Origin of the sequence: Salegentibacter sp. UBA1130, assembly GCF_002311535.1 — a bacterium.
Classification (GTDB): Bacteria; Bacteroidota; Bacteroidia; order Flavobacteriales; family Flavobacteriaceae; genus Salegentibacter; species Salegentibacter agarivorans.
In genome coordinates, this window is sequence record NZ_DCAP01000024.1 from 1 (window position 1) to 56157 (window position 56157).

The 56157-nt window shown below is 38.1% G+C and carries 42 protein-coding genes; 23 read left to right on the top strand and 19 right to left on the bottom strand.

Annotation, left to right across the window (positions count from 1 at the left end):
- The first annotated feature begins 182 nt into the window (after positions 1 to 182).
- Together B4F31_RS09485 and B4F31_RS09490 are read left to right on the top strand one after the other, a co-directional pair.
- Complete coding sequence (locus B4F31_RS09485; RefSeq protein WP_286761186.1) at positions 183 to 647, top strand: hemerythrin domain-containing protein; 465 nt, start codon at positions 183 to 185, stop codon at positions 645 to 647.
- A gap of 60 nt (positions 648 to 707) precedes the next feature.
- Positions 708 to 1169: a hemerythrin domain-containing protein gene (locus tag B4F31_RS09490; RefSeq protein WP_286761187.1), complete on the top strand. Its 462-nt coding sequence runs from the start codon at positions 708 to 710 to the stop codon at positions 1167 to 1169.
- Between the two features lie 71 nt (positions 1170 to 1240).
- Here the strand turns inward: B4F31_RS09490 and B4F31_RS09495 are convergent, their stop codons facing one another.
- Complete coding sequence (locus tag B4F31_RS09495) at positions 1241 to 2521, bottom strand: chloride channel protein (RefSeq protein WP_286761188.1); 1281 nt, start codon at positions 2519 to 2521, stop codon at positions 1241 to 1243.
- A 365-nt stretch (positions 2522 to 2886) separates the two neighbouring features.
- Here B4F31_RS09495 and B4F31_RS09500 point away from each other — a divergent pair, with 365 nt between their 5' ends.
- From B4F31_RS09500 to moaCB, 15 genes are all read left to right on the top strand, one after another.
- Complete coding sequence (locus B4F31_RS09500; protein ID WP_286761189.1) at positions 2887 to 4389, top strand: MFS transporter; 1503 nt, start codon at positions 2887 to 2889, stop codon at positions 4387 to 4389.
- A 12-nt stretch (positions 4390 to 4401) separates the two neighbouring features.
- Positions 4402 to 5997, top strand: coding sequence for an MFS transporter (locus B4F31_RS09505; RefSeq protein ID WP_286761190.1), 1596 nt, complete (start codon positions 4402 to 4404; stop codon positions 5995 to 5997).
- A gap of 367 nt (positions 5998 to 6364) precedes the next feature.
- Positions 6365 to 7420, top strand: coding sequence for an MFS transporter (locus tag B4F31_RS09510; protein ID WP_286761191.1), 1056 nt, complete (start codon positions 6365 to 6367; stop codon positions 7418 to 7420).
- A 21-nt stretch (positions 7421 to 7441) separates the two neighbouring features.
- Entirely contained in the window at positions 7442 to 9661 is a 2220-nt protein-coding gene (locus B4F31_RS09515; RefSeq protein ID WP_286761192.1) for a molybdopterin oxidoreductase family protein, read from the top strand.
- Positions 9662 to 9852: 191 nt separating this feature from the next.
- Positions 9853 to 10422 (top strand): 4Fe-4S dicluster domain-containing protein, encoded by a 570-nt coding sequence (locus tag B4F31_RS09520; RefSeq protein WP_286761193.1) that lies wholly within the window; start codon positions 9853 to 9855, stop codon positions 10420 to 10422.
- A gap of 11 nt (positions 10423 to 10433) precedes the next feature.
- Entirely contained in the window at positions 10434 to 10961 is a 528-nt protein-coding gene (locus B4F31_RS09525; protein ID WP_286761194.1) for a ubiquinol-cytochrome c reductase iron-sulfur subunit, read from the top strand.
- Entirely contained in the window at positions 10961 to 11245 is a 285-nt protein-coding gene (locus tag B4F31_RS09530) for a DUF6755 family protein (RefSeq protein ID WP_286761195.1), read from the top strand. Before B4F31_RS09525 ends, B4F31_RS09530 begins: the two co-directional genes overlap by 1 nt.
- On the top strand, positions 11226 to 12206 hold the full coding sequence (gene moaA / locus B4F31_RS09535; RefSeq protein ID WP_286761196.1) for a GTP 3',8-cyclase MoaA: 981 nt from the start codon (positions 11226 to 11228) through the stop codon (positions 12204 to 12206). Before B4F31_RS09530 ends, moaA begins: the two co-directional genes overlap by 20 nt.
- A complete protein-coding gene (gene glp, locus B4F31_RS09540) occupies positions 12203 to 13381 on the top strand; it encodes a gephyrin-like molybdotransferase Glp (RefSeq protein WP_286761197.1) in 1179 nt (392 codons plus the stop codon). Before moaA ends, glp begins: the two co-directional genes overlap by 4 nt.
- A 22-nt stretch (positions 13382 to 13403) precedes the next feature.
- Positions 13404 to 14141, top strand: a complete 738-nt coding sequence (locus tag B4F31_RS09545; protein ID WP_286761198.1) for a sulfite exporter TauE/SafE family protein — start codon at positions 13404 to 13406, stop codon at positions 14139 to 14141.
- 29 nt (positions 14142 to 14170) lie between these two features.
- A complete protein-coding gene (locus tag B4F31_RS09550; protein WP_286761220.1) occupies positions 14171 to 14722 on the top strand; it encodes a molybdenum cofactor guanylyltransferase in 552 nt (183 codons plus the stop codon).
- A complete protein-coding gene (locus B4F31_RS09555; protein ID WP_286761199.1) occupies positions 14710 to 14946 on the top strand; it encodes a MoaD/ThiS family protein in 237 nt (78 codons plus the stop codon). Before B4F31_RS09550 ends, B4F31_RS09555 begins: the two co-directional genes overlap by 13 nt.
- Positions 14943 to 16043 (top strand): HesA/MoeB/ThiF family protein, encoded by a 1101-nt coding sequence (locus tag B4F31_RS09560; RefSeq protein ID WP_286761200.1) that lies wholly within the window; start codon positions 14943 to 14945, stop codon positions 16041 to 16043. Before B4F31_RS09555 ends, B4F31_RS09560 begins: the two co-directional genes overlap by 4 nt.
- Complete coding sequence (locus B4F31_RS09565; protein WP_286761201.1) at positions 16033 to 16473, top strand: molybdenum cofactor biosynthesis protein MoaE; 441 nt, start codon at positions 16033 to 16035, stop codon at positions 16471 to 16473. The genes B4F31_RS09560 and B4F31_RS09565 overlap by 11 nt, the downstream gene beginning before the upstream one ends.
- A 17-nt stretch (positions 16474 to 16490) precedes the next feature.
- On the top strand, positions 16491 to 17405 hold the full coding sequence (gene moaCB / locus B4F31_RS09570) for a bifunctional molybdenum cofactor biosynthesis protein MoaC/MoaB (RefSeq protein WP_286761202.1): 915 nt from the start codon (positions 16491 to 16493) through the stop codon (positions 17403 to 17405).
- 27 nt (positions 17406 to 17432) lie between these two features.
- On the opposite strand, the gene B4F31_RS09575 is transcribed toward moaCB, so the two are convergent.
- Complete coding sequence (locus tag B4F31_RS09575; RefSeq protein ID WP_286761203.1) at positions 17433 to 18443, bottom strand: LLM class flavin-dependent oxidoreductase; 1011 nt, start codon at positions 18441 to 18443, stop codon at positions 17433 to 17435.
- 301 nt (positions 18444 to 18744) lie between these two features.
- Here B4F31_RS09575 and B4F31_RS09580 point away from each other — a divergent pair, with 301 nt between their 5' ends.
- Positions 18745 to 19110 carry a hypothetical protein gene (locus B4F31_RS09580; RefSeq protein WP_286761204.1) on the top strand — a complete coding sequence of 122 codons (366 nt, stop codon included), beginning with the start codon at positions 18745 to 18747 and terminating at the stop codon, positions 19108 to 19110.
- 65 nt (positions 19111 to 19175) lie between these two features.
- Positions 19176 to 19526 (top strand): DUF488 domain-containing protein, encoded by a 351-nt coding sequence (locus tag B4F31_RS09585; RefSeq protein WP_286761205.1) that lies wholly within the window; start codon positions 19176 to 19178, stop codon positions 19524 to 19526.
- On the opposite strand, the gene B4F31_RS09590 is transcribed toward B4F31_RS09585, so the two are convergent.
- The 11 genes from B4F31_RS09590 to B4F31_RS09640 form a co-directional block, all read right to left on the bottom strand.
- Positions 19523 to 20506: a YpdA family putative bacillithiol disulfide reductase gene (locus B4F31_RS09590; RefSeq protein WP_286761206.1), complete on the bottom strand. Its 984-nt coding sequence runs from the start codon at positions 20504 to 20506 to the stop codon at positions 19523 to 19525. The two genes, B4F31_RS09585 and B4F31_RS09590, sit on opposite strands and share 4 nt — an antisense overlap.
- Complete coding sequence (gene rpe / locus B4F31_RS09595; RefSeq protein ID WP_286761207.1) at positions 20493 to 21155, bottom strand: ribulose-phosphate 3-epimerase; 663 nt, start codon at positions 21153 to 21155, stop codon at positions 20493 to 20495. The genes B4F31_RS09590 and rpe overlap by 14 nt, the downstream gene beginning before the upstream one ends.
- 45 nt (positions 21156 to 21200) lie before the next feature.
- Positions 21201 to 21611, bottom strand: a complete 411-nt coding sequence (locus B4F31_RS09600; protein ID WP_286761208.1) for a BLUF domain-containing protein — start codon at positions 21609 to 21611, stop codon at positions 21201 to 21203.
- A gap of 129 nt (positions 21612 to 21740) precedes the next feature.
- The gene (locus B4F31_RS09605; protein WP_286761210.1) at positions 21741 to 23162 is read right to left on the bottom strand and encodes a phytoene desaturase family protein; all 1422 of its coding nucleotides are present in this window, start codon (positions 23160 to 23162) and stop codon (positions 21741 to 21743) included.
- Positions 23162 to 24040 (bottom strand): SDR family oxidoreductase, encoded by an 879-nt coding sequence (locus tag B4F31_RS09610; RefSeq protein WP_286761211.1) that lies wholly within the window; start codon positions 24038 to 24040, stop codon positions 23162 to 23164. Before B4F31_RS09610 ends, B4F31_RS09605 begins: the two co-directional genes overlap by 1 nt.
- Before the next feature lie 248 nt (positions 24041 to 24288).
- Positions 24289 to 25152: a sigma-70 family RNA polymerase sigma factor gene (locus B4F31_RS09615; RefSeq protein ID WP_011708302.1), complete on the bottom strand. Its 864-nt coding sequence runs from the start codon at positions 25150 to 25152 to the stop codon at positions 24289 to 24291.
- A gap of 425 nt (positions 25153 to 25577) precedes the next feature.
- Complete coding sequence (locus B4F31_RS09620; protein ID WP_075324679.1) at positions 25578 to 27827, bottom strand: polyribonucleotide nucleotidyltransferase; 2250 nt, start codon at positions 27825 to 27827, stop codon at positions 25578 to 25580.
- 270 nt (positions 27828 to 28097) lie between these two features.
- Positions 28098 to 28367, bottom strand: a complete 270-nt coding sequence (gene rpsO / locus B4F31_RS09625) for a 30S ribosomal protein S15 (protein ID WP_057480454.1) — start codon at positions 28365 to 28367, stop codon at positions 28098 to 28100.
- Positions 28368 to 28478: 111 nt separating this feature from the next.
- Complete coding sequence (gene accD, locus B4F31_RS09630) at positions 28479 to 29336, bottom strand: acetyl-CoA carboxylase, carboxyltransferase subunit beta (RefSeq protein WP_075324678.1); 858 nt, start codon at positions 29334 to 29336, stop codon at positions 28479 to 28481.
- 112 nt (positions 29337 to 29448) lie between these two features.
- Positions 29449 to 30516: a class II fructose-bisphosphate aldolase gene (gene fbaA / locus B4F31_RS09635; protein ID WP_286761212.1), complete on the bottom strand. Its 1068-nt coding sequence runs from the start codon at positions 30514 to 30516 to the stop codon at positions 29449 to 29451.
- Positions 30517 to 30561: 45 nt separating this feature from the next.
- Positions 30562 to 33135 carry a BamA/TamA family outer membrane protein gene (locus tag B4F31_RS09640; RefSeq protein ID WP_286761213.1) on the bottom strand — a complete coding sequence of 858 codons (2574 nt, stop codon included), beginning with the start codon at positions 33133 to 33135 and terminating at the stop codon, positions 30562 to 30564.
- Between the two features lie 37 nt (positions 33136 to 33172).
- On the opposite strand from B4F31_RS09640, the gene B4F31_RS09645 reads away from it, so the two are divergent.
- Positions 33173 to 33907, top strand: a complete 735-nt coding sequence (locus tag B4F31_RS09645; protein WP_286761214.1) for a TrmH family RNA methyltransferase — start codon at positions 33173 to 33175, stop codon at positions 33905 to 33907.
- Between the two features lie 10 nt (positions 33908 to 33917).
- Here B4F31_RS09645 and B4F31_RS09650 read toward each other — a convergent pair whose 3' ends face one another.
- The gene (locus tag B4F31_RS09650) at positions 33918 to 34580 is read right to left on the bottom strand and encodes a porin family protein (protein WP_075324674.1); all 663 of its coding nucleotides are present in this window, start codon (positions 34578 to 34580) and stop codon (positions 33918 to 33920) included.
- A gap of 4 nt (positions 34581 to 34584) precedes the next feature.
- Positions 34585 to 35313 carry a bifunctional demethylmenaquinone methyltransferase/2-methoxy-6-polyprenyl-1,4-benzoquinol methylase UbiE gene (gene ubiE, locus B4F31_RS09655; RefSeq protein ID WP_075324673.1) on the bottom strand — a complete coding sequence of 243 codons (729 nt, stop codon included), beginning with the start codon at positions 35311 to 35313 and terminating at the stop codon, positions 34585 to 34587.
- A 138-nt stretch (positions 35314 to 35451) separates the two neighbouring features.
- Here ubiE and trkA point away from each other — a divergent pair, with 138 nt between their 5' ends.
- Both trkA and B4F31_RS09665 read left to right on the top strand, forming a co-directional pair.
- Positions 35452 to 36801 (top strand): Trk system potassium transporter TrkA, encoded by a 1350-nt coding sequence (trkA, locus tag B4F31_RS09660; protein WP_075324672.1) that lies wholly within the window; start codon positions 35452 to 35454, stop codon positions 36799 to 36801.
- A complete protein-coding gene (locus B4F31_RS09665) occupies positions 36801 to 38297 on the top strand; it encodes a TrkH family potassium uptake protein (RefSeq protein WP_093304036.1) in 1497 nt (498 codons plus the stop codon). The genes trkA and B4F31_RS09665 overlap by 1 nt, the downstream gene beginning before the upstream one ends.
- Positions 38298 to 38379: 82 nt before the next feature.
- On the opposite strand, the gene B4F31_RS09670 is transcribed toward B4F31_RS09665, so the two are convergent.
- Positions 38380 to 39573, bottom strand: a complete 1194-nt coding sequence (locus B4F31_RS09670) for a pyridoxal phosphate-dependent aminotransferase (RefSeq protein WP_286761215.1) — start codon at positions 39571 to 39573, stop codon at positions 38380 to 38382.
- 113 nt (positions 39574 to 39686) lie between these two features.
- On the bottom strand, positions 39687 to 40790 hold the full coding sequence (locus B4F31_RS09675) for a fatty acid desaturase family protein (RefSeq protein WP_286761216.1): 1104 nt from the start codon (positions 40788 to 40790) through the stop codon (positions 39687 to 39689).
- Between the two features lie 120 nt (positions 40791 to 40910).
- Here B4F31_RS09675 and rsmG point away from each other — a divergent pair, with 120 nt between their 5' ends.
- Positions 40911 to 41540, top strand: a complete 630-nt coding sequence (gene rsmG, locus B4F31_RS09680; protein WP_286761217.1) for a 16S rRNA (guanine(527)-N(7))-methyltransferase RsmG — start codon at positions 40911 to 40913, stop codon at positions 41538 to 41540.
- Here the strand turns inward: rsmG and B4F31_RS09685 are convergent.
- Both B4F31_RS09685 and B4F31_RS09690 read right to left on the bottom strand, forming a co-directional pair.
- Positions 41537 to 47902, bottom strand: a complete 6366-nt coding sequence (locus B4F31_RS09685) for a LamG-like jellyroll fold domain-containing protein (RefSeq protein WP_286761218.1) — start codon at positions 47900 to 47902, stop codon at positions 41537 to 41539. The genes rsmG and B4F31_RS09685 overlap by 4 nt on opposite strands.
- A 406-nt stretch (positions 47903 to 48308) precedes the next feature.
- Positions 48309 to 56157 (bottom strand): PKD-like domain-containing protein (locus B4F31_RS09690; RefSeq protein WP_286761219.1); only part of this gene is annotated, 7849 nt, incomplete at its 5' end.

The following is a 56157-nucleotide window of genomic DNA, read 5'->3' on the forward strand; positions in this document are numbered from 1 at the left end:
GCTGCCTTTTCAGACAGCCTCTTTGTTTTTTAAGGTAAAAGGCAGGAAAGTCATTAAACATTATCTATCTTAAAAAACTATATGATTCGACTCATAAATTATGAGTAGATAATTGGGCAAATTTGAACTCTCATAAATTCAATATTTTCATTGGATTAATAGGAAATATAAAAATAGAAACTATGAAAAAACCAATTAAGCGACATGAAGCTCTTAAACCTCTTAGCAGGGAACATCATCACGGCTTATTGTTGTGCTGGAAAATAAGACAGGGCGTAAAAAAAGAGGTGGAGGTTGCACGAATAAAAGCTTATACCGAATGGTTTAAAATTCATTATCTCGATCCGCATTTTGAAGCTGAAGAGGAACATATATTTCCTGTTTTGGGCAATGAGCATGAACTTGTTAAACGAGCGCTTAAGGAACATCGCCGGTTAAAGCGATTGTTTTCCCAGGATACTGAAGTTGAGATCGCTTTAAATAATATTGAAGAAGAACTGGATAGCCATATAAGGTTCGAAGAACGTGTTCTTTTTAATGAAATCCAGGAAGTTGCTTCAGCTGAACAACTGGCAGATATTGAAAAGCATCATAATGGAATCCAATTCTCTGATGACGACTGGCAGGATCATTTTTGGGGAAATTAATTATAAACTTCAGATTACAACAAGAATCGATTTTCGCAGAAATGGGCATAAAAAAATATAATGAGTACACGGGTTAATTCTTCAGCAAAAAAATCTTCAAAATTAAATCTGGTATTAGAAGAACATCATCATGCACTGCAGGTATGTTCCAGAATTCGGGAAGGTTTGGAGAACGATGTTGAATTGGAACGAATAAGAGCGTATACTAACTGGTTTCAAACACATTACCTGGAGCCCCATTTTGAAATAGAAGAAAAATATATTTTCCCCAGGCTTGGTTATAACGTAAGAGTAAAAAGAGCTCTTGCCAATCACCGGCGCATTAGAAAGCTGTTAAGTTGTGGCTGTGCCGATGAAAAAGTCCTCAATTTACTGGAAGAGGAACTGGCTGCGCACATACGTTTTGAAGAACGCATTCTGTTCAAAGAGATTAGCGATAAAAAAGAGCTGGCAGAACTCGAAAAGCAGCATCAGAGCTTATCTTTTTCAGAAGAAAACTGGAAAGATCCGTTTTGGGTTTAAGAATTTCCTTGTAAATAACATATAGTCCGGGGAATTTAGGGGTACAATCCGATACATAAGCTTTATATTTTTTATTTAACCGCATTCTCTTTATCTCCCTGCGATGAGATAAAAGGAATTCTTGGCGCCAGAAAATATCCCGTTAAACTGGCAAAAAGAATGGGGATAAAATACCCGAAACCGGTTAAAGTTGCGAGTAAAATAGTGGTACTCATTGGGGTTCTGGTTACACAGGCATTTATAGCAGCCATACTGGTAACAACTGCTAAAGAAAGGTTAGTAGATGGGAAAAGCTGGTGAATAATCAAGCCCAGGCTTGCACCTACAAAGAATAGGGGAATAATAAATCCGCCTCGCCAACCCGAAGTAACAGTAATTGCAATGGCAAGGATCTTAACCAGGAGTATAGCCACAAGAAACTCTAAATCAAAGTCGGTTAGTAGAAGATCGTTGATTTCGTGATGCCCAAAATACCGGGTTATCGGAAAATAAAAAGCTATAATGCCGAGAATGATTCCGCCGATTAATGTCTTATAATATATTGGGAAATTCAGCTTATAAAAAATCGATTTTAGAAACTTTGTACAGAAAATAAAAACCCAACCAAAAAACGTTGCCACTACTGCAAAGAGTACCGCATAAGCAAAATCGAATTTATCTTCCATAATATATGAAGGAAGATCCCAAATTGGTCCTATTCCAAGATGGATAATTAGCGCAAAGATGATATAGCTAAAACAACTGGCCACAAAAGCGGGTATAATTGCTTTATAATATGCTGCTGCATGTTTGTGATGCAAAATTTCTAAAGAAAAAAGGCTGCCGCCCAGGGGAGCGCCAAAAAGCGCGGTAAAGCCAGAAGCCATTCCGGCAATACTTAGAGATCGTAATTCTTCGCCTTTTAATCTTAACATTTTACCCAGCCAGCTTCCGGTAGAACCGGTTACCTGTACCAGGGGTGCCTCAGGCCCTAAGCTTCCTCCGGCTCCCACACACAGCAAAGAAGACAGGACCATTGAAAGATTGTTTTTTGGATCCAGTTTTCCTTTATTAAACCTAATATTATTTACGATTAGCTGAATTTCTCCCGGGTCTCCAATAAGATGAATAATTAAACCTGCCAGCAAACCTGCCAAAGCCATAGTAGGTATCACCTGCCAGCCATCAAAAAAAGCCAGTCCGTGCATCACCATTTCCAAGGCAATCCAGTACACGCCGGAGATAATTCCACCTACGATTCCCAGAAGTGCCCATAAAATGAAATTCCGGCTAAATACAAATGGGTTAAACTTTAAGGGTTTGTCCAGCACATCCAGTGACCTGATTAATTTTCTTTTAGTCCTTATTTTCACTTTTTAATCCGGTTTAAATAGTTTGTTTATCTTTTAATAGGCCTTTTTCAGGATTTTCGGCTAAACTATAATAGTTTTATAACTATTCCTTTTATAAACACCGGTTTTTTATAAGCTATTTAAAATTTTTATCTTGGTAGGGAAGAAAGAATTTGGAAAACTTAATTCTCAGAATTTTTCACCTCTTAAAATGCTAAGATGCCTGGTGTTGATGATTTTATGTTTTGGAAAGTTTTCAAATTTAATGACTATGATCATTTTTTGCAGGATGCTAAATTTTGAAGTTTGCATTCGATAGATTAAGAACTAAAAAATAATTTCTTTTAGGATTATATAATTGGTAAATAATAAAAGCTCCATTAAATATGGGTAAACCTTCTTCTACTTCTCATAGAATGCTCTTTTTAAATACCCTGGCATTCACCATTTGTTTCGCAGTCTGGATGTTCAACGGGGTTACCGTAACCTTCCTGGTAGATAATGGCGCTTATGACTGGAGTTCGGTTCAAATTGGATGGCTTCTGGGGATACCGGTACTTACTGGTTCGCTCTTTAGATTGCCCTTAGGAATAATGACCGATAAATTTGGCGGGAAATGGGTTTTTGGTGGCTTATTACTGGTTAGTGCAATTCCTATGTTTTTACTACAATATGTAGATTCTTTCCTTGGATTTGCCTTGTGTAGTTTTGGTTATGGTCTTACAGGGGCTGGTTTTGCCGTTGGTATTGCATATACTTCAGTTTGGTACGAAAAAGACTGGCAGGGTAGGGCGCTTGGTATTTTTGGCGCCGGAAATGCTGGGGCAGCATTAACCACATTATTTGCACCTACAATTCTTCAAAATTTAACCAACAACGGGGCAGATATGGAGCAATGGAGAATTCTTCCCGTGATCTACGCTGCCATTCTGGTTGTTATGGCAATTATTTTTGTGGTATTTGCCAAAAATAAAAAACCGGAAACTCAGCGCACAATAAAAAAACTTATGCAGCCTCTTAAAAGTATTCGGGTTTGGCGTTTTGGCCTGTATTACTTTTTGGTTTTTGGGTGTTTTGTAGCATTTTCGCAGTGGCTGGTGCCTTATTATGTAAACGTCTATTATCTCCCTTTAGTAACAGCAGGGATACTGGCCGCAGCCTTTAGTTTCCCTTCAGGAATTATTAGAGCACTAGGCGGTTGGATGTCAGATAAATGGGGTGCCCGTAAGGTGATGTACTGGGTTTTAGGAACTTCTCTTGCAATTAGCTTTCTGCTGATTTTTCCCAAAATGGAAATATACTCCCCCGGAAACGGGATAATGGCCAAACAGGCCGGGGAGGTTACCGAAGTTTCAGAATCACAAATTACCGTTGCCGGAATTAAGTATGATGTAATTCCTAAAAATGAAACAGATTTTGAAGAAGCCGAAGGTGCTTTTGTATTTCCTAAAAAAGAGACCTGGCAGGAACCTGTAGTGCAGGAAGGGCAACAGGTAAAGAAAAAGGAATTACTGGCCAGCGGAGAAACCAAAATATTCTTTGAGGCTAATGTTTGGGTATTTACTTTCCTTGTTATCATTTTAGGAAGTATCTGGGGTGTAGGAAAGGCAGCAGTTTATAAACATATTCCTGAGTATTTTCCAGATGAAGTAGGGGTAGTAGGAGGAATGGTTGGAGTACTGGGAGGTTTAGGTGGATTTGTGTGCCCTATTATCTTCGGATATTTATTAGACGGCTCGGGACTATGGACCAGCGCCTGGATGTTTACCCTTGTACTCTCGGTAATTTGTCTTTGGTGGATGCATAGAACTATTCAAAAAATGATGCATAAAGAGCAACCAAAACTGATGCGCCAAATTGAAGCTAAAAATGATAAAAATATAGACTAAACCCTGAATACTATGAAGACTAACCTTGAAGAGTGGAATGTAGAAGATCCCGATTTTTGGGAGAAAAAAGGTAAAAAAGTAGCCTATAGAAACCTGTGGCTTTCTATTCCGGCATTACTACTCTCGTTCGCGGTGTGGATGATGTGGAGTATTATTACTACCAAAATGAAAGAATTTAATTTTCATTTTGGAATGATCACTCCAGATATGTCTGAAGCAATGGTCAAAGAACAACTGGCCGTAATCAATAATTTATATTACACCTTACCGGCAATTGCTGGTCTGGCCGGCGCAACCCTTAGAATTCCTAATTCTTTTCTTATTGCACTGGGAGGAGGTCGTAACGTGGTGTTTACTACAACTACACTTTTGTTGATACCTGCTTTTGGAGTGGGATATGCGCTTTCAGATCAAAGTACACCATACTTAACCTTTGCTATACTTGCCCTTTTATCTGGCTTTGGAGGAGGAAATTTTGCCTCTTCTATGAGTAATATTAGTTATTTCTTCCCGAAAAGAATTCAGGGAACTTCTCTTGGCCTAAATGCGGGCATTGGAAATCTCGGTGTTGGGATTATGCAAAAAATGATTCCCTTTGTTATAGGAATCTTTCTTTTTTCTGCAGTTGGAAGTGGAGGTGAAGTTGTAGAAGACCAACCTCTTGCCGGTCTCCAAAATGCCGGGTGGATATGGATTCCTATTGTGATTGCTGCTGTAGCCGCATACTTTGGAATGAACAATGTTATTACCGGTACTCCTAAACTTCCCACTACTTTTCAGGGAATAGCCAAAACCCTTTTTATGGTAGGTATTGGATTGGTGGCTGCCGCGGTAGGTTCTTATTTACTGGTAGGGCTTGAGATTAATATGTGGCTTGTGTTACCTGTGGTGGTAATACTTACACTACTGCTTATGAAATACCTGAGTCCTGGCGATATTAAGCAAAGCCTTAATAAACAGTTTTCTATTCTTAACGATAAGCATAACTGGATAATGACCATAATATACACGATGACCTTTGGTTCTTTTATAGGATTTTCAGCAGCGTTTCCTAAACTTTGTCAGGATATCTTTGTGTATACAGATCCTGCCAATCCGCAGTATGTAAATCCAAATGCGCCCGATTTCCTTACCTGGGTTTTTATAGGTCCTATGTTGGGAGCAATTGTAAGACCTGTTGGCGGTTGGTTGTCTGATAAAATTAATAGTGGTTCCAGGGTAACTACTTATAGTACTTTAGTAACCGTTATCGCCACTTTGGCTGTAGCATATTTTGTGATTCAGGCCAGGGACAGTGCCACTCCAGAAGCTTACTGGTGGCCTTTCTTTGCTTCTTTTATGGTATTATTTGTAACCACGGGAATTGGTAACGGCTCTACTTTTAGAAGTATACCTTACATTTTTAGTAAAGAAAAAGCAGGGCCGGTACTTGGTTGGACTTCAGCCATTGCGGCGTATGGTGCTTTTATAATTCCACAGGTATTTGGAGAACAAATTCAAATGGGAACACCAGAGTTTGCTCTTTACGGATTTGGCGTGTATTATGTTATTTGTCTGGTACTTAACTGGTGGTATTATGACAGGGCTGGATCTGGAATTGAATGCTAATCATTTCAAAATTTCCTTAAAATATAGAACCTCTTCGGCCCACAGGTCGGGGAGGTTTTTTTAAATCCTTCAGTTTCAATTATATCCTTATATGGGTTGACTCTAAATAAGAAGTTAAAATAAAAACCTGATATATATCATATTTTGCTCTCCCAGTATTCCTCAATTTCGTCTTCCGAAAATCAAATAATTTCTAAAAATTTCACACTTTTTTATTAATAACTGAAAATCAAAATTGTAGAACCTGTAGTAATTTAGACTGAGTTTAAATTATTTGGAATTAACGAAATATGCTTGAAGAAAGCTTCTCAAAATCTATATATTTATAACACCCTCAATTTTAAGAATTGTTAAAGCCTACATACCTATGTTCAGACTTTTTAAAACCTTAAACCGGCTGGCCTTAATAAAAGCAACTATCGCAGCGGTACTTACCATTGCTTTGGTGCTAATTGGTTCAAGAAATCTTCAAAACTTTGACCCTGCATTAATTGCATATTTAATAGGTACTGTGTTTGCAATTTTTGGAATTGCTTACAGGTATTCAGTCTGGATTCAGAGGCCACCTACAAAACTTTACTGGCGCAGAAGTATGCAATTTTTGTTCAGTAAATACTTCTTTCCATATTTATGGCGTTCAACAAAATTATTCTTTAGAAATATTCTTTTTCAACGATTCATCGCTTATAGAAGCCGAACCCGGTGGATTGGTCACTTTATGTTGGCAACGGGTTGTTTGCTGGCGTTTGCTATCACGGTTCCTTTAACTTTTGGTTGGATTCATTTTGTACTTAAACCCGGGGATGAAACTACATATTATGCCTTATTATTCGGGTTCGAAGCGGGTTCTTTTAGCCTGGGCTCTCCAATTGCTTTTATTGCTTTTCACGGCCTGGTTTGGTGTTCGGTTCTTGTGACCATTGGTGCCATTATGATGATGAAAAGAAGATTCACCGATGGTGGATTAATTGCTACCCAAAGTTTTGAAAACGACTGGCTACCACTAATTCTTTTAATTGCTATTTCAGTTACCGGTTTGGGTATTTCTTACGATTACACCTTCTTAGAAGGGAAAACCTATCAGTTTATGGCGGTAACCCACGCGATTACCGTGGTGCTGTTCCTGGTATGGTTGCCTTTCGGGAAATTCTTTCATATTTACCAGCGTTTGGCGCAATTGGGAGCAAATCTTTATAAAACCGAAGGTAAACGTAGAGGGATGGCAACCTGCCCGCACACCGGAAAGGAGTTTGCAACGCAGACGCATATAAACGATCTTAAAAAGGTTTCTAAAGAGCTTGGTTTTAATTATGACAAGGAAGGTGGAAGGAATCATATGGATTTAAGTCCGGAAGGTAAACGTTCCGCTTTAGCTACAGCGCATTTAAAAGCCAGAAAGGAAGGCGGAAAATTATTCGGTTAAAAAAGAAAAAAGAAAAAGAAAATGGCAAAACTTCCAGTTTCAGTAGATAAAATTATAGAAAAGCACGGGCCGCATAAGGCTTATGCTCCCCAGACGGGATTTCAGGGGAATAAAGAACCAGATAAGCTGGTAAAAACTCATTGCTGCTACTGCGGAATGCAATGCGGAATAAAATTAAAAGTAAAAGATAATAAAATCGCCGGTTTTGAACCCTGGGAAGAATTTCCTTTTAACGAGGGGCGCTTATGCCCAAAAGGGGTTATGCGGTATATGCAGAACAATCACCCGGACAGGCTAATGGATCCTGTAGAGAGAGTAGAAGGGAAAGGTTTTAAACCTGTAGACTGGGAGCATGCCATGGGCAGAACGGTAAACGAAATAAAAAGAATCCAGGAGAAGTACGGTAAAGATGCCTTTGCGATGCTCTCCGGGGTTTCACTTACCAACGAGAAAAGCTATATGATTGGCAAGTTTGCCAGGGTAGCTTTAAAAACAGCCAATCTTGATTATAATGGCCGACTGTGTATGGTAAGTGCCGGGGGTGGAAACAAGAAGGCCTTCGGACTCGACAGAACTTCCAATAGCTGGGCAGATCTCAAACATGCCGAAGTAATTCTTATTGCAGGGGCAAACGTTAGTGAAACTTTCCCAACCTTAACGCATTATATATGGCAGGCAAGAGATAATGGAGCTAAACTCATTGTGGTAGATCCCCGGATGATTCCCCTTGCGAGAACTGCAGACCTTCATTTACCGGTAAGGCCGGGAGGTGATTCGGCCCTTTTTGGAGCAATTTTAAAGATTATGGTAGATAATGACTGGTTAGACCATGACTTTATCGATAACCATACCACCGGTTTCCAGGATACCATTGATGCTGTAAAAGATTACGACCTGGACTGGGCTGAAGAGCATACTGGAATTTCAAAAGATTTAATTTACCAGGCAGCTGAAATGTGGGGGAAAGCCAATACAAGCTTCCTTTTACATGCCCGTGGAATTGAACACCATACCAAGGGAGTAGAAAATGTTTTAAGCTGTATCAATATAGTACTTGCTTCAGGAAGAATTGGAAGACCATATTGCGGTTATGGAACCATCACTGGCCAAGGAAACGGCCAGGGAGGTAGGGAACACGGTCATAAATGTGATCAATTACCCGGTAACCGGGATATTACAAACCCTGAACACCGTAAATATATTTCAGAGGTTTGGGGTATAGATGAAAAAGATATGCCGGGCAAAGGTTTATCTGCTTACGAACAAATTGAGGCAATTCATCGAGGAGAAATTAAAGGAATGATTTCTATATGTTTTAATCCATTAGTGTCGTTACCCAATAACAATTTTGTGCGGGAAGCCCTGGAAAAACTTGAATTTTACGTTTGTATAGATACCTTCTTAAGTGAAACGGCTCGTCACGCCGATATTGTAATGGCAGGATCACTGCACGAAGAAGAAGAAGGAACCGTGACCACGGCTGAAGGAAGGGTAGTAAAAATCAATGAAGCTATTACTCCTCCCGGAAATACAAGAAGGGACGGGGAAATTATTATGGAATTAGCCGCCCGGCTTGGTGAAAAAGATAAATTCAATTACGCTACCAGTGAAGATATTTTTAACGAGTTAAGAGTGGCTTCAAAAGGAGGTACTGCCGATTATTACGGAATCACCTATAAGAAAGTAGTGGACAATATGGGGATATTCTGGCCTTGTAAAACCTTAGATCACCCGGGAACTCCGAGGTTATGGGAAGATAAGAAATTTGCTACCGCAGATCAAAAAGCTCATTTTAACCCTGTAAGTTACCGTCCTGCTTCAGAGATGCCGAATAAGGAATTTCCGGTGGTATTGACTACGGGTAGGGTAGTGTCACAATATTTAAGCGGTTCCTCTACAAGAAGAATCGGGAAATTAATAGATCAATATCCTGAACCTTTGCTGGAAATACATCCAAAACTGGCTTTTCAGTACGGGATTGAAAATCACGATCTAATCAAGGTGAAAACCAGGAGAGGAGAAGCTGAATTCCCGGCGCACGTGGTAGAAACCATTAGAGAAGATACGGTATTTATACCTTATCACTGGGGAGGAAAGCATTCAGCAAACCAATTAACTATAGATAATTTAGATCCTGTTTCTAAAATTCCTGAATTTAAGGTTTGCGCCTGTCAGCTGGAAAAAACCGGTCAAAAAGGATCGCAACATCTTACTGATACTGCATATCAAAGTTCGCTGTAGGGGAAGAGACAAAAAAACAAGAGATAAGAACCAAGAGACACGAATAGAGAATGAGAATTTGAAAATACAGAAGCAGCAGTCCCGGAAAGAATATTATAATATTCCTGTATTCGTGGCTAGCGTTTTTAATTCAAATCAGATAACATAAAACAGAGAACGAAATTAAAATCTAACCTTTAAAATAAACAATTATGCCGGAAACAAATTATGATCAGGAAATGGCCTTTTTCGTAGACATGCAACGTTGTATTGGTTGTCATGCCTGTGAAATGGCCTGTGCTGAATGTGAAACGAATGGCCAGGAAAGTATGATTCACGTGAATTATGTAGATCGGGAGAAAAGTCCGCAAACTACCGTACAGGTTTGTATGCATTGTGAAGATCCTACCTGTGCAAATGTTTGTCCGGCAGATGCCATACATCAGGATGAATTTGGAGTTGTACACTCCGCCAACACTTCAAGATGTATAGGTTGTTCAAACTGCGTACTTGCCTGCCCCTTTGGAGTTCCAAAGAAAATGGAAGAAGCCGAACTTATGATGAAATGTAATATGTGCTATGACAGGACCAGTGCGGGTAAAAAGCCAATGTGCGCTACCGTATGCCCAAGTCAGGCGCTTTTCTTCGGTACAAGAGAAGAAATAGAAAGAATGAGACCAGACAGCGAGCCTGTGAACTCCTTTCTTTTTGGACAACAGGAAGTAAATACTAAAGTAAATGTGATGATGCCTAAAGGTACACATCAGTTAATTATCCCATAACTTAAAATACTATGGCAAAGGAAGATTCAAATTCTGAAAGGGAACCAAGTTGGAAAAGTGATTTCCCTATAGAAACCAGGCGTGGTACGCACGTAAGTAGAAGGGAATTTGCAAAATTTCTCGGTTTATTATCTGGCGCTTTTGCCTTAAGCAATGGTTTTATCGTAATTAAGGCAATGGCTTTTCCGGCAGAAAAGCTGGAAGGAGAACATTTTGTGGTAAATGAGGATGAAGTTGGAGTAGGCGAAATGTTTCAGTTTGAAATTCATGGAGCCAAAAAAATTCCTTATATTCTCATTCATTTAAAAGAAAACCAGTGGCGTGCTTTTGAGCAAAAATGTACTCACCTTACCTGCGCGGTAAGATATCGTAAAGACGAGAATAAAATAGAATGTCCCTGCCATAACGGTTGGTTTAGTGCAGATACCGGTGAGGTATTGCAAGGACCACCCCCAAGACCATTACCTCAGTTAGAGGTGGTGGTAAAAGAAGGGAAAGTATATGTAAAAGAAGAAAATGAGGATCAAAATATATTATAATGAGTGATTTTAGAACATCGCAAAACCAGGCCCATCCCAATAAGACCAATACCATTATGACAGGGATTATCTTGTTGCAAATCCTTTTTGTAAGTATACAAATATGGTTTTTATTTGGTGCGCTTAATAATGCATTAGAAGGTAATTTGTTCTTTGCAATTACTACGTTTGTAGGATCGCTATTAATGGCCTTAGCTTCTTTTTGGGTACTGCGGTATTTACCGGAACCCTTAAAAAAGAAACCCAACAATAAACCCCGAGTGGATGTTAGTAGACAACCATAAAAGAATACATGATTATTTAAGAATTTCGCTTACAGATAGCTGCAACTTCCGTTGCCAGTATTGTATGCCCGATGAGAACATACAATGCTTACCTAATAAACATCTCATGCAGGTTGATGAGATTGAAAAAATTGCAACCACTTTTGTGAACCTGGGAGTTAATAAAATAAGGCTCACAGGGGGTGAACCTCTTGTTCGAAAAGAATTCAGGGAAATTTTATCCCGGCTATCCAAACTCCCGGTAGAAATAAGCCTTACCACCAACGCGGTGCTTGTGCATAAGTTTATAGACGACTTTAAAGCTGCGGGTATACGGGCGGTAAACGTTAGCCTTGACACTTTAGATGCCGAAACCTTTAAAAGGATTACTAAAAGAGATCAATTTGATTTAGTATGGAAAAATATTCAATTATTGCTGAAAGAAGGTTTCAGGGTTAAGATTAATGCAGTAGCGATTGAAGGGGTAATTGAAAAAGAAATCCTGGATTTTGTAGAAATAACCAGGGATTTACCTTTACATGTAAGGATGATAGAATTTATGCCTTTTGAAGGAAATCACTGGAATAGTAAAAAAGTGATCACTGCAACCCAGATGCTGAAATGGGCTGAAGCCGAATATGATATGGTGAAGTTGAAAGACAAACCCCATGCCACTGCTAAAAAATATAAAGCCATTGGTCACGAAGGTACTTTTGCGTTTATCACCACGATGACTGAGCATTTTTGCGGGGATTGTAACCGTATGCGAATTACAGCAGATGGGAAAATGAAGAATTGCCTCTTTGGTAAAGACGAAATGGATTTATTGGGCACCCTGCGTAAAGGTGAAGATATTGAACCACTAATTAGGTTATCGGTTTTAAAGAAACATGCAGTGATGGGAGGCCAGTTTAATAAGTCTTATAAGGACACCGAGACCACTCAACTCGAGAATCGAAGTATGATTAGGATTGGCGGATGATTTCAGTAGAACAGGCTAAAAAAATCCTCGCTGAAAATGCAGAAAGAGGGCATATTATTGAAAAAAGCCTTGGTGAATGCCTGGGTTTAATACTTGCTGAAGATATTTATTCCCCAATTGATGTTCCTTCCTTCGATAATTCAGCAATGGATGGCTATGCGATGAATTTTGATGACACTAACCGAAGCTGGGAAGTTTCAAATATAATTCAGGCAGGTGATACTTTTGAAACAAATATCGCTCCGGGTAAAGCCGCTCGTATATTTACGGGAGCAAAAATTCCTAAAGGTACCAATACCGTAATTCCGCAAGAATTAGTAGAAATAATTAAGGAAGGTCAAATCTCTTATAATGGAGATAAAATTTCTACCGGTAGCAATGTGCGGTTAAAAGGTTCCCAATCTAAGAAGAATTCTTTAATCCTTGAAAAGGGCCAGGTTTTAGGAGCCGGCCAAATAGGCTTACTCGCCTCGGTTGGAGTTGCACAGGTAATGGTTTTTTCTCCTCCTAAAGTTGGTTTTATAGTCACGGGAAATGAATTAAAAGAGCCCGGTACAGCTTTAAAAGAAGGAGAAATATATAATTCTAACGGTCCGATGCTTGAAGCACTTTTAAAAGAAAGTGGTGTAAGACAAATCCAGAGTTACAAAGCCGCGGATGATAAAGAAAGCCTTCAAAAAATTATTGACCAGGCCCTTTCTGAAAATGATATTCTCCTCTTAAGTGGCGGGATTTCAGTTGGAGATTATGATTATGTAAAAGAGTGCTTAAATACCGCTAAGGTTAAAGAGCTTTTCTATAAGATAAAACAGCGCCCGGGAAAACCAATGTTCGCAGGAAAAATAGAGCAGAAGTTAATTTTTGCCTTACCGGGAAATCCCGCTTCGGTTCACAGTTGTTTTATTCAATATGTAAGGCCGTCAATAAAACATTGGTTAGGGAAAACCGAAGTTTGGGAAGCAGATCACAATTTAGAAATTACTGAAGATATCCCGAAAAAACCGGGATTTACTCACTTTATGAAGGGCAAAAAAAGCGGCCATAAAGTAGAACTTTTAAAGGGTCAGCAATCTTTTAACTTGCAGGCTTTTGCCACTGCAGAATGTCTATTGGAGTTACCCGCAGAAAATTCGGTAGTAGCCGCAGGAACAAAAGTAAAAGTTTACGATCTTTAATATTATTTTTAAATTTTGATAGATGCAAAGCGAATTTCTACCATATTTGTTTTTGCTGTTACCATTAGCAGCTTTTTTTTATTCCTCGGTAGGGCACGGCGGGGCCAGCAGCTATCTAATGATCCTCGCTCTTACCGGTTTTGCACCTGAAGAAATTAGGCCAACCGCCCTTCTGCTCAATATGGCAGTCTCCTTTATCGCTTTTATGAACCATCGCAGGTCTTGTAAATTTCCCAAGAACCTGTTCGTACAGCTTGTAGTTTTTTCAGTCCCTGCCGCTTTTATAGGCGGTTTGGTAGTGGTGGAATCTGCGATTTATAAGAATATTCTGGGTGTACTTTTATTGTTCCCGGTCTTGAATTTTCTGGGCGTTTTTCCGAAGAATGATCAGACAATTCTGAGAGATAAGATATGGATGCCTCCATTTATCGGCATCATTATAGGTTTCTTTTCGGGACTTATCGGAATTGGCGGGGGAATTCTCCTTTCTCCACTATTGCTTATGTTGGGGTGGACAAATATCCGGCAGACGGCAGCATTAAGTGCCTTATTCATTTTTGTGAATTCTGTGGCCGGTTACCTTGGAACCACTGGTTTTAATCTTATAGATAATAAATCGCTCTGGATACTTATTCCTCCTGCGGTGCTTGGGGGAATTTTAGGTAGTTATTTCGGCGCTTTAAGATTCAATGTGAAACTGGTAAAGCATCTTTTGACATTTGTCCTGGCCGGAGCCGCCCTTAAATTGATCTTTTTCTGAAAAATTATTCAAACATAGAAGTATTTGTCCTGGCTGGTGGCAAAAGCAGCCGTATGGGCCGGGATAAAGGTTTGGTTCCTCTTAATGAAGAACCAATGATTTTACACGTGCTTCGGGAACTGGAAATTTTGAAAATATCAACAAAAATAATTGCCAATAATGCTGCTTATAAAAAGTTTAAGTTACCGGTTTATAGTGATATTATTCCCGAAAAAGGCCCAATGGGAGGCTTGCTCACTGCTATGGAAAATACCGGGGCAGAAATGGTTCTACTCATCGCTTGTGATATGCCTTTTATTACAGTAAAGGCAATTGAGCGCTTATTAAAGAATGCCGATAAGGAGCATATAATTGCCTCGATGTCTAATCAAAAAATAAATCCGCTGTTTAGTGTCTATCCCGTAATTTTAAAAGAAGAAATTAAGAAAAGTATTACTGAAGGTGATCTAAAAATGACCGATTTCATTCTGAAAAATCAGCACGTTTTGTTACCTTTCGAAAACGAGAAATCGAGTAAGATATTTGAAAATATCAATACTGAGGAAGAACGAAAAGAAGCAGAAAAGAAATGGAAGGATTAACGGTGAAAGCTTTTGGAATGATCGCTGAAAAGTTACCTGAGCAGGAATTTAAATTTCCGAAGAAAAAGAATACCGAAGAATTATTGGCCAGTCTTTATAATGAATATCCAGAATTGAAAGAACTGGATTTTTCCCTGGCTGTAAATCAGCAGCTTATTCAGCAAAATACTCCTCTTGAAGGGGATGAGGAAATTGCCCTTTTACCACCATTTTCGGGAGGATGAGTAGATTTTCACGTCAAACCATATTACCCGATTTTGGTGAAGAAGGCCAGGAAAAGCTCTCCCGGGCAAGAGTGCTTGTGGTTGGAGCCGGTGGCTTAGGCTGTCCTGTACTATTGCACCTTGCGGCAGCCGGAGTGGGAACTATCGGAATAGTTGATGGTGATACAATAAGTGAATCTAACCTTAACAGGCAAACGCTTTTTGGGCATCAGCATACCGGCAAGCCTAAAGCATCTACTGCTGCCGCAATTCTAAAGGAAAAATACCCGGATTTAAATTTTGAAGTCTTTTCAGATTTTCTGAATACAAATAATGCCCTGGAAATTATTTCTTCGTTTGATGTAATAGTAGATGGGACCGATAATTTTGGAACCCGCTATCTTGTAAACGATGCTTGCGTTTTATTAAATAAACCCCTGGTAATGGGCGCTATTTATAAATATGAGGGGCAATTAATGATTTTTAATTATGGACCGCTTGCTTTAAATTACCGGGATATTTATCCCGATCCGCCGGGTGAAAATCAAATTCCCAATTGTGGCGAAACTGGGGTTTTAGGAGTTCTTCCAGGAATTATTGGAACATTGCAGGCATCAGAGGTGATAAAAATTTTATCGGGAGTGGGAAAAGTGCTTACTGAAAAAATCCTCTTTTTTAATCTTAAAAATTCTTCCTTTTATGAAGTAGGTATTCGGCTTAATTCCAAAGGCAGGGAAAATCTGCCGAAATCTGAAAAGGATTTTAGTGATAGAAATTATAATATCAATTGCGGAATCGCAGAGAGCTTAAGCTGGGAAAAAGCCCTGGACTGGAGGCTTAATATGAATAACAGTGTTCTGGTAGATATCAGGGAAGCTGGAGAAAAACCATTTTTTGAAAAAGAGTATTTAAGTAGAATTCCTATGGGAGATATAAGGGAGAATCCTAAACCGCTTTCAGGTTATGAGAATATTCTTTTGTTTTGTGCTTCGGGACAACGTAGCTCTGAGCTTGCGAAAGAATTGAAGCAACAATTTCCCGAAAAGAAAATATTTTCAGTAGAAGGAGGTATTTTAGACCCTGCTTCACCTTTAAATTCTAATGAATATGACACGTAAACCTAAGAATATATTTGTAGAAGGGCCTATTTCTTTAGAAAAGATAGCCAAATCTATTCAGAATCACAGCAGCAAAACCAATATAGGAGCACATTCTATTTTCCTGGGGCAGGTAAGGGCCGATGAAAAGGAGGGGAGCGTAGTTACTGCTATAGAGTATACAGCCTATGAGGAAATGGCGCTTCAAAAAGCATTTGAAATCAGGGAAGCTATTTTTGAAAAATATAATCTAACCTGTATGCACATTTACCATAGCCTGGGAGAGGTGAAAACCGGAGAAATATGCCTGTTTGTATTCACCTCTTCCAAACACAGGAAAATGGCGATAGATGCTTGTGAGGAACTGGTAGAACGAATTAAAAATGAGTTACCAGTATGGGGAAAGGAGTTGCTGGAAAACAGCGATGAGAACTGGAAAGTGAATACCTAAATATTGAAAAGGAAAAAGTGGTAAATATTACTCATAAAAATAACACACTTCGCAAAGCAATTGCGCAAGCAGTGGTTAAGGTTAGTAGCGCTGATACAATTAAAGCGGTAGAAGAGAAAACAGTCCCTAAAGGGGATGTGTTTGAAATGGCGAAAACAGCCGGGCTTTTCGCTGCAAAACGCACCAGCGATATGATTCCCGATTGCCATCCTTTACCGGTTGAATATACAAATATTACTTACCATATTGAAAACCTAGAGATTTATATTAATGTTGAAGTACATACCATTTATAAAACCGGAGTGGAAGTAGAAGCTATGCACGCAGCTTCTGTGGTAGCCCTTACGATGTACGATATGCTAAAGCCTATTGATAAAGGAATAAGTATTGAAAAAATTAAGCTACTGGAGAAAAAAGGTGGAAAAACAGATTACCGAAAGGTAGTAGAGGAAAATCAGATATCAGCGGCGGTTATTGTGTGTTCCGATTCTATCTCGGCGGGGGAAAAGCAGGATAAAGCAGGAAAGGTGATTATGGAAAAGCTAAAAGCTTACCAGGTTGCTGTAGAAGATTACCAGGTTATTCCAGATGAAAAGGAAACAATTCAAGAGCTGGTAAAAGAAAAATGTGCAAAAAAAGTGAACCTGGTAATTCTAACCGGTGGCACCGGGCTGTCACCCCGCGATGTCACACCGGAAGCTATTCAGCCTTTATTGGAACGCCCTATTCCTGGAATTGAGGAAGCCATCAGAGGCTACGGGCAGGATAGAACACCTTATTCCATGTTATCACGCTCTGTCTCCGGTTTAATCGGAAACACCCTTGTGCTCGCCCTGCCGGGGTCCACAAATGGTGCTAAGGAGTCTATGGATGCCGTTTTTCCTGCAATTATGCATATTTTTAGGGTGATGGCAGCTTTTAAACATGATTAGGATTAAATATAAAATCCTATCTATAGTTTAAATATTCCCTTTCATTATTTCCGAAAATATTTCGAAGGATCGCAGCCTGTCTGTATGATCATAAATATGCGAAACTGCCATAATTTCGTTTACGCCTGTTTCTTTTAAAAATGATTCGGTTTTGGTTTTAATCGTTTCAGGATCACCAATAAATGCATATTGAAGCATACGCTGAAATCCGGGGTGTGCAAGAATTTCCCTGTGTTCATTTGTAAATGCTACCGGAGGCTGCATATAATCAATATTTCCGCTCATTACACCTAACATCATTTTGATAAGAGAAGTAGAGACTTTTTCGGCTTTAGCGGTAGTATCAGCTGCAATTATATTCACCCCGGCAATGGTATAAGGTTTACCCAGAAATTTGGAGGGCTTAAAATTATTGTGATAAATACTAAGTGCCTGGTGTAATTGAGCGGGAGCGAAATGACTGGCAAAAACATAAGGCAAACCCTGCTCAGCAGCAAGGTGTGCACTATCGGTACTTGAACCCAAGATGTAAATTGGCACATCAACACCTTCGGCTACCGCGGCTCTAACCTGGGCCTGGGCGTTTTGGGCAGAAAAATATTTCTGAATTTCCTTGACTTCCTCCGGAAATTTAAAAACCGATTTCATGCGGTCAGACCGAATGGCCTGCGCGGTGACCTGATCTGTCCCGGGAGCTCTTCCCAGTCCCAGGTCTATTCGGTTTGGATAAAGCGTTCCCAAGGTTCCAAATTGTTCAGCTACGATTAAAGGAGAATGATTGGGAAGCATAATACCTCCGGAACCTACTTTAAGTGTTTTTGTTCCGCCTGCAATATGCCCTATTAGCACCGCTGTTGCAGAGCTGGCAATGCTCACCATATTATGATGCTCTGCCAGCCAAAACCGGGTGTAACCCATTTTTTCAGCATTTTGAGCTAAATCTAGACTTTGATCAAAGGTTTCTTTTACACTGGAATCTTTAGCTACGGTAGCTAATTCAAGAATGGAGTAGGGGATATCATTTATATTTAAAGACATATTATTTTTTCTTTGAATGCTTAAAGGTAGCCGAAATACCGCGGTATTCCTTACAGAATCCCATAGAAACAATTGGTAATCAATACTAACTTGAATTATAGTATTAATAGAAAGTTAAGGTAAAATAGGTTAATCTTTGCATAGGCTTCATAACGAAAAGGTTTTCGGTTGAAATTTTGTAATGTAAATCCCTGATAATTTAGATATATTAACAACATAGCGTTAAACTACCCATAAAAAATTTTCCTACAGAAACATTCCACATAATTTAGCCATACAAAACTTACAAAAACTAACACCTATGGCATCTTATTTAAATACCAACGAGATTAGAGTTTCGCTACAGCAATTAGTGAAACAATATGTAGAAGAATGCGAAACTTGTCAGGAATTACCCGATGAGTTTATAAGCTTAATTAAACACAATTTCCTGGCTAAATATGTTTATTACAATAAACAGAAAAAGCAAATTGAAATTGGGATAGACGAATCTGACTCTCCCGAGACATATCCTGAAATTAAGGTTTATAAAATTCCTGTAAATAAAGCCGCTAAATGGTTAGACAAATCGTTTAGAGACCAGCAAAGCGATTTAGAATTTTACGGAAAATTATTGAACCGAAATGAAATTTTTAACTCATCTGATGTAGTTTTGATGAGTAGGTAAAACTCTTTTGTTCCCAACTTAAAAAGCGATTCTTATAATAAGGTCGCTTTTTTATTTTTCAAATTATGAATATAGAAACAGCAAGAATTTACGAGGATAAAGAAACTTCAGATAATATCAGGATTTTAGTAGATAGGCTTTGGCCACGCGGAATTTCTAAAGAAGAGGCGCACTTAGATTACTGGCATAAGCAATGGGCCCCAAGTGACGATTTACGAAGGAAATTTCACGACAATAAGATCTCCTGGGATGAATTCAGTAAAAATTACAAATCAGAATTAAAGGAAAATAAGAACCAGATTTTAAACGACCTGGAAGAAGTGGATAAAAGAAAAAGTCTAACACTTTTATATGGGTCTAAAGACAAAACCCATAACCACGCAGTTTTACTAAAAGATTTTCTGAAAGAAATTTAAGCTTCCACTTTTTTTGCTAAATCTTCCATTATCATTTTTGCGTGTATCCTGGAGTTTTCTATAAACCATTTGTGAGTTTCTACGCCACCACAAATTACCCCTGCAAGATAAATTCCCTTTACATTGGTCTCCATAGTATCCTGGTCATACTGCGGAATTTTTCTGCCGTCATCAGATAATTTAATCCCCATTTTTTTTAGAAATTCAAAGTTTGGGCGATATCCGGTGAGCATCAATACAAAATCGTTTTCAAGGGTTTGTTCTCCATCGGGAGTTTCGATAACCACTTCGGTTTCTCTTATTTCCTTTAGATTAGCGTTGAAAAGCGCTTTGATACTTCCTTCTTTAATTCGGTTATCAATATCTGGGCGTACCCAGTATTTCACCCTTCTACCAATTTCTTCCTTTCTAACAATCATGGTCACTTCGCCGCCTTTTCTATATATCTCTAAAGCAGCATCTACAGCAGAATTACTCGCGCCCACTACTATTGTTTTTAAAGTGGCATAATAATGAGGATCGCCGTAATAATGGGCCACTTTTGGCAAATCTTCTCCGGGAATATTCAGGTAATTGGGAATATCATAAAAGCCTGTGGCAACCACTACATTTTTAGCGGTGTAATTGTTTTTAGTTGTGCTTACTTTCTGAAAATTGTCTTTAGTTTCTACTGCAGTAACCTTTTCAAATAAATTGATGTGAAGTTTATTCGAAGACGCTATCCTTCGGTAATACTCCAGTGCTTCGGCCTTTCTTGGCTTGGGGTTATTACTAATAAACGGAATACCATTCAACTCCAGTTTTTCTGAAGTAGAAAAGAATGTCATATTGGTAGGGTAGTGGTACAACGAATTTACCAGGCAGCCTTTCTCCAGGATAAGATAAGAAAGATTTTTCTTTTCGGCTTCCAGGGCGCAGGCAATACCAATCGGGCCACCGCCAATAATTATAACATCGTAAGTATTCTTAGGAGTTTGCAAGTTGTCTCAGGTCTTTTATGGTTTCCAGTTGGTCTTCAGCTTTAAAAACATAGCTCCCGGCCACTAAAACATCGGCACCGGCTTTTATGAGTTGAGAGGCATTTTCGTTAGTTACACCACCATCAATTTCAATTAAAGTAGAAGCATTATGTGTTACAATAAGCTCCTTTAAACGCTGAATTTTATGGTAGGTGTTCTCGATAAAACTTTGTCCGCCAAAACCAGGATTTACACTCATTATACATACTATGTCGATATCCTGGATCACATCTTTCAACAGATCTACACTTGTATGCGGATTTATCGCTACTCCCGCTTGCATACCTTCAGCTTTTATGGCCTGTAGCGTTCTATGGAGGTGCGTGCAGGCTTCATAATGTACGGTAAGGTTATCGGTCCCAAGTTTTGCGAATTCCTTGATATACCTATCGGGATCAACGATCATTAGGTGAACATCAATCGTTTTTTCTGCGTGTTTGGTAATAGCCTGCAGTACCGGCATTCCGTAAGAAATATTCGGCACAAAAACGCCATCCATGATATCTATATGAAACCAGTCGGCCTCACTTTTGTTAACCATTTCAATATCACGCTGAAGATTACCAAAATCGGCAGCAAGAATAGATGGGGCAATAAGTTTTGTTGTCATAAGTGTTGTGCTGTAAGTGTGCACACAAAAATAACAAGATTATACTTATTTGATGCCTTCTGTAAATTTATTTAAGATGTACTTTACCGAACTTTGAATTGAAGGATTCAACAGACTAATTTGGGCAAGATAAGTGTCAAAATTTTCGTCGTTATACCTGTCATCCAAAGAAATAAAATCAGCCTGGTAGCCATCAAACCGAGTATTCGGAATACTTTTCTGAAAAATGGTTATAACATTATGATGGCGTTCATCAGCTTTTATTCTATTAAATAGATCTTTTAGAATTTGTTCTTCCCCTTCAAGTACCTGGAAAAAATTTCCCTGTGAATATAAAAGAATCCCGGTGATATTGTGATTGTTATTCCAGTCTTTACTAAAATCTAATGCATTCTGAATTTCAGTTTCTGAAAGTGCCGGGTTAGCGGTACTTACATAACTTATTGCGTAGCGCATATTGGTTAAGAGTTGTTGAACTCAAAAATAAAAGAAATTAAGAGATGTTGAAATTCTATAAAGTGAAAGTTTGTATAAAAAATTAAGAATAAGACTGATTTTTCAATAACATTTAAATATCTGAATGGGTTAAAAATGATCTTTTTCTACTGCCAGGGCTGCATTATAACCGCACATACCATGTACTCCACCACCGGGCGGTGTAGAGGACGAACAAATATAAATCCTTGGGTTGGGAGTGGAATAGGGAGACATTTTTGCGATGGGCCTTGTAAAAAGCTGGGTAATATCCTGTTTTCCACCGTTTATATCACCACCGATTATATTAGGATTAAAGGCGTTCAATTGAACAGAATTCATAGTAGATTTTTTTAAGATACAATCTTTAAACCCCGGTGCGGCCCGCTCTATTTGATCTTCAATTATTTTTGAAAAATCTTCGGTGCTGCCATTGGGTACGTGACAATAAGCCCAGGCCGTGTGTTGATCTTCCGGAGCCCTGGTATTATCAAAAATACTATGCTGCGCTACCAGTACATAAGGAGTTTGTGTCATGTTTTCTTGATGTATACTTTGCTCTGAATTCTCCATTTCTTTTTCTGAAAATCCAATATGTACCGTTCCCGCTTTCCGGCATTTTTCATTGGTAAATGGAATGGGTTTGCTTAGCGCCCAATCTACTTTAAAAACTCCGGCGCCATATTTAAAAGAATCCATTCTTTTTCTATAAATACTGGAAAAATCTGTTCCTTTAATTTTTAATAATTGCTTCGGGGTTAAATCGAATAAATAAGTTTTCGATTCCGGAAGTTCATCCAGCTGAGTTATATTCTTTTCAAGGTGTAATTCGCCGCCAATAGACGTATAGTAACTCAACATACTATTTATAAAGTTTTGCGCTCCGCCTTTTGGAAATGGCCAGTTATATTTATGCGCCATGGTACTTAATACAAGCCCGAATGATGCTGAAGCGAGGCTATTAAGCGGTAAGGTTGAATGTGCAGCAGAGCCGTAAAAGAATATTCTCGACTTTTCATTTTTAAAATAATATTTGGCCAGTAGTTTAGCCGATGGTAGTGCCTTCAAACCAAACTTCATAAAATCCAGCGGATGCTGTGGCATTCCCAATGGCCCTAAAAGATCGTTCTCTAATTTTCCCCAGTCTTTTACCAGGGGTTCAAACAAGTTGACATATGAAGATTCGTCCTCGCCCAGTTGAGCTGCTGTTTTTTTTATATCGGTATAACAGGCGTGGGCAGTACCATTGGTAAATGGATGAGCGAATGGGATTTCGGGAAATATCCATTCCAGGCCGTGTTCTTCGAGAGGTAAACTTCTTAAAAAGGGAGAGCCAAATCCCATTGGTAATATGGCCGAACCTACATCGTGTTTAAATCCCGGTAATGTTAATTCCTGGGTTCTTGTGGAGCCACCGGGAGTAGCTGCCTGTTCAAAAATTGCAGTTTTAAGTCCTTTTTGTTGCAAATATATTGCGGCTGAAATTCCATTAGAACCACTTCCAATTATAATAGCGTCGTAGCTTAAAGACATTAAGTGATTTTTTTAAGGTCAAGATTTCCAAGATACTCCCGAAAGGAAATTTTTCCATTAGATTCCCCAATCATATCGTTTGTAGTAATAAAAGTAAAATAATCCAGTTTGTTATTAATTCCTTTTCCAAATATTTTCGCTAATCCCAGTCTGATACTTATTTTAGCCACAGGTTCGGGGATTTTAATAATTTTTCCGCCAACAATTTCTGCAATCATTTGCACCATTTCCAGCCGGGTATGAATATTTGGGCCGCCTACTTCTATTATTTCAGGACCATCGTTAAGAAATGAGACCACGACTACTGCGAGATCTTTATGGTGAATACTGTTGGTTTGTGCCTTTCCCGATCCAATTAGAGGGATGAGCTTGCGTTTGGCCATTATAGCTAAATCATTCAAGCCAGAATAGAATCCTACGGGTCTTACAATTGTATATTCTATACCTGAATTTTTTAATTCATTTTCAAATAGCTTATGGGCCCGTGCGATGCTGTAATCTTTTGGGGAATCTGCACCCATAATAGAAATATATATAAAACGCTTAACTCTGTTTTTAACAGCATCATCCAGGAGGTTTTTATTCGCTTTAAAATCGCTTTCCATAAAAGATTCTTCGGAAGGTGTAAAAAGGCTAACACTTTTCCCCAATGCAGAAATTACCGTAGTAACATTCTTGGTGATATTTTTTATTCCTGCAGGGTCTTCGCCGGCATCTCCTTTCCAGACATCATCAGTAAACTTTGAAAGTTTTGAGACCCCTTTATCAGAGCGGGTTAATACTCGTATATCTTTTCCTTTTTCCTTTAATAAACTTATAATTTCTGTCCCCAGAGATCCTGAAGCTCCCACTATTAAGATTTTTCCTTCATCTTTCATCTTCTTAATCTTTAAATATAAGTACAGAAGGTACTCAGAAATTGAACATAATAGAGCAAGGAAAGCTCTTGATTAACAAAATATTGGCTTGTCTTAACATTTTTATACGGCTCGTCGAATATCTGGAAGAGTAGGGAGTAGAAACGAAAAAACCCCGGTTCATCACGCCGGGGTCATTCATCAATCAAAAAACGAACAGTTATGTTAGCCGGCCGTCGCCGGCATTAACTGTTGTCATCTTAAATATCTTATCCTAAATACGTTTTCAGGATCTTGCTTCTAGAAGTATGTTTCAATCTTCTAATCGCTTTTTCTTTAATCTGTCTAACTCTTTCTCTTGTTAGATCAAAAGTTTCACCAATTTCTTCAAGCGTCATTGGGTGCTGGTCTCCAAGACCAAAATACAAACGAATAACATCTGCTTCACGCGGAGTTAAGGTTTCTAAAGCACGCTCAATCTCGGTTCTTAGAGATTCGTGTAAAAGTTCTTTATCAGGATTTGGAGATTCTCCTGAACGTAATACATCGTAAAGGTTAGAATCTTCACCTTCTACCAAAGGAGCATCCATAGAGACGTGACGTCCGGAATTCTTCATAGATTCCTTAACGTCGTTAATCGTCATGTCAAGTTCTTTCGCAATTTCTTCAGCACTTGGAGGGCGCTCATGAGATTGTTCTAAGAAAGCAAAAGTTTTGTTGATCTTGTTAATAGATCCAATTTTATTCAATGGTAAACGAACAATACGCGACTGCTCGGCCAGTGCCTGAAGAATAGACTGGCGAATCCACCATACTGCATAGGAGATAAATTTAAAACCACGCGTTTCATCAAAACGTTTCGCAGCTTTAATCAATCCTAAATTTCCTTCATTAATAAGGTCGGGTAGGGTTAACCCCTGATTTTGATATTGTTTTGCAACCGACACCACAAAACGTAAATTCGCTTTAGTTAATTTTTCTAAAGCGCGGTCATCACCCGCTTTAATTCGTTGTGCTAATTCTACCTCTTCATCGGCAGTAATTAAATCAACTTTACCAATTTCTTGCAAATACTTGTCTAACGAAGCAGTCTCACGGTTTGTTACCTGCTTCGTAATCTTAAGTTGTCTCATCTATCGTCTCCTTGGATTTTAATTATGAATAGCTCTTGTACTAGTTTATACGCAAGGAGTAGTCGAAATGTTACAAAAAACCTTAATTAATTTTATTTGGGCGTTACCCTGCGGGTCGGGCTTTAAGCTGCAAGCCCGCGCTCGTTCCACTCGTTGTGGGCTTTCCGCTACAATCTCTAACGCATAAAAAATTGTAGAAATATTTAAAATATGAATTTCAAAAATATCCTTTTTCGTCATTCTATTCCGAAGCTTCGGGATCGTTTCAGAGCTTGCTCCGAAATTTATTCGGAGATCTAACTTAATATCAGGTTAGAAGCTGAAACCAGTTCAGCTTGACGATTAAAAAGACTCCTAATAAACGGCATAAAAAAATCCCCGAAAATTACTTTCCGGGGATTTGAATTTATAAAGCTTAAGACTAATTAATCGTTATTTCTACGATCTTTATTATCTCTGCCTCTGCGATCATCATGGCCACGATTATCTCGAGAACCGCGATTGTCACGACCTCTGTCGTTACGATCGTTATCTCTAGGTGGTCTTGCCTGGTAACCTTCAGGTTTTTCAAGTAAAGCTTTTCTTGAAACTTTCTCCTTACGGGTTTTAGGATCTACACCAAAATATTTCACATCAATTACATCACCAACATTAAGAATATCGGTAACATTATCGGTGCGTTCCCAGGCCAGTTCAGAAATATGAAGTAAAACCTCGTTGCCGGGAGCATCAAGATATTCTACCACAGCTCCAAAATCAAGGACCTTGATTACTTTTACTTCGTAAACACTTCCCTTCTCAGGTTTGAAAGTGATAGATTCAATTTTAGCAAGAACTTTATCGATTCCTTCCTGTTTAGTTCCAAGAATTTCAACAATACCTTCTTCGGTGACAGGATCTTCGTTGATAACGATTTCAGTTCCTGTAGTTTTCTGAAGTTCCTGAATTACTTTTCCTCCAGGTCCAATAAGTGCACCAATAAATTCGTTAGGAATTCTTCTGGTGATGATTTTTGGAGCGTGAGCTTTTACATTTTCGTTTGGCTCAGCGATAGTATCAGTCAGTTTTTCTAAAATATGAAGTCTACCTGCACGAGCTTGTTTTAGTGCTTTTACTAAAATCTCGTAAGGCAATCCTTTTACTTTAATATCCATTTGGCAAGCGGTAATACCATCAGCCGTTCCCGTTACTTTAAAGTCCATATCACCAAGGTGATCTTCATCCCCAAGAATGTCTGAAAGTACAGCGTGACGCTCACCATCAGAAATTAATCCCATAGCGATACCAGAAACTGGTTTCTTCATTTTAACCCCGGCATCCATCATTGCCATAGTTCCGGCGCAAACCGTTGCCATAGAAGACGAGCCGTTAGATTCCAATACTTCAGAAACAATTCTTACAGTGTAAGGATTGTTTTCAGGAATCATTCCTTTTAATGCACGTTGTGCAAGGTTTCCGTGTCCAATTTCACGTCTTGAAGTACCTCTAATTGGGTATGCTTCTCCTGTACAAAACGGAGGGAAGTTATAATGCAGGTAGAAAGTTTCTTCACCCTGGTGGGTTGGCATATCTATAGTATTTGCTTCTCTGGAAGTTCCCAAAGTAACAGTTGCCAAAGCCTGAGTTTCCCCACGAGTGAAAATAGCCGAACCGTGTACCGATGGTAAATAATCGGTTTCACACCAGATAGGTCTAATCTCGTCGGTTTTTCTACCATCAAGACGAATACCTTCAGCAAGAGTAAGTTCTCTTACCGCTTCCTTTTCGGTTTTGCTATAATATTTTTTGATCAGCTTTTCATTTTCTTCCAATTCTTCTTCAGAAAATAAAGCTAAAACTTCGTCTTTTACTGCAGAAAAAGCTTCGCTACGTTCTTTTTTACCGTGACCACCTTTAGCAATCTCGTAAATTTTATCGTAAGCCGCATCGCGAACTTTTTTCTCTATATCTTCTTTTTCTTCAGCAGTGGCATATTCCCTAACCGGTTTTTTACCAAAAGCTTCAGCTAAACGCAATTGAGCGTCTATTTGTTTTTTAATGTGTTCGTGAGCGAATTGAATAGCCTCAGCCATTTCTTCTTCTGAAATTTCTTTCATCTCACCTTCAACCATCATTACAGAATCTGAAGAAGCACCAATAATCATATCGATGTCTGATTCCAGTAACTGGCTGCGGCTTGGGTTAATCACAAATTCACCATTAATCCTGGCTACACGAGCTTCAGAAATAGCGGTTTCAAAAGGAATGTCTGAAAGCTGAATAGCGGCCGAAGCAGCAAGTCCTGCCAAAGCATCTGGCATAACTTCTTCGTCGTGAGACATCAACTGGATCATTACCTGAGTCTCAGTTCTATAATCTGATGGGAAAAGTGGACGCAAAACGCGGTCTACAATTCTCATTGTTAAAACTTCACCGTCACTTGGTCTTGCTTCTCTTTTAAAGAAACCGCCTGGGTAACGACCTGCGGCAGCAAATTTTTCCCTGTAATCTACAGTTAATGGAAAGAAATCCATAGTACTTTCTTTGTAAGAAGATACTACAGTACAAAGCAACATGGCGTTGCCCATTTGAACAACAACCGACCCGTGGGCCTGTTTTGCTAATTTTCCGGTTTCGATAGAGATTTCTCTTCCATCTCCTAAATCGATAACCTCTTTAAATGTTTGTGGAATCATAATAATTTTGAATTCTTCTAATGATCTGAATAACTTCACCAGATCTTGTTATACAATGGTCTCCGCCAATACCGGACGGCCGGAAGTTGTGTTGTTGTGTGTTGTGTAGACCAATGAAAAACTACTCTCGTTGAGCGACAATTTTACTCGATAATCGAGTTTTAAAATATTTCAGGGCTTGTTTCTATTTAATTTAATAGAATTCGCCCCAAGTAATTTACAAATTACTATTATATAAAAAAAAGGGGGCGTAAAGCCCCCTTTTGAAATTTATTTTCTTAATCCTAATTCTTTAACGATAGCACGATATCTCATAATATCTTTCTTCATTAAGTAATCAAGCAAGCTCCTTCTTTTACCAACCAGTCTTACCAAAGAACGCTCTGAGTTATAGTCTTTACGATTCTTTTTTAAGTGATCAGAAAGGTGAGAGATTCGGTAGGTGAACAAAGCAATTTGTCCTTCAGCAGAACCAGTGTCGGTTTTGCTTTTTCCGTGCTTCTCAAAAATTTCTTCTTTTCTTTCTTTGGCTAAATACATTCCAATATTAATTTTAATGATTTTTATGTATTGACAGTTTTTCCGTCAGGCGGCAAAGATACTACTTTCTAAATAATTACCTATTTATAGAATATCTTTTTCTATTTTATTTTAAGCTCTTACCGGTTGATTTTGAATAAGATCCAAATAGAGGTTTACTTTATTCTTAAGCTCAGACCGGTGGGTAATGAAATCTAAAAAGCCTTTTTCCTTAAGAAATTCTGAAGTTTGAAAATCTTTTGGCAGGTCTTTCCCGGTAGTGTCTTTTACTACACGAGGCCCTGCAAATCCAATTAACGCGCCGGGTTCAGAAATATTAATATCACCTAACATTGCAAAAGAAGCCGTGGTACCTCCAGTTGTAGGATCTGTGGCTAAAGAAATATAAGGAAGACGTGCCTCGGCAAGCTGGGCTAATTTAACCGAAGTTTTTGCCAACTGCATTAAAGATAAAGCTGCTTCCTGCATTCTTGCCCCACCAGATTTAGAAATCACCATTAAAGGGAGTTGGTTTTTTAACGCATAATCTGCAGCACGGGCAATTTTTTCACCTACTACAGATCCCATTGAACCACCAATAAATCTAAAATCCATACAGGCAATTACCAATTCTCTTCCTTTAGATTTTCCAACTGCAGTACGTACTGCGTCTTTAAGATCGGTTTTTTCCTGGGCTGCTTTTAAACGATCGGTGTATTTTTTGGTATCCTTAAAATTCAAAGGATCTTTAGATGTAATATCTTTATCCAATTCTTTGAATTCATTATCATCAAAAAGGATTTTGAAATATTCTTTACTTCCAATTCTTACGTGATAGCCATCTTCCGGACTCACATAAAAATTGCTTTCCAGCTGCTCTGCATCTACAATCTTGCCGGTTGGTGATTTGTACCAAAGTCCCTTTGGAACATCTTTCTTGTGTTCTGTTGGGGTTTGAATTCCTTTTTGTGTTCTTTTAAACCAAGCCATTTATTTTCAGGTTTCAGGTTTCAGTTTATTTATATAGGGATAAACCGAAAGTTTTACTTAAAATAAAAACAGCCGGAATTCTAAAAAAATTCCAGCTGTTATAAAATTAGATTTATAAAGTATTTACGTTGTTAAGATCTTCAAAAGCCTTTTTAAGTCGGCTTTTGAAAGTAATTTCTCCTTCACGTAACCATTTTCTTGGATCGTAATATTTCTTGTTAGGTACATCGCTTCCTTCAGGATTACCAATTTGCGCAGCAAGGTAATCTTTCTTTTCACCCATGTAATCACGAATACCTTCAAGGTAAGCGTATTGAAGATCGGTGTCGATATTCATCTTAATTACTCCGTAGCTAATTCCTTCGCGAATTTCTTCAACAGTAGAACCACTACCTCCGTGGAATACAAAATCTATATGATTTTCTTCTACACCGTATTTTTTAGTAATGTGTTCCTGAGAGTTTTTAAGAATTACCGGGGTAAGTTTTACGTTACCTGGCTTATAAACTCCGTGTACGTTACCAAAAGCGGCAGCGATAGTGAACTGGTCACTAACTTTGCTTAATTCTTCGTAAGCGTAAGCAACTTCTTCTGGTTGGGTATATAGTTTAGAAGAATCAATATCGGTATTATCTACACCATCTTCTTCACCACCTGTAACCCCAAGTTCAATTTCAAGGGTCATGCCCATTTTGCTCATTCTTTCAAGATACTTCTTGCAGATTTCAATGTTTTCTTCAAGAGATTCTTCAGAAAGATCTATCATATGCGAGCTATAAAGAGGTTTCCCAAATTGCTCAAAATGTTTTTCACTGGCGTCAAGCATTCCGTCTATCCAGGGAAGCAATTTTTTTGCACAATGGTCTGTATGTAGAATTACTACAGCACCGTAGGCTTCAGCAAGTTCGTGAATATGCTTTGCACCTGCAACGGCCCCTGCAACAGCGGCTTTTTCACCATCGTTAGAAAGTCCTTTTCCAGCGTTAAACTGGGCACCTCCATTAGAGAATTGAATAATTACGGGTGAATTTAGTTCTGCGGCGGTTTCCATTACTGCATTTGCACTACTGGAACCTATAACGTTTACTGCCGGAAGGGCAAATCCCTTTTCCTTAGCATAATTAAAGATTTCCTGTACTTCTTTTCCTGTGGCTACGCCTGGTTTAATGTTGTGACTCATAATTTTAGTTGAATTAGAAAAGCAAAAATAAGAAAATATGTTGGCTTAGAAAGGATAATTGATCCCTACATTGTATACAGCATTATTAAAGTTGTAATTTCTAAACCAGCGTTTATCGTCTGGCTGGGCTGGGTCGTAGGTTTTAAAGCCAATATCAAACCTGAGAACAAAAAAGTTAAAATCGTATCTAAGTCCGAAACCGGAGCCTACTGCAATATTCTTAAGATCGGAAAGCGATTCAAAAGTAGCATCTTCATCTTCAACGATATCCAGTACATTCCAGATATTACCTACATCAACAAAAACAGCCGAATTTAAGGAACCAAAAAGGTTATAGCGATATTCCATATTAAAAGCCAATTTCATATTGGCTTCATTAAATTCGTTACGGCCACCGCTACTGCCGGGGCCAAGATCGTAAGCACGCCACGCCCTATTATCGTTGGGGCCGCCGCCAAAAAAACTTCTTACAAAAGGGATGCTATTGGCGTTGCCATATGGTATGGCCACCCCGCCAAAAGCCCGAAAGGCCAGAATATTACTCTGCCCCATATCCCAATGCTTTATAAAATCGAGTTCGGTTTTAATATACTGAGAGAAGTTTACACCTAATACATCATAATTTCCATTCTGGTTTTTCTCAAAACCGGCTAAAGAAGAAACTGCGGAAAGTACATTCCCTGCGGTTTCAATTTTAAACCTAAAGCGGGTAAATTCCTGGTCGTAGAGATTCTTTTTTGTGTTCCATAAATAGGTGTAATTAGACGCAAATATGAGGTTGTTCTCTGTTAAACGAGTTTTTCTTTCACCTATATTATTTACTAACTGAGCTTGATCCTCATTCAAACCAGTAGTGCCTCCCGTGTTATTAGAAACATCACGAATAAAACTCTCGGCGCCGGTAGGGATGCTTAACAAGCCTTCTTCATTTAAATAGTCCGGATTTGTAACGATACTACCAGACTGGAGTATCTCGTTAAGATCGTTGTATGAATTTCGGTAAACATTGAAATAATTATCAATATTCAAATTTCTTACATATTGAATGTTTAAAAGATCTACACGGTTAGAAAGCTGGTGAGAAGGGTTCCACCGGTAATTCATAATTCCCGAAAGATTTCTTTTATCTAAACCAATATTGTTTTGTGTACTTACTCCTAAACTTAGTGAAGTAAAGGGCTGCATATACTTAGGAATAAATTTTTCGGTATTAATTGGTAGGAAAATCCTGGGAAAAGTGAGTTTAAGATCGGCACCAATTTCTGAAATATCAAAAAAGTGATCGTCATTTCCGCTTATTGCAGCATCTGTAGACGAACCTATACTTCCACGTCCAGAAATTTCAAAATTCTCGGCACCGCCAAATATATTTCTTATTAAGAGGGAGCCACCGCCGCCAATACCAAATTTTTGAATATTACTTTGGGAAATATCAAAATCGAAACCGAGGGAATATTTTGGCTGCGGAGTTAGAAAAATATTGGCAACCAAATCGGTGCGGGTAGAATCGGCAGGATCTGGTGTAAATTGTACATTGGGATATTTAAAAACCCGCAAAGAATTTAATCGATTGTAAGTTCGGGAACGGGAAATATCGCTATAGGTGTTTCCAGGTTTAATAAAAACAGCATCGGTTATTGCTTCGGGTTTATAACGCAATTTGTCAAAACTATAAAGGGTATATCCTTCCTCGGTGGTGACACTATCGGTTAAAGGCTGATTTCTATTGGCGTATTTATAATCGGTAAAAATATTAACCTTGCTAATTTCGTGAATTTTAAAAGGCACCCGGGATGTGGTGTCTTCCTCTGAGGCAAATCGGTTTTTTATAATTAAAGTAGTATTAACTTTTCCACCGGTATTAATTGTATCGGCATCAAAACTTATATATTCCTGGTCAAAATTATAAACCCCGTTGTTTCTAAAAAGTGAAGTTAAGCGGTCTCGTTCTTCATTTATATCTAAGGTTTTATATTGTGTTCCTTCTTTAATTATGGATTCGTTTTTATGAAGCTCGTATAAAGAATCGATAACTTTAGATGCAATATTTGTGGTAATGGAGTCTAAGTGATAGGCCTCTCCGGTAGTTACTTCATATTCAACACGGGCGCGTTTTTTTTTATTTTCCGAAGGAATTATTTCATAATCGGTTTCTACATTAAACCAACCATTGTTCCAATACCAGGAGTTGAGCCGGTTAACCGATTTCCGGGTTTCTTCTTCACTTACAATAACAGGTTCTTCCCCGGTTCTTTTTATCCACTCGTTAAAAGATTTTCGGGAGTGCAGAAATTTCTCAAACTGTTTATAGGAAAGAATATCTACCAGCGTATTTTTTTTGCTTTCATTTTGAAGGTATTTTTCACTTAAAATAGAATCAATATCTGGCCGGGCGAGATTGTAAAAATGTAGTCTTAGCGGAATTCCCAGGAAACTGGTGTTGGGTTCCTGGTAAAGTTGATTGTAAATACGTGTCTCTTTGATCTTTTCGTTGTTAACGAAAATTTCATTCTCAGTGAGCAATTTATCATCACCCTCTACGCGTTTAACGGCATTACAGGAAATTAAAAAAAGCAGGCTTAAAAAAAATAATGATATTTTTGCGAAATGCCGATTCAAACACACATTTTTAAGAGATCAAAATTACATTTTTTGTATGGTTAGTAAAAGCCAAATTAAGTTAATAACCAGTCTTGCACAAAAAAAATACCGTTATAAACACGGACTTTTTGTAGCCGAAGGTTTTAAAACAATTAGTGAGCTTATAAATTCTAATTTTAGGCTGAACCGGCTCTTTACTTTAAATGCAGATTTTGGACTGAAACCTGAGGAAATTCAGAAAATTGAGGAGCGGGAACTTAAAAAAATAAGTTTTTTAAAAACCCCGCAAACTGCATTGGCTTTATTTGAAATTCCGGAAGAAAAAATCGTTCCCGAAGAAAACCTAACTCTTGCTTTAGATGGTATTCGCGATCCCGGCAATTTAGGGACCGTCATAAGGCTTTGCGATTGGTTTGGGATAAACAATTTGGTTTGTTCCCAGGATTCTGTAGATTGTTATAATCCTAAAGTAGTACAGGCTACAATGGGATCTTTGGCGAGGGTGAATATTATTTATTGCGATTTAAAAAGTTTTCTTACAAATTCTGAACTACCGGTTTATGGGGCGTTTATGGAAGGGGATAATATTTATAAAAGCGAAACCGTAGAAAAAGCAATCCTGGTTATGGGAAATGAAGCCAATGGGATTTCAGCTGAAATTGAAGAATTAATTCAAAGAAAAATAAGTATCCCGCGATTTGGTGAGCTTAAAGTTACTGAAAGCTTAAACGTGGCGACCGCAACTGCAATTCTACTAAGTGAATTTAAGCGAAAAAGTTTTACAAATTAATGTAGCTGTTTTATTGAAAGGTAAAGTTGAGGAATACAGCCTGGGAGCGCATTGCATCAACCACCTGATACTGGGTTTCTACCATTTCATTATTTATTGTGAAAACTCCTCTTATTGAGGGGGAGAATTTAAAATAATAAAGATAAAGGTCTATTCCCAGTCCCACTTCATAATGATAATTGTTGGTTTTTAATCGCGTAGCCACATCTGGATTATTCTCATTACTGGAAAGGTTTATAGAAGTAGATAAACCTCCTACTACAAAAGGCTTGAAGTTATTATGCCTATCGGCCGAAAACTTTAATAGTAATGGGATATGGACATAAGTAGAGTTAACCTCTTCTATATCCTGGCTATATGGAGGCCTGAAGTTACGGGTGTTAAATGTAACGCCAGGTTCCAGGCGTAAATCCAGGTTATTATTCAATTTTAAATTACCAACGAGCCCAACATTGAACCCCATGGTTTTTTCTATAATAAGATCATTACCATTAGAGGTTATTTCATCATTATATTTAAATTTAAAATCGTAGGTATTAAATCCCAGGTAGTAGCCCCAGGACCAACGTTGCTTATCAAAGTTCTCGTTGTTTATAATTTTATCTCCTCCAAAAATTTGCGCGTAACCAAATTGAACGCAAAAAAGAAGGGCAATAACAAAAAGTTTCTTCATAGTTTTATTTTGAAGCAGTATAAATGGTTGCAACCCCAAAAGTTTGTGGTTTATCTTCTACATTTATAAACCCCGTTTTCTTTAAAATATTGTTGAACGCTTCTCCATAAGGAAATGCAGCGGCACTTTTACTTAAATAGGAGTAAGCTTCACGGTCTTTAGAAAATACCCGCCCAATGAGGGGCAACATATAGCCAGAGTATAATTTATAACCTTGTTTGAACGGAAATCTGGTAGGGACAGAAGTCTCCAAAACTACGAAAATTCCGCCGGGTTTTAGAACCCTTTGAATTTCAGATAATCCTTTTTCTAAATTTTCAAAATTACGAACGCCAAAAGCAACTGTAATTGCATCAAACGAGTTATCTTCAAAAGGTAAGGCTTCAGAGTCTCCCTGTACCATTTCAATCTTATCGGTTAACTGTTTGGCTGCAATTTTCTTTCGGCCTACTTTCAGCATTCCTTCAGAAAGATCCAGGCCAACAATTTTTTCAGCATTAATATCTGCCATTTGTATGGCAAGGTCTCCAGTTCCCGTAGCAATATCTAAAACAGCCTTTGGTTGCTGGGCTTTAACCAGTGCAATTACCTTTTTGCGCCATTTTACATCGGTTCCCATAGAGATTACCCGATTTAGCCCATCGTAATTACCAGATATTTTATCAAACATCTGTTCCACCTGTTTTTTCTTATTAAGACCGGAATCCTGATAAGGAGTAACCTTTTTACTCATAATAACAATTTTGGGTCAAAGATACACGATATGAAATAATTGAGGTTGAAACTTTTAGAATTTGTTGATAGATGCTTTGGTTTTTGGTTTGTCTAAAATACTGTACCTTTGTTCTTCTTTTCAATTTCAAGCTGTTATATGAAGATAATTATTGCCGGAGCAGGTGAAGTCGGCTTTCATTTGGCAAAATTGCTTTCTTTTGAGTCCCAGGATATCACACTTATTGATACCAGCCGGGATAATCTCACTTATGCTGATACGCATTTAGATATTAGAACAATAAAAGGAGATGCAACTTCAATCTCAATTTTAAAAGATGCACAGGTGAAGCATGTAGATATGCTTATAAGCGTAACTTCCAGCGAAGCTACTAATATTACCTGTTGTGTTTTAGCTAAACAATTGGGAGCCAAAAGAACCATAGCCCGTATTTCTAATACCGAATTTCTTGAGAATAAAGAGGAAATTGGTTTTACCAGTTTTGGGATAGATGAATTAATTTCTCCTGAAGCCCTTGCAGCAAGAGAAATTGCTTTGCTCCTGAATCAGTCAGCATTTAATGATAGCTATGAGTTTGAAAATGGCGCTTTAACCATGATAGGTCTTAGCCTGTCCCGAAACGCGCTATTTGTAGGCAAAACGGTAAAAGAAGCCGCTAATATTTTTCCAGATCTTAATTTTGTGCCTATCGCCATTCAGAGGTATGGGACTCAATATACGCTTATTCCGCGTGGAGATACACAATTTAAAGAAGGAGACCAGGTAAATTTTATCACGCTAAAACGCGGGGTAGAAAACCTTTATAAACTTACCGGTAAAACCAAACATTCTATTAAAAATGTAATGATTTTAGGCGGAAGTAAAATTGGTAAAAAAACCGCTAAAGATTTATGCAGAAATAACTTTCACGTTAAACTGGTAGAGAGCGATAAAGAGAAGGCTTACGATCTTGCTGATGAACTTCCCAATGCGCTAATTATTCATGGCGATGGTAGAAACGTAGAGTTACTGGAAGAAGAAAATGTACACGATATGGATGCATTTATCGCCGTTACCGGTAATTCTGAAACCAATATTATGTCTTGCCTGGTTGCGAAATCTAAGAGTGTGAAAAAAACCATCTCTCTGGTAGAGAATATGGATTACTACCAGTTAAGTCATTCTATTGGGATTGATACCTTGATCAATAAAAAGCTTCTTGCCGCCAATAATATTTTTAGATATGTTAGAAAAGGGGAAGTGGTAGCGATGACCAAGATCAATAACATGAATGCTGAACTACTTGAATTTATTGTAAAACCAAATTCGCAGGTTTGTAATAAGAAAATTAAGAATCTGGATTTCCCGCGGTCGGCAATTATTGGAGGAATTATAAGAGATGGCGAAGGGATTATCGCGCTGGGAGATTTTACGATTACCCGGGGAGACCGTATTGTAGTGTGTTGTTTGCCAAGATCTATTAAAAAGGTTGAAAAACTCTTTCTCTAATGCCAAGACTTAATCACCAGATTATCCTGCACGTTATGGGACTGCTGCTTTTATGTAACGGCGGTTTTATGCTTTTGGCAGTTTTAGTGAGCTGGTTTTATGAAGATGGGGTAACAGTACATATTCTGGCAGCCGCTTTTATCACCCTTTTCCTAGGGGTGCTTCTAATGTTTACAACCCGGGGCCACCGTAAAGAAGTAAAAAAACGTGAAGGTTACATAATTGTATCCTTTGGTTGGATTTTTATGGCTCTAAGCGGAACGCTACCCTATGTGTTAAGCGAATCTATTCCTGCGTTTACCGATGCTTTTTTTGAAACCATGTCTGGTTATACCACTACGGGAGCTTCGGTTTTAAATGATATTGAATCTATTCCCAAAGGAATTCTTTTCTGGCGAAGTTTAACCCACTGGATTGGAGGAATGGGAATTATAGTTTTAGCCATTGCAATTCTACCTTTACTGGGAATAGGAGGGATGCAGCTATTTGCTGCTGAAGCTCCAGGCCCAAGTGCCGATAAGTTAAAACCCAGGATTACCGATACCGCCAAGCGTCTTTGGTTAATCTATGTGAGCTATACGGTTGCTGAAACAATTTTGCTAAAAGTAGCAGGAATGAGCTTTTTTGATGCTGTAAATCATTCTTTAAGCACACTTTCTACCGGGGGCTTTTCAACCAAAAATATTAGCGTGGCCTATTGGAATGACAGGCCAATTATTCAATACATCATCATGCTCTTTATGTTTTTGGCGGGGAGCAATTTTGTTTTAAGCTATTATAGTTTTAAAGGCAGGGTTCAAAAAGTTTTGCATGACGATGAGTTTAAATGGTATTTCTATTTTATAGGTATTTTTACAGTAGTGGCTTCGGCATTTATTTATTTTGAAGCCGATGTAGCTCTGTCTCAAATAGATCATCCTATGGTTTGGGGAGAAGCCGAGAGTGCTTTTAGACATGCGCTTTTTCAGGTTTTAGCTATTATAACCACCACCGGTTTTGTTTCAGCCGATTATACTATGTGGACACCATTTCTTACTATTCTCTTTTTTGGGATGTTCTTTTTGGGAGGTTCTGCAGGGTCTACCGCCGGTGGAGTAAAGGTAATGAGGCATATAATAATGATAAGAAATGGTGGGATTGAATTTAAACGTGCGTTACATCCCAACGCAATTCTTCCGGTGCGATTTAACGGAAAATCTATTGGAAAAGGAGTAACTTTTAATATACTTGGTTTCTTTATCCTTTATATGCTATCCTTTATTATCGGTTCTGTAGTTTTAGGAGGATTAGGGCTCGATTTTGAAACAGCTATTGGAGGCGCGGCTTCTTCCCTGGGGAATATTGGCCCTGCTTTTGGCGCACTTGGCCCGGTAAATAATTTTGATATTCTTCCGCCGATTGGTAAATGGTGGTGCGCATTTTTAATGCTAATAGGAAGGTTAGAACTATTTACCGTCCTTATTTTGTTAACTCCTTTCTTCTGGAGAAATAGGTAGCTGAAATTTCTAAAGATTCAGAATAAAAAAATCCTGATGGGTTTTATCCGCATCAGGATTGTAATATGTTCTTCAAATGAAATTATGCTTCAGAAAGTACTGATTTAATTCGTTTCATTGCTTCTTCAATTTGAGATTCACTTGCCGCGTAAGATATTCTAATACAATCAGGATTCCCAAAAGCATCTCCGGTTACGGTGGCTACAAGGGCTTCTTCCAGTAAAAACATGGAGAAATCTGTAGCATTTTCAATCTTATGACCTTTAATTGTTTTTCCGAAGAAATGAGAAACATTTGGGAAAACGTAAAAAGCGCCTTCGGGCTCTGTAGTCACAAAACCTTCAATTCCGTTTAAAAGATCTATAATAAGTTTTCTCCTTGATTTAAAGGTGTCTACCATATAGCTAATCTTGCTCACGGGAGCTTCCAAAGCTGTAATTACTGCGCGTTGGGCAATACAGTTAGCACCACTGGTAATTTGACCCTGCATTTTATTGGTAGCACGGGCAATCCACGCGGGTGCACCTATATAACCAATTCTCCAACCGGTCATTGCAAATGCTTTAGAAACACCGTTTACAGTAACTACACGATCGTACATATCTTCAAACTGGGCAATAGAAGCGTGCCCCCCTACAAAATTAATATGTTCGTAAATTTCATCACTTACAATAACAATATCGGGATATTTTTTAAGCACATCGGCAAGACCTCTTAGTTCTTCTTTGCTGTAAACCATTCCGCTGGGATTGCAGGGAGAGCTGTACCAAATCATTTTTGTTTTTGGAGTAATTGCAGCTTCAAGTTGCTCGGGAGTCATTTTAAAATCGGTTTCAACCGAAGTTGGAACTTCTACCGGTACACCTTCAGCAAGTTTTACTATTTCAGCATAGCTCACCCAGTAAGGACAGGGTAAAATAACTTCATCTCCCGGGTTTAATAAAACCATTGCTACATTTGCCAAAGATTGTTTGGCACCTGTAGAAACTACAATTTGAGAACGCTCGTAAGTAAGATCGTTGTCTCGCTTAAACTTTTTGATTATGGCATCTTTCAATTCCACATAACCGTCTACTGGCGTATAAGAATTGTAATTGTCGTTAATTGCCTGAATTGCGGCTTCTTTAATAAAATCTGGGGTATTAAAATCTGGTTCTCCCAGGCTTAACCCAATAATGTCTTTCCCTTCTGCTCTAAGTTCACGCGCTTTTGCAGCCATAGCCAAAGTTTGGGAAGTTGCTAAGTTGTTAATTCGGTTGGATAATTGTTCTTGCATTCTTTAATTGGTTACTAATTAATTACTCACTTAGTGAGACCGGAAAAGGTTCACATTGGAATACGAATTTACTTTTCTAATCTCAATCTTAAGAACCAGGCCCTTAAGAAAATTTACGAAATTGCAGGTTTCGCACCCATTTGTTTTAAATGTTTAAAATGGGCAATTATTGCTGCGCGTGTGGTTTTATATTCGTGGTAAGGAAGATTGCATTCTGCAGCAGTTTCCTTTACTATTTTAGCGATGTTAGTATAATGAATATGACTAATATTCGGAAAAATATGGTGTTCTACCTGGTGGTTTAATCCGCCGGTAAACCAGTTTACAATTCTGTTTTTAGTTGAAAAATTAACCGTAGTAAACAGCTGGTGAATGGCCCAGGTGTTTTTCATAGAGCCGGTTTCGTCTGGTAAAGGCATTTCGGTTTCTTTAACCACGTGGGCTAATTGAAACACAATACTAAGAATTAATCCTGCCGTATAATGCATTACGAAAAAGCCTATTAATATTTTCCACCAGGCAATTGATAAAATAAGCATTGGAATTACGATCCAAATAGAAACATAAATAAGTTTTGTGATCGCGATAATGCTCCACTGCGTTACCGGATTTGGCATTTTTCCGTAAGAAAGTTTTCGCTTTAGATAATTTTTAGTCTGTTTAAAATCTGTGGTTAAAGCCCAGTTGAAAGTTAAAAGCCCATATAAAAATACAGAATAATAATGCTGAAAACGGTGAAAACTGTACCATTTAGCGTGTTCAGAAAACCTAATAATTCTTCCGGCATCTAAATCTTCGTCGTGGCCGTGAATATTGGTGTAAGTATGGTGTAAAACATTGTGTTGTACCTGCCAGTTATAAACATTGCCGGCAAGCACGTAAATTGTGCCACCCATAAATTTATTTACCCATTTTTTTGATGAATAGGAGCCGTGGTTACCATCGTGCATAATATTCATTCCTACTCCTGCCATTCCGGCGCCCATTACTACGGTAAGGAGCAGCATCCACCACTGTGAAATATCAAGCGTGAGAATTAAAAAGTATGGGGTTAAAAACAAAGAAAACATAACTACTGCCTTTAAATGCAGTTTCCAGTTTCCTGTTTTTTTAATGTTATTATCCTTAAAGTAACTGTTTACTCTTTTATTAAGGATTCTAAAGAATTTTGTGGAATCCTTTCGAGAGAATTTAATATGATTTTGAACGTTTTCCATGTAATTTTTGTAAGCGGTAAAGGTAAAATATTTAAATAGTTAATCTATAATCTATACCGTATTAATATAGGCTGCAAATTCAGCACCAAATTATGTATTTTTGCGGAAATTGTGAAAACTTTGGATTTAATAAAAAAATACTTCCCCGATTTAACCGATGACCAAACTGCGAAATTTGCGCAAATGGAATCGCTTTATAAAGACTGGAACCTTAAAATTAACGTGGTCTCGCGTAAGGATATAGATGAAATTTATCTCAGGCATGTTTTACACTCTCTGGGAATTGCAAAAATTCAGCAATTTAATCCGGAAGCAAATATTTTAGATGTAGGCACAGGCGGCGGATTTCCAGGAATTCCGTTGGCTATATTATTTCCGGAAACCAATTTCCATTTAGTAGATTCTATAGGAAAAAAGATGAAAGTAGTAAACGAAGTTGTAGAAGGCTTACAACTTACCAATGTGAAAACTACTAACGCCAGGGTAGAGGAGATTTCAGGAAACTACGATTTTATAGTAAGCAGGGCAGTGGCAGCGATGCCTACTTTTGTGCATTGGACTAAAGGAAAAATTGCGAAGAAAAGTCAGCACGAACTCAAAAACGGAATACTTTACCTTAAAGGCGGAGATCTCACCGTAGAACTTCGCGATTATCCGAAGGCGAGAATTTATGAACTCCGTGATTATTTTGAGGAAGAATTCTACGACACTAAAAAAGTGGTTTATCTTCCTTTAAAGTATAAACCTTAGTCTTTTCTAATAATTATCTTTTTAGCGTAATCGCCTGCACTCGTGTAAATCTTTACAATATAAACTCCCGAGCTTAAAGATTTTTTCTGCGGAATATGGATCTCTTTAATATCTGGTATTCCAAAGTGTTGATCTACTAATTGACCTGTGATATTATATATATTGATATGTTCAATTTCATGAAGTTCGGGATTGCTAATCACAAATTCTCTTTCATCCATTGAATAGAAGTAGTCAATAGGCCCTTCGCCGGGTTCTTTATCTTCCCTGGTTGAGGTTACATCCTGAAAAACAATTTCATATAAATCCTGGTATTCCCCTGCAGGTAAAGTAGCTTTATAAGCCTCTTTCCGTAAATCATGATAGGTGCTATCGCTATTATCCCGTAAATAAATTTCGGTGATTTCCGGTAGGTTTTCAAGCTCTCCAATTTCTATAATGAATTCTTTTTCTTCGGCAATCTTAAAGCCTAAAGGCAGCACCTGGTCTAAATTAAAGTGGGGCACACCCTGTATAACATATTTTCCTTCCCCTACGACCCAATACATATCTTCAGGGCCTCTATCTATTAATGGGGCATCAAAGCCAAGATCAAAGCCCTGACTGGTTCTGGCGTCTGCGCCAACAAGAAGTTCCCGGTGATAACCGGTAGGAGAACGGAACAACAACCTTATTTTATATCGTCCATCCTCGCTTTTTCCTTCTGTCTCCTGCTTAGATTTTGAATTGTCCCGAGCTTGTAGAAAAAATGAAATTTCTTGGCTCTGTTCTGTCTCGTAATAACGTTGACTGTTTTTAAAGATAATATTTCCCGTATCAAAACTACCAAAACCTCCTGCTTGAGGGTCTTGTGTAGTATTTACGAAAAATCCTTGAGCTACAGGGATATAGGCGCCAGGACGTTTGTTGCTTTCATCACCCGAAGCATTTATCCTGGAATCGGTAGAAACGGCAGGAACTCCATCTATTAAATTGCGTACGGCGTAGCCGCCAACATACTGTGCCAGGTAATGGGTTTTACCGGCAAAATGATCCCAGAAATAGACAGCTCCATTTAAAAGGTTTTTATCGTTACGGCCTTCACCATCCCTAATATTGTCTAAGATAAATTCTTCTACACTTATGGCAGATGGATAAGGATTACCCAGTAGGTAATTTTGTCCCGATCTAATTTCGCTAACTTCTATTATTCCATTATTTGGAAAACCATTGAAAGTATAATTTTGAAGTTTTCCTTCAGTAATATCTATATTTTCGGTTCCTTTCATGGTATAGCCTTCGCCTGGTTTTAAAGCGGTGTAGCTACCAATTTGTTCCCACTGGCTATATTCATTGGCTGCCCTGGCTCTAAAAGCATTAATCCAGTAATCACTTATTTTAATAGGATTGGCTTTTGGTCCATCAGCATGAGTGTGTGGCCATTTAAAGTTGATATTCTGAAATTTATTTGTTCCCAGGTTAGAACCATCTTTCATAACCTGGTTTACTTTATAAGTAGTATTTGTAGGATCTGAAATTACCGGGGAACTCCAGTAATTATAATTAAAACTACTTGCAGTACCTTGTTGATCGCGCTCCAGGTTTCCGGAACCACTAATCTGGCTGTTTTCGGGTTGTACTAATTGTGATTCGCCATTAAGATCTATATGGCCGTTTAGTTCGAGGTAACGACTAATATATAATTCATTGCCCGAAGTATGGTTGGTGCCATTCATAATTAAAGAACCTCCATCATCTAAAAGCCCTAATAAAGTTATACTATTTGAATTATCAGTAGTTGGGGCATTGGTTAAGGTCTTGCCATCTAACCTGGCAATATTCCAGTTAATTCGCTCACCATTTACACCGGCGCTGTTTGGAGTATCCCATACCTGGGGTTGTTTCCACGAATTGATGTTCCACCAGTCACCACCGGTTGCAATATATGGTAGGGGCGCTGTATTCTGCTGTGTACTTTGGATATTTTTTAATCGGCCGTCAATACCATTTGGTATTTTGTTTTTGGTAATACCGTTGGTAGCTTCAGAGGTTATAAGCCTGTAATATCCTTTTAGAGTTTCCCACTTTAAATTATTTGGAACATCTAAAGGTATTATTTCACCTCTAACATTCGTATTATTCTTGATTCGTTGGTTCATCATGAATTTAAGCTGCTCCAGATTTAAAGAAGTATTCCAAATTCTAACTTCTTCAATCCAACCGTGGAAAAAGTGAGAGGGAAGAGGTTTTAAAGTATTATCATTCATAGCTCCAATTAGAAACCTATTATCAATACTGCTGGGTATGCCGGGAGCACTTTCACCAGTTTTAATACCATCAATATATATTCCGGCATCATTTCCACCCTGAATTACCGCAATGTGATACCAGCGGTCTGAATCAATTTGGTGAGTTGATGAAATAACTTCATTATTCCATCTAAATTTAGGGGTGTTATTTTCAATAATTAAATCATATCCTCCCGTACTAAGATTGGCATTATCCCTTTTAGAAAGTATAGTTTTTATTGAAGTGGTAGCGTTTTGATCTTGTTTTACCCAGGCTTCTAAGGTAAATCCTGAGGTAAGATTAAGATTATTTCCAAAATCTATATAATCATCAACTCCGTCAAAATCTATAGTGCTGCAGTTACTGAAAATTATTTTAACTCTATCTTTACTTCCACAGGGGATAGTCCATTCCAGGGTATAGGTTCCAGTTGTTGTAATGGTAAGAAGACTTTCTGGATTGTTTGGATCTGAAATTACCGCTCCCGTGGGGCCATTAATAATTCGCCAGGTTCCAAATTCTTCCTCTTGCGTTCTGGGATTCGTGTAGCCTTCAAAAACAGCCCCTAATTTTACCTGATTTACACCACATTCTAAAGTCTTGTCTTCTCCTGCATTGGCAATTAATTCCTCAGGTTGGGCAATAGTTACTTCAGTGCTAAATTCACAACCATTGGCATCAACCACGTTTACTGCATAAGTGCCAGCAGAAAGATTATTAGCGGTACCTGTAGTTTCTGTTGAAGTTTGACTAATATGATCCCAAACTATAGTGTATGGAGCTGTGCCGCCAGAAGCTTTTACCGTCGCAGTAGCATTACTTCCTCCAAAACATACTAAGGGTGTCTGGTCTATTTCTTCCAGTAAAAGTGCATTTTCGGGTTGGGTAATGATAATATTATTTACAGTATAAGTTTCATTATCGTCATGAACCATTGCTTTGTAAGTTCCGGCCGGTAGATTTTGGAAAATTCGGGTGTCTTTAGGACCATAAATTTCGCCGGTTAGCGTATTTTGTAATTCGTAATGGTAGGTGCCAACACCGCCGGTTGGTATGATTTCTATTGATCCTTTTTCATCTCCATAACAAAAATTCTTAATTTTTTCTATTCTTGCCGATAAAGGAAAGTGAATTTCATCGTTTTCGTTAGTTGATACGCACATTCTTTGGCGAACATCCCCACATTTTTTATTAGCATTATTGGTCCAATCCATATAAAAACTTTCCAGAGTAATAGCATTTCCACAAGACCAATTTTCTATTTCTCCAATTCTGAAAAGTGAGGGTATTTTATCATTCCCTATATCTATACAACCAGTAATTCTTTCTTCAGAAATAAATTCTCCACCCTGTGATATTGAATAAATAAATTCAATTGAGGGATTATATGCATTCGCATTTTTTTCTATACGAAGATATATATAGCGCTTTCCACTGTAACTTGCACATTCGGCACCCGTAAGTGGGCTGCCGTCCTCTTTCCCGATATAAAATGTATCTAATTCGAAATCTAAATTCTCCGTTTGTCCACAGGGTTCAAAACATTCACCTACGTAATGGTTAAATACTTCAGTGTATTCATTCCCAACTGAATCTGTAACTGTCAGAGAAACAGGATAGACTGCACTTTCTAAATAATTAACTACGTGTACTCCGGGACCTTCAGTTTGATTGTTGGTATCACTAAATTCTGCAGTTTCACCTCCAAAATCCCATTTATAGGTATAAGGTGCAATTCCTCCCTGAACAGAATCGAGTTGAAAAGTTGAAGTTCTTAATCCGCCTTCATCACTTAAACATTTGGAAGTTGGAATCATACTAGCTTCCAGCGGGTCTATTATGGTAATCGTTTCTTCATCGGTACATCCATTGGCATCAGTTACTACCACGCTATACGTTCCGGCAGCCAGGTTACTTGCCGTTTGCCCTGTTTGCCCATCAGACCATAGAAATTCGAAATTAGCTGTTCCGCCTTCAATAATTGCAGTAGCAGTTCCGGTAGCAGAACCAAAAGTATTAGTTTCAGTATCAACAATATTTGTAATTACTAATTCTTCTGGCGGGTAGACTGTAATAGTTTCTTCAATAGAACATCCATTTTCATCGGTAATTGTTAATGAAAGATTATTGGAAGAAGCTGTATTGTTTACATTACTAATCGTAGCCCCAGTCTGTCCATTACTCCAGTTGTAAGTTAATTGCCCCGTTCCTCCATGAGCTTCAACAGTAATTGAAGCGTTATTTTCTTCAAAACATCCTTTGTTGATACTGATACTGGTTATTTCAATAAAACTATCTGGCTCAGTAATGGTAAAGTCTTTGGTTGCAGAACATCCATTTACATCTGTAGCTGTAACCGAATAGGTACCCGGGCTTAATCCATCTTTTACTGCCCCATTTCCTAATTCTCCCCAATCATAAGTAATTTCTCCAACTCCACCGGTAACAATGGCCTGTGCTTCGCCCGATGCAAACCCATTACATAAAATATCATCAACCTGAACATTTACTTCTATTTGGTTGATAGTAATATTTTGTTCTATACTCGCTGAATTTCCTGAAGCATCAGTAAAAGTCCATATAATTGAACCGGTTTCAGTAAAAGTGGTAGATCTGTTAGCTTCAGCGGTAATATCACCTCCACAATTATCAATTGCAACAGGAGTTTCCACAATATATTCACAACCCCAGGTAATGTCATACAAGGTGGGTAAAACTGGTTTTATCTTATCTTCTACAGTTACTATAGCTGTATTTGAAGCCGTATTATTATGAATATCGGTCACCGAAAGAGTGACAGTATTCTCACCAATATCAATACAATCAAATGTGGAAATATCCACGACAGATGATTCTATTCCGCAGGCATCAGTAGAACCATTGTCTATTTGATCTGCAGTGATACTTGCAGTACCGTTTTCATCAAGTTGAACGGTGATATTTTGTGTGATTACCTGAGGCGTAATATTATCTTCAATGGTGATGGTGGCATTTTTTGTTGCCGTATTATTATTGTTGTCGGTTACCGAAAGAGTGACAAGATTCGCGCCGATATCAGTACAATCAAATGTGGAAATATCCAGTGAAGTTGATTCTATTCCGCAGGCATCAGTAGAACCATTGTCAATTTGATCTGCGGTTATACTGGCAGCGCCGTTTTCATCAAGTTGAACGGTGATATTTTGTGTGATTACCTGAGGAGTAATTTTATCTTCAACGGTAACGGTGGCATTTTTTGTTGCCGTATTATTATTGTTATCGGTCACCGAAAGAGTAACGGTATTCGCACCAATATCAGTACAATCAAATGTGGAAATATCCAGTGAAGTTGATTGAATTCCGCAGGCATCAGTAGAGCCATTGTCTATTTGATCTGCGGTTATAATCGCAGTACCGTTTTCATCCAATTGAACGGTGATATTCTGCGAGATAACATTCGGAGCAATATTGTCCTTTACTGTAACGATAGCATCTTTTGTAGCGGTATTTCCGTTTATATCAGTTACGCTTAGGCTTACCGTATTATCTCCAACATCAGTACAGCTAAAATTTGTTTTACTTATGGCGATTTGATCAATTCCGCAGTTATCTGAAGAACCATTATCAATATCACTCGCCTGAATTGAAACAGAACCGTTCGAATCTAATTCAACTTCAATATTTCTCAAATTAACGGTAGGAGCTTCCAGGTCTTCAAATTCGACGGTAAAACTGGCATTAGCTGTATCTTCATTACTATCGGTTACCGTTACAGTGTAATTTCCGGGAGCAAGACCGGAGATTCTCTGGTTAGTACTCGAAAAATTATTCGGTCCACTCCAGGAATACGAATAGGGAGAAACTCCGCCGGAAACATCAATATTTAATGCGCCGTCCTGGGCATCGCTACAATTTGCGGGAGTATTTTCGCTTAAAGTAATAGAGGGAGCAAGCTCTAATAAAAAGCCGACGAAAAATAAATTCTTTTGTTGTTTTTCTTTTAAACCAGGCTTCTCGGGCCCATATGTAATATTAGCCAATAGCGTATTTCCGGAGAGTAGGAACCAACCAGAAATTAGTGCTATAAAAAAAAACCGGGGAGTAATTTTACCCATAGGCGACTGTATTATTACAGAGGATAAAATTACATATAATAAATCTATTTTAACAGGATTTTAAGCCAAAATTACAGATATAAAACCTTTAATATCAGACAAAAGACCATTTGGAAGAATAAATAATATCTAAATGTAGGAAAAATCTTTCTCTTTTAAATAATTTTCAATCTATAGCTATTAATTAATTTCTGAAATTTGATTTTAGTAGTAAGTAGATTGGCTACTACCTTCAATAAAAAAAGCTCTCAGAGAGTAACGTCTTTAGAGCTCAATTTTTGTTCTTTTAAGTGGGAAATGATTAATTAAATCAGATTTAGGATAAAAAATAGCGTCTAAAAACCGATAAGTAATTTAGGATTACTCTATGAGAAAAAAGTAGTTCAGGAATATATTAATAAGAAATTTAGTCTTTTCTAATAATTACTTTTTTGGCATAATCTCCTGCATTAGTAAAGATTTTTACGATATAAACGGCGGTGCTTAAGGATTTTTTCTGCGGAATATAAATTTCTTTAATGTCTGGTATTCCAAAATGCTGATCTACCAATTGGCCTGCAATATTGTAAATATTTATATGCTCAATTTTATGAATTTCAGGGTTGTTAATTACAAATTCCCTGTTCTCCATGGAATAATAAAAATCTACAGGTCCTTCCCCGGGTTCTTTATCTTTTCGAGTGCTGGTTAAATCCTGGAAAACAATTTCATATAAATCTTTATATTCTCCTGCAGGTAAAGTAGCTTTAAAAGCTTCCTTTCGTAAATCGTGATACGTACTGTCACTATTGTTACGCAAATAGATTTCTATAATATCTGGAAGGTTAGGTAATTCACTAATTTCTATACTGAACTCTTTTTCTTCGGCAATTTTAATACCCAAAGGTAACCTTTGGTCAAGGTTGAAATGAGGTACACCCTGGATTACATAATTGCCTTCCCCAACTACCCAATACATATCTTCTTTGCCTTTATCTATTAAAGGGGCATCAAAACCGAGATCGAAGCCCTGGCTGGTTCTGGCATCTGCGCCCACCAAAATTTCCCGGTGATAGCCGGTAGGAGAATGAAACTTTAGTCTTATTTTATAACGGCTATCTGCACTTTTTTCATCAGTATTTTTACTGGTTTTAGTATTATCGAGTGGTTTTAGAAAGAAAGAAGAACTTTGCCCTCGCTCCATTACAAAAGCACGTTGGCTATTTTTAAAAACAATATTTCCCGACCCAAAGTCATCAATATCTTCAGCCTGGGTATCCAGGGTAGTGTTTACAAAAAATCCCTGGCCTACTGGAATATATGGTCCGGCCTTTTTGGTGCTTTGAGCGCCGGAAGCATTAATCCTGGAATCGTTGGAAATAGCCGCAACTCCATCTATTAAATTTCTTACAGCGTAGCCGCCCACGTACTGTGACAGGTAATGGGTGTGGCCCCCAAAATGATCCCAGAAATAAACGGCTCCATTTAAAAGATTTTTTTCATTACGCCCTCCGCTATCTTTAATATTATCCAATATAAATTCTTCTACACTAATCGCAGAGGGATAAGGATTCCCAATTAGATAATTTTGTCCCTGCTGAATTTCGCTAACTTCAATAGTTCCATTATTCGGAAAACCACTAAAAGTATAATTTTGCATATCAATTATTCTTGCATCTCCCGTTGTCCCTTTCATAGTATAGCCTTCGCCGGGTTTTAAAGCGGTATAGCTTCCAATTTGTTCCCATTGGCTATATTCGTTGGCTTTCCTGGCTCTAAAGGCATTAATCCAATAATCACTTATTTTAATGGGGTCTGGACTTGCTTTTGGACCATCGGCGTGGGTATGCGACCATTTAAAATTGATACTTTGGAAGTCTTTTGTGCCCACGGTAGACCCGTCTTTCATCACCTGGTTAACTTTATAGTTTTGGCTATTAGAAGTTGGTAAAACAGGAGAACTCCAGTAATTATAATTATAGCTACTTGCGGTACCTTGTTGATCCCGTTCCAGGCCGCCGGAACCACTAATTTCACTGCCTTCTGTTTGTATTAATTGAGATTCACCATTAAGGTCAATATAACCGTTTAGCTCCAGATAATGGGTAATAGTTAATGCATTTCCGGTTCCGAACCCGGTTTGGCTTCCCCCCATATTATTTTCACCTTTCATATTGAGCGTTCCATTTTCAGAAATTAAACCCAGTAGGCTTATATTATTTTGGTTATTTTGAGTAGCCGGGTTTTCTATATCTTCAGAAAGCTTTACGATATTCCAGGTTATTCTGCTATTATCAATCCCCTGACTGCTGGGTGGATCCCAGACATCTCTTTTAGTTATATTTTTACCATCTATTTGTGTAGGTAAGTCCCAGGTTGTCTCCTTAAACCATTCTTGTCCACTGGTGTAAAGGATATATGGAACCGGAGCGGTGTTTTCCTGCATTTCCTGGATGTTTTTCAATAATCCATGGGCTGATTCACCTACACTACCAAGGTTATCGGTAAATCCATCGCTAATAAGATCACTCTGTGCAAGAAGCTGATAATAACCTACTAAATTGGTCCATAGAACATTTTCCGGGGCGTTTGGTAAGTTTAAATTATTTCCGAGTACAGTACCACTTACGTTTGCACCATCTTTTTCAAGACGTTGATTCATAAAGAATCTTATTTGTTCGATTGAGATTGCTGTATTCCAAAGTCTAACTTCTTCAATATAACCTTCAAAGTGATCTTTACTTTCTATAGTTTTATCTGGGGTAAAAGCAGCACCAATAAGCGCAGGGGTCTCGGTTGCTCCTATTGATTGAGGAATATTTGTAGTATTTGTTTGAATTTCAATTCCATCAACATACAATTTAAGAGCTGAACCCTGATTATAAACCGCAGCAATATGATACCAACGATTTGTATTTATTTTTTTTACTGAAACTACACTCTTATTATTAACCCGGAATGTTGGGGAACCATTATTAAGAAAAAGATCATAGCCTTCATTCATACTGTCTGCAGATCTTTTAGACAAAATAGTTTTTGTGCCTGAAATTGAATGTGGTTTTACCCAGGCTTCAATAGAAAAACTCGAATTAATATTATAGTGGTCTCCTAAATCTACAAAATCGTCAATTCCATCAAAATTTAACTGACTACAGGAAGGAGGGAAGGTGATCTCAATTTCATCGGTCACACTACAACTTTCATTTGCAACAGAAGAAACACTCCAGGTAAGCGTATATGTTTGTCCCGGTTGACCTGTAAAACTGGTGTTTGGATTATTAGGATCTCCAAGTAATGCAGTCTCTCCATTATTATAAGACCAGGAGCCCGCGCCTATTTCAGGATCTATAGGAGAAGCAGCTAGCCAAAGTGTTTTTATACCACATTCGGAAATCTCAGGAATTTCCCCAGCGTTTATTTCAGGAGGAGTAAGGGTTGTGAAGGTTTTAACTTCAGCAGCGCAATTCTCGCTGGAACTTACCAGGAAGGTATATCCTTTTCCGCCTTGCAGTCCTGAAATTATAAAGCGTTCTGTCGCTATATCATAATTTATCTGTTCCTGCCCTAAATTAATTTGATTTCCTTCAGCATCTAGTATGTCAAGTATGTAAGGAATATTTTCAGGATCAATCGTTTCCTCAGCAAAAAGTCCTCCGCTTACAGGTATGGAAACTACAGCGCCAAAATCATCAAAACAGGATGCTTCTTCCAATTCAATCGGAGCTCCTACAATCAATTCTTCAGGTTGCTGAATTGTAATCGTGTCTGTTCTTACTGTACATCCTTTAGCATCGGTTACATCGGCATAATAATCTCCAGCTATCAGGTTTTCTGCAATTCTTCCTGTTTGTCCATCACTCCAGAGAAATGTAAATGGAGCTGTGCCGGTATTTTCAATTATATTGATTTCTATTTCACCATTATCTCCTTCAAAACAGCTTGCATCTTGCGAAATGAGTTCCAATTCCGGACTAATATTGAAAATAATATTTATAGTATCACTTACAATTTCACAAACCGCCCCGGGGTCTTCATTAGAAGTTAATATTAATTCTATTTCGCCCGAAGCAATTTCTTCTTCATTTGGATTATAAGTAGTCTTGACTATGTTAGGATCTGTAAATCTGGAATTATCTCCCGCTGCCGTGCTCCAGAAACCTGAATTTATGCTTGGATGCGTTATTGAAGCAGAAGAAAGATCTATAATCGGTTCGTTGGAGCAAATTTCCATATCCTCGCCGGCAAAAACCACGGCTTTTTCAACTACTTCTACCGTAGTAGTTTTAGATTCTAAATTACAGCCATAGAAATCGGTGATTTGTAAAGAATATTCCCCTGCCATTTCAGCTGTAGCGTTCGGGATCTGAATTGTATCTGCCGCTACACGCTCACTTTCTTCATTTATAGTTTTTGATCTAGTGAATCCGTTTGGTCCCGTCCAGTTAAATGTTATAGGAAACCTACCGCCATCCAGGTTTGCTGCCAATTCTATAGTTTCATCTTCACAAATGGGGCCATTATTTTCAGGGATAAATTCGAAATCAAAAGATCTAAAGGCTGAAAATGAAATATCATCTATTCCAAAGTCGTTGCCATCTCTTACTGGATTTTCATTAACAATTTTGAGTACAACTTGAGTATTAGAACCAGAATTCCATACCTGGGGGTTATAAAATTGAATCCATTCACCTCGAGCTAAACCAGTAAGATCCCCCAAATTACTTTCAGCTAGGGGGGTGTTTTGTCCAGGTAATGTTATAATTAATCTTAACCTTGCTTCTTCTCGGGCAACTAAGTTGGAAGTCCAGGCACTAAAATAATAGTCTGTGTCAGTAGAAATGGCTATAGGATCTGTTTGCCACACTACGCTACCTTGGCTTGGATCTCCATTTACGATCATGAAATTCCCGGAACCCCCATGTCCATAACCGTAGAAATCGTTGTGATAATCCCTGGCATTATCATCAACAGCATAATCTCCTTCGGGGTATAAATCCCCACCCGGAGGAACATACCTATAAACTGTATTAAAGCCGGTATTTCCATCTTCAAAATCTCCATTTGTAACTAAATTCTCACTTGGAGTTAGAGATGTGGAGGCTTCGCAGCCATCCCTGGTAACGTATAAAGTGTAAGTCTGGGCTAAACTAATATCTATGGAGGAATTATGGGATATTGTTTCACCTCCAGATTCCCACCTGTAGCTGTCATAATTCTGATCAGCAGACAGTCTTATTTTATTTGATTGTTCGAACACACAATAATCAGCTACGATTGTTGGTTGTAAGGGTTCTTTTATAATTACTTTTACAGAATTACTCCCTTGATTACAAATATTTTCATTTTCAATATCGTAAGTGTAAGTAGCAGTGAAAACTGTAGTTTCACTCAGCTGACCAATATCTTCAGGGAGTAAATTTGGTTTACCTTCAATAAGCCATTGGGGATCATCAGAACGTGTCCAGTGAACAGAAGAACTAGTTGCTGATTCACTCGTAATATTTAAATTGTCAATCGCCCAATAATCTCTGTAATCTCCACCGCCATTATAACGAAATCTCAGTATTAGATTTTCATGCCCCGAGGGGAGAGCGAATTCCCCTGAAGAAGTGAAGTTTCCTGGAGAACCTTGTGGATTATTATAACTATGATTCTGTTCAATACGCTGCCAGTTACCTCCACCATTTATAGAGTATTCTATAAAACCTCTACCATTGGAATTTCTAAAATAGTGATCAAAGGTTAATCGGACGTTACTTTGGCCCACTGTGTTAATAGCTGGGCTAGAGATCCAACGGTTGTTAATATTATTGGTTGCGTCTAATAACAAGAATCTGTTGCCATTTCGTGTGTTAAAAAATTGACGGTTGAAACAATACCTATTGCCCCAGAAAACAAAACAATCCTCATAAGCCAATGAACCATTTGAACCTCTCATCCAATTTGAGCCTGACCATCCTTGCAATCCATTTTCGTAGCTATAATTTAAAGATATAGGCTCAGCCGTTTCCTGATTTAATGTAGAACTGGAATATAATTTTATATCATTAATTTCAGAAGGGCTTGAAGGGGAACAGATTTCTATTTCCTGTACAGCATCATTTTCGGATTGATTTGACATAGAAACCCCAGCCTCAACTTTTGGAGCAGGTTTTACATCGATAAAGACACTTTCCGTTTTGGGGTTACAATTTCCGTAAGCGAAATTATATACGAATTCAACTCTATTTATTCTATTTTCAGTGGAGTTGGTTAAGGTTGTGCTAATTACACCTTGACCAGAAGACCGTGAAGCGCTTATACCACTTTTTGGTACCATTTCCCAAGAAATTGAAGAGTTGGAAATATTTAAACTGTTATTGGTGGTAAACTCCTGACCGCTGCAGACTTCAAAGCTTTTATCACCTAATAAATTAGGAGTGGGACTTACAGGGACTTCAAGAATAATAGGATTTTCTTCTCCTATAACACAACCATTCTCTGCCTCAATTATAACTTCATATTCTACGGTAATAGTTACCTCAGAATTGTTAGTCAATATATCTTCAATATTTCCTTCGCCGCTTTCAGTTCCATTAATTCCTTCTCTTTCTCTTCGAACCCAATAATAATTTTTAACAGGAATATTACTATCAAATTCATAAGAAAATGCAGCATCAGAACATATTTCATTAATTGCAGTTGAACTTATTAGTTCAGGAGTAATCTGGCTAATAATAACCTCTTCTATGGTTGAACAGCTCTGTGTACTCTCACCTTTAATATAATAAGTGCCCAAACTAACTTCAGTGGGATTACTTATTTCTATGGTAGCTTCCGCATCTTCCCAGTAGGTATAATTTAAGGAGTTATTGGTTTTAATTGCAGTATCTGTAAGGTCAACTGCTGATACACACTCAGGTAGGTTTATTTCAAACTCCGGCGTTGGGTTTACCGTAATTACAACCGGAATTGTTGATCCTGTACATCCTTCTGCTTCGGGGCTAATTCTGTAAGTAACATTTTGGGGCTGGGAAGTATTATTAGTAAGTTCATGTTCAATTGTTCCTTCTCCGGCTAAACTTCCATTTATTGCGCCTTCAATACCTGCCGGGGCATCAACCGTCCAGGTAAAACCTGTGTTGGCTACAGCACTTGCCAATGAAATATCTGTTATTTCTCCTGAACAAATTTGATTGGTAAATGAAGCATCTACCACCGGACTAGGTTTTACAGTTACAGCAATTTCAACCGGCTCTCCGATGCATCCGTTAGCCTTTGGAGTAATGGTGAGAGTAGTATTTCGTGGAATATTTGAATTATTTACCGGGGTAAAAACAGGAATCTCTGTAACGTTGGTTCGGTTGGAAAGTCCTATAGTAGAACCTCCTGAAATATCATAAGTAATACCTGTAACATTACCCAATAAAGGTATTGCTTCAGTGGGCGCAGCGTTACATAGTTCAGGGATTACAGGCGTTTCTAATTCAGGTTTTGGTTTAACTTCTATAGTAAAAGTTTGTATTTCGCCAACACAGTTATTGGCCGATGGTACTATTGAAATAGTCGCTATTTGCAGCTCGTCGGTATTATTATTTGCTGTAAATGGGTTGATATTCCCGGTGCCCGAAGCACCAAGACCTATATTTGGATTATCGTTAGTCCATTCCACGGTACTTCCCGTTACCGAAAAACCGGAAAGATCGATAGTATTAACTGTCTCGCCCTCACAAATTTCAATATCGTTGGGTGTAGTAACAGAGGGAGTAGGGTTAATTGTAATAAAAAAATAATTTTCTTCTCCTTCACAATTTCCCCCAAATGGAATTACAGTGAATTTTACTTCTATTGGACTACTAGTATTATTAATTGCTGAAAATTCAGGAATATTGCCATTTCCGCTTGAAGCCAGGCCAATATTTGCATTAATATCGGTGTCGTAGAACCATTCGTATTTTTTATTTGCTAAGTCATTTCCGGTAAAAATTACGCCGGGAACTTCTTCTGTATTACAATATTCGTTGCCATCAATTTCCGGAATTTCCACAGTAGGTTCAGGGATAGAAATTAATTGTTCCGCAGTTACAAAATTCTCTGCTGAATCAGTAAAAGTCCAGGTTATAGTATATTCTCCATAAGAATCAAATTCAAGAGGATCACCGGTGGTTCCAGTAATTTCTGTGTCGCAATTATCGGTAGTTGTTGGGAAATCCGTAATTTCTTTACCACATGTCCAACTGATATCTGGTAATGATGGTTTAACTGGTGCTTGCTTATCAACTACAGTTACTGTTTGT

What these genes read in the sequence shown, in the direction of transcription:
- B4F31_RS09485 (WP_286761186.1), top strand. Translation starts at nt 183, where the DNA reads ATGAAAAAACCAATTAAGCGACATGAAGCTCTTAAACCTCTTAGCAGG.
- B4F31_RS09490 (WP_286761187.1), top strand. Translation starts at nt 708, where the DNA reads ATGAGTACACGGGTTAATTCTTCAGCAAAAAAATCTTCAAAATTAAAT.
- B4F31_RS09500 (WP_286761189.1), top strand. Translation starts at nt 2,887, where the DNA reads ATGGGTAAACCTTCTTCTACTTCTCATAGAATGCTCTTTTTAAATACC.
- B4F31_RS09505 (WP_286761190.1), top strand. Translation starts at nt 4,402, where the DNA reads ATGAAGACTAACCTTGAAGAGTGGAATGTAGAAGATCCCGATTTTTGG.
- B4F31_RS09510 (WP_286761191.1), top strand. Translation starts at nt 6,365, where the DNA reads ATGTTCAGACTTTTTAAAACCTTAAACCGGCTGGCCTTAATAAAAGCA.
- B4F31_RS09515 (WP_286761192.1), top strand. Translation starts at nt 7,442, where the DNA reads ATGGCAAAACTTCCAGTTTCAGTAGATAAAATTATAGAAAAGCACGGG.
- B4F31_RS09520 (WP_286761193.1), top strand. Translation starts at nt 9,853, where the DNA reads ATGCCGGAAACAAATTATGATCAGGAAATGGCCTTTTTCGTAGACATG.
- B4F31_RS09525 (WP_286761194.1), top strand. Translation starts at nt 10,434, where the DNA reads ATGGCAAAGGAAGATTCAAATTCTGAAAGGGAACCAAGTTGGAAAAGT.
- B4F31_RS09530 (WP_286761195.1), top strand. Translation starts at nt 10,961, where the DNA reads ATGAGTGATTTTAGAACATCGCAAAACCAGGCCCATCCCAATAAGACC.
- moaA (WP_286761196.1), top strand. Translation starts at nt 11,226, where the DNA reads ATGTTAGTAGACAACCATAAAAGAATACATGATTATTTAAGAATTTCG.
- glp (WP_286761197.1), top strand. Translation starts at nt 12,203, where the DNA reads ATGATTTCAGTAGAACAGGCTAAAAAAATCCTCGCTGAAAATGCAGAA.
- B4F31_RS09545 (WP_286761198.1), top strand. Translation starts at nt 13,404, where the DNA reads ATGCAAAGCGAATTTCTACCATATTTGTTTTTGCTGTTACCATTAGCA.
- B4F31_RS09555 (WP_286761199.1), top strand. Translation starts at nt 14,710, where the DNA reads ATGGAAGGATTAACGGTGAAAGCTTTTGGAATGATCGCTGAAAAGTTA.
- B4F31_RS09560 (WP_286761200.1), top strand. Translation starts at nt 14,943, where the DNA reads ATGAGTAGATTTTCACGTCAAACCATATTACCCGATTTTGGTGAAGAA.
- B4F31_RS09565 (WP_286761201.1), top strand. Translation starts at nt 16,033, where the DNA reads ATGACACGTAAACCTAAGAATATATTTGTAGAAGGGCCTATTTCTTTA.
- B4F31_RS09575 (WP_286761203.1), bottom strand. Translation starts at nt 18,443, where the DNA reads ATGTCTTTAAATATAAATGATATCCCCTACTCCATTCTTGAATTAGCT.
- B4F31_RS09580 (WP_286761204.1), top strand. Translation starts at nt 18,745, where the DNA reads ATGGCATCTTATTTAAATACCAACGAGATTAGAGTTTCGCTACAGCAA.
- B4F31_RS09585 (WP_286761205.1), top strand. Translation starts at nt 19,176, where the DNA reads ATGAATATAGAAACAGCAAGAATTTACGAGGATAAAGAAACTTCAGAT.
- rpe (WP_286761207.1), bottom strand. Translation starts at nt 21,155, where the DNA reads ATGACAACAAAACTTATTGCCCCATCTATTCTTGCTGCCGATTTTGGT.
- B4F31_RS09600 (WP_286761208.1), bottom strand. Translation starts at nt 21,611, where the DNA reads ATGCGCTACGCAATAAGTTATGTAAGTACCGCTAACCCGGCACTTTCA.
- B4F31_RS09605 (WP_286761210.1), bottom strand. Translation starts at nt 23,162, where the DNA reads ATGTCTTTAAGCTACGACGCTATTATAATTGGAAGTGGTTCTAATGGA.
- B4F31_RS09610 (WP_286761211.1), bottom strand. Translation starts at nt 24,040, where the DNA reads ATGAAAGATGAAGGAAAAATCTTAATAGTGGGAGCTTCAGGATCTCTG.
- B4F31_RS09615 (WP_011708302.1), bottom strand. Translation starts at nt 25,152, where the DNA reads ATGAGACAACTTAAGATTACGAAGCAGGTAACAAACCGTGAGACTGCT.
- B4F31_RS09620 (WP_075324679.1), bottom strand. Translation starts at nt 27,827, where the DNA reads ATGATTCCACAAACATTTAAAGAGGTTATCGATTTAGGAGATGGAAGA.
- rpsO (WP_057480454.1), bottom strand. Translation starts at nt 28,367, where the DNA reads ATGTATTTAGCCAAAGAAAGAAAAGAAGAAATTTTTGAGAAGCACGGA.
- accD (WP_075324678.1), bottom strand. Translation starts at nt 29,336, where the DNA reads ATGGCTTGGTTTAAAAGAACACAAAAAGGAATTCAAACCCCAACAGAA.
- fbaA (WP_286761212.1), bottom strand. Translation starts at nt 30,516, where the DNA reads ATGAGTCACAACATTAAACCAGGCGTAGCCACAGGAAAAGAAGTACAG.
- B4F31_RS09645 (WP_286761214.1), top strand. Translation starts at nt 33,173, where the DNA reads ATGGTTAGTAAAAGCCAAATTAAGTTAATAACCAGTCTTGCACAAAAA.
- B4F31_RS09650 (WP_075324674.1), bottom strand. Translation starts at nt 34,580, where the DNA reads ATGAAGAAACTTTTTGTTATTGCCCTTCTTTTTTGCGTTCAATTTGGT.
- ubiE (WP_075324673.1), bottom strand. Translation starts at nt 35,313, where the DNA reads ATGAGTAAAAAGGTTACTCCTTATCAGGATTCCGGTCTTAATAAGAAA.
- trkA (WP_075324672.1), top strand. Translation starts at nt 35,452, where the DNA reads ATGAAGATAATTATTGCCGGAGCAGGTGAAGTCGGCTTTCATTTGGCA.
- B4F31_RS09665 (WP_093304036.1), top strand. Translation starts at nt 36,801, where the DNA reads ATGCCAAGACTTAATCACCAGATTATCCTGCACGTTATGGGACTGCTG.
- B4F31_RS09670 (WP_286761215.1), bottom strand. Translation starts at nt 39,573, where the DNA reads ATGCAAGAACAATTATCCAACCGAATTAACAACTTAGCAACTTCCCAA.
- B4F31_RS09675 (WP_286761216.1), bottom strand. Translation starts at nt 40,790, where the DNA reads ATGGAAAACGTTCAAAATCATATTAAATTCTCTCGAAAGGATTCCACA.
- B4F31_RS09685 (WP_286761218.1), bottom strand. Translation starts at nt 47,902, where the DNA reads ATGGGTAAAATTACTCCCCGGTTTTTTTTTATAGCACTAATTTCTGGT.